At 63.9% G+C, this 53492-nt stretch carries 64 protein-coding genes (2 of these 64 running past the window's edge); 26 read left to right on the forward strand and 38 right to left on the reverse strand.

Features of this window, described 5'->3' with window-relative positions; translation table 11 throughout:
• The 6 genes from ABIB00_RS04710 to ABIB00_RS04735 all read right to left on the reverse strand — a co-directional run.
• Nucleotides 1–53: the 5' portion of a DMT family transporter gene (locus tag ABIB00_RS04710; RefSeq protein ID WP_354103563.1), read on the reverse strand. It extends 868 nt beyond the left edge of the window; the window shows 53 of its 921 coding nt (coding positions 1–53); the start codon lies at nt 51–53; its stop codon lies off the left edge, out of view.
• A gap of 72 nt (nt 54–125) precedes the next feature.
• Nucleotides 126–272, reverse strand: coding sequence for a hypothetical protein (locus ABIB00_RS04715; protein ID WP_247346753.1), 147 nt, complete (start codon nt 270–272; stop codon nt 126–128).
• A 264-nt stretch (nt 273–536) separates the two neighbouring features.
• The gene (locus ABIB00_RS04720; protein WP_354103564.1) at nt 537–791 is read right to left on the reverse strand and encodes a hypothetical protein; all 255 of its coding nucleotides are present in this window, start codon (nt 789–791) and stop codon (nt 537–539) included.
• Between the two features lie 171 nt (nt 792–962).
• The gene (locus tag ABIB00_RS04725) at nt 963–1166 is read right to left on the reverse strand and encodes a hypothetical protein (protein ID WP_354103565.1); all 204 of its coding nucleotides are present in this window, start codon (nt 1164–1166) and stop codon (nt 963–965) included.
• Nucleotides 1167–1229: 63 nt separating this feature from the next.
• Complete coding sequence (locus ABIB00_RS04730) at nt 1230–1388, reverse strand: Flp family type IVb pilin (protein WP_354103566.1); 159 nt, start codon at nt 1386–1388, stop codon at nt 1230–1232.
• Between the two features lie 57 nt (nt 1389–1445).
• Nucleotides 1446–1616, reverse strand: coding sequence for a hypothetical protein (locus ABIB00_RS04735; RefSeq protein WP_354103567.1), 171 nt, complete (start codon nt 1614–1616; stop codon nt 1446–1448).
• 135 nt (nt 1617–1751) lie between these two features.
• Here ABIB00_RS04735 and ABIB00_RS04740 point away from each other — a divergent pair, with 135 nt between their 5' ends.
• Nucleotides 1752–3065, forward strand: coding sequence for a M15 family metallopeptidase domain-containing protein (locus tag ABIB00_RS04740; protein WP_354103568.1), 1314 nt, complete (start codon nt 1752–1754; stop codon nt 3063–3065).
• A 12-nt stretch (nt 3066–3077) separates the two neighbouring features.
• Here the strand turns inward: ABIB00_RS04740 and pdxY are convergent, their stop codons facing one another.
• The 3 genes from pdxY to ABIB00_RS04755 all read right to left on the reverse strand — a co-directional run bounded on the left by pdxY (nt 3078) and on the right by ABIB00_RS04755 (nt 4784).
• Entirely contained in the window at nt 3078–3890 is an 813-nt protein-coding gene (pdxY, locus tag ABIB00_RS04745; protein ID WP_354103569.1) for a pyridoxal kinase, read from the reverse strand.
• Between the two features lie 240 nt (nt 3891–4130).
• Nucleotides 4131–4442, reverse strand: a complete 312-nt coding sequence (locus ABIB00_RS04750; RefSeq protein WP_354103850.1) for a hypothetical protein — start codon at nt 4440–4442, stop codon at nt 4131–4133.
• Between the two features lie 135 nt (nt 4443–4577).
• Nucleotides 4578–4784, reverse strand: coding sequence for a hypothetical protein (locus ABIB00_RS04755; RefSeq protein ID WP_345946791.1), 207 nt, complete (start codon nt 4782–4784; stop codon nt 4578–4580).
• Nucleotides 4785–4841: 57 nt separating this feature from the next.
• Between ABIB00_RS04755 and ABIB00_RS04760 the strand changes: the two genes are divergently transcribed.
• On the forward strand, nt 4842–5174 hold the full coding sequence (locus ABIB00_RS04760) for a DUF3551 domain-containing protein (RefSeq protein WP_354103570.1): 333 nt from the start codon (nt 4842–4844) through the stop codon (nt 5172–5174).
• 19 nt (nt 5175–5193) lie between these two features.
• Here ABIB00_RS04760 and ABIB00_RS04765 read toward each other — a convergent pair whose 3' ends face one another.
• The 3 genes from ABIB00_RS04765 to ABIB00_RS04775 all read right to left on the reverse strand — a co-directional run bounded on the left by ABIB00_RS04765 (nt 5194) and on the right by ABIB00_RS04775 (nt 8694).
• Nucleotides 5194–5421, reverse strand: a complete 228-nt coding sequence (locus ABIB00_RS04765) for a hypothetical protein (RefSeq protein ID WP_354103571.1) — start codon at nt 5419–5421, stop codon at nt 5194–5196.
• Between the two features lie 223 nt (nt 5422–5644).
• Nucleotides 5645–6616: an SH3 domain-containing protein gene (locus ABIB00_RS04770; protein WP_354103572.1), complete on the reverse strand. Its 972-nt coding sequence runs from the start codon at nt 6614–6616 to the stop codon at nt 5645–5647.
• Between the two features lie 155 nt (nt 6617–6771).
• On the reverse strand, nt 6772–8694 hold the full coding sequence (locus ABIB00_RS04775; RefSeq protein WP_354103573.1) for an FAD-binding monooxygenase: 1923 nt from the start codon (nt 8692–8694) through the stop codon (nt 6772–6774).
• Nucleotides 8695–8797: 103 nt separating this feature from the next.
• Between ABIB00_RS04775 and ABIB00_RS04780 the strand changes: the two genes are divergently transcribed.
• Nucleotides 8798–9262 carry a MarR family winged helix-turn-helix transcriptional regulator gene (locus tag ABIB00_RS04780; protein WP_354103574.1) on the forward strand — a complete coding sequence of 155 codons (465 nt, stop codon included), beginning with the start codon at nt 8798–8800 and terminating at the stop codon, nt 9260–9262.
• Nucleotides 9263–9383: 121 nt separating this feature from the next.
• Nucleotides 9384–9815, forward strand: coding sequence for a COG4315 family predicted lipoprotein (locus ABIB00_RS04785; RefSeq protein WP_354103575.1), 432 nt, complete (start codon nt 9384–9386; stop codon nt 9813–9815).
• Nucleotides 9816–9822: 7 nt separating this feature from the next.
• Here ABIB00_RS04785 and ABIB00_RS04790 read toward each other — a convergent pair whose 3' ends face one another.
• Complete coding sequence (locus ABIB00_RS04790; RefSeq protein ID WP_354103851.1) at nt 9823–10440, reverse strand: L,D-transpeptidase; 618 nt, start codon at nt 10438–10440, stop codon at nt 9823–9825.
• A gap of 318 nt (nt 10441–10758) precedes the next feature.
• Between ABIB00_RS04790 and ABIB00_RS04795 the strand changes: the two genes are divergently transcribed.
• From ABIB00_RS04795 to ABIB00_RS04810, 4 genes are all read left to right on the forward strand, one after another.
• The gene (locus ABIB00_RS04795; RefSeq protein ID WP_354103576.1) at nt 10759–11784 is read left to right on the forward strand and encodes a hypothetical protein; all 1026 of its coding nucleotides are present in this window, start codon (nt 10759–10761) and stop codon (nt 11782–11784) included.
• A gap of 377 nt (nt 11785–12161) precedes the next feature.
• Nucleotides 12162–12392 carry a DUF6894 family protein gene (locus ABIB00_RS04800; RefSeq protein WP_211396093.1) on the forward strand — a complete coding sequence of 77 codons (231 nt, stop codon included), beginning with the start codon at nt 12162–12164 and terminating at the stop codon, nt 12390–12392.
• Nucleotides 12393–12478: 86 nt separating this feature from the next.
• A complete protein-coding gene (locus ABIB00_RS04805; protein WP_247346714.1) occupies nt 12479–12868 on the forward strand; it encodes a hypothetical protein in 390 nt (129 codons plus the stop codon).
• A 110-nt stretch (nt 12869–12978) separates the two neighbouring features.
• Nucleotides 12979–13224 carry a hypothetical protein gene (locus tag ABIB00_RS04810; RefSeq protein ID WP_247346711.1) on the forward strand — a complete coding sequence of 82 codons (246 nt, stop codon included), beginning with the start codon at nt 12979–12981 and terminating at the stop codon, nt 13222–13224.
• A gap of 13 nt (nt 13225–13237) precedes the next feature.
• On the opposite strand, the gene ABIB00_RS04815 is transcribed toward ABIB00_RS04810, so the two are convergent.
• The 5 genes from ABIB00_RS04815 to ABIB00_RS04835 all read right to left on the reverse strand — a co-directional run bounded on the left by ABIB00_RS04815 (nt 13238) and on the right by ABIB00_RS04835 (nt 16751).
• On the reverse strand, nt 13238–13423 hold the full coding sequence (locus tag ABIB00_RS04815; RefSeq protein ID WP_247346709.1) for a hypothetical protein: 186 nt from the start codon (nt 13421–13423) through the stop codon (nt 13238–13240).
• Nucleotides 13424–13623: 200 nt separating this feature from the next.
• The gene (gene minE / locus ABIB00_RS04820) at nt 13624–13905 is read right to left on the reverse strand and encodes a cell division topological specificity factor MinE (protein WP_247346707.1); all 282 of its coding nucleotides are present in this window, start codon (nt 13903–13905) and stop codon (nt 13624–13626) included.
• Nucleotides 13902–14717: a septum site-determining protein MinD gene (minD, locus tag ABIB00_RS04825; protein WP_354103577.1), complete on the reverse strand. Its 816-nt coding sequence runs from the start codon at nt 14715–14717 to the stop codon at nt 13902–13904. The genes minE and minD overlap by 4 nt, the downstream gene beginning before the upstream one ends.
• Nucleotides 14718–14738: 21 nt before the next feature.
• Entirely contained in the window at nt 14739–15437 is a 699-nt protein-coding gene (gene minC / locus ABIB00_RS04830; protein ID WP_247440496.1) for a septum site-determining protein MinC, read from the reverse strand.
• A 297-nt stretch (nt 15438–15734) separates the two neighbouring features.
• A complete protein-coding gene (locus ABIB00_RS04835; RefSeq protein ID WP_354103578.1) occupies nt 15735–16751 on the reverse strand; it encodes an ABC transporter substrate-binding protein in 1017 nt (338 codons plus the stop codon).
• A gap of 101 nt (nt 16752–16852) precedes the next feature.
• Here ABIB00_RS04835 and ABIB00_RS04840 point away from each other — a divergent pair, with 101 nt between their 5' ends.
• From ABIB00_RS04840 to ABIB00_RS04865, 6 genes are all read left to right on the forward strand, one after another.
• The gene (locus tag ABIB00_RS04840) at nt 16853–17500 is read left to right on the forward strand and encodes a TetR/AcrR family transcriptional regulator (protein ID WP_247346687.1); all 648 of its coding nucleotides are present in this window, start codon (nt 16853–16855) and stop codon (nt 17498–17500) included.
• A gap of 84 nt (nt 17501–17584) precedes the next feature.
• Nucleotides 17585–18355: an ABC transporter permease gene (locus ABIB00_RS04845; RefSeq protein ID WP_247346677.1), complete on the forward strand. Its 771-nt coding sequence runs from the start codon at nt 17585–17587 to the stop codon at nt 18353–18355.
• Nucleotides 18356–18402: 47 nt separating this feature from the next.
• Nucleotides 18403–19440, forward strand: coding sequence for an NAD-dependent epimerase/dehydratase family protein (locus ABIB00_RS04850; RefSeq protein ID WP_354103579.1), 1038 nt, complete (start codon nt 18403–18405; stop codon nt 19438–19440).
• A complete protein-coding gene (locus ABIB00_RS04855) occupies nt 19427–20248 on the forward strand; it encodes a GNAT family N-acetyltransferase (protein WP_354103580.1) in 822 nt (273 codons plus the stop codon). Before ABIB00_RS04850 ends, ABIB00_RS04855 begins: the two co-directional genes overlap by 14 nt.
• 6 nt (nt 20249–20254) lie before the next feature.
• Nucleotides 20255–21310, forward strand: a complete 1056-nt coding sequence (locus tag ABIB00_RS04860; protein WP_354103581.1) for a dihydrodipicolinate synthase family protein — start codon at nt 20255–20257, stop codon at nt 21308–21310.
• The gene (locus ABIB00_RS04865; RefSeq protein WP_354103582.1) at nt 21298–22080 is read left to right on the forward strand and encodes an ABC transporter ATP-binding protein; all 783 of its coding nucleotides are present in this window, start codon (nt 21298–21300) and stop codon (nt 22078–22080) included. The genes ABIB00_RS04860 and ABIB00_RS04865 overlap by 13 nt, the downstream gene beginning before the upstream one ends.
• A gap of 73 nt (nt 22081–22153) precedes the next feature.
• Here ABIB00_RS04865 and ABIB00_RS04870 read toward each other — a convergent pair whose 3' ends face one another.
• The 3 genes from ABIB00_RS04870 to ABIB00_RS04880 form a co-directional block, all read right to left on the reverse strand.
• Nucleotides 22154–23245: a TRAP transporter substrate-binding protein gene (locus ABIB00_RS04870; RefSeq protein ID WP_354103583.1), complete on the reverse strand. Its 1092-nt coding sequence runs from the start codon at nt 23243–23245 to the stop codon at nt 22154–22156.
• 146 nt (nt 23246–23391) lie between these two features.
• Nucleotides 23392–23649 (reverse strand): hypothetical protein, encoded by a 258-nt coding sequence (locus ABIB00_RS04875; RefSeq protein ID WP_247346656.1) that lies wholly within the window; start codon nt 23647–23649, stop codon nt 23392–23394.
• A 64-nt stretch (nt 23650–23713) separates the two neighbouring features.
• A complete protein-coding gene (locus tag ABIB00_RS04880; protein ID WP_354103852.1) occupies nt 23714–24667 on the reverse strand; it encodes a DUF2778 domain-containing protein in 954 nt (317 codons plus the stop codon).
• A gap of 158 nt (nt 24668–24825) precedes the next feature.
• Here ABIB00_RS04880 and ABIB00_RS04885 point away from each other — a divergent pair, with 158 nt between their 5' ends.
• A complete protein-coding gene (locus ABIB00_RS04885; protein WP_354103853.1) occupies nt 24826–25293 on the forward strand; it encodes a DUF1810 domain-containing protein in 468 nt (155 codons plus the stop codon).
• 89 nt (nt 25294–25382) lie between these two features.
• Nucleotides 25383–27464, forward strand: coding sequence for a methyl-accepting chemotaxis protein (locus tag ABIB00_RS04890; RefSeq protein ID WP_354103584.1), 2082 nt, complete (start codon nt 25383–25385; stop codon nt 27462–27464).
• A gap of 6 nt (nt 27465–27470) precedes the next feature.
• Here the strand turns inward: ABIB00_RS04890 and ABIB00_RS04895 are convergent, their stop codons facing one another.
• The gene (locus ABIB00_RS04895; RefSeq protein ID WP_247440483.1) at nt 27471–28061 is read right to left on the reverse strand and encodes an NADPH-dependent FMN reductase; all 591 of its coding nucleotides are present in this window, start codon (nt 28059–28061) and stop codon (nt 27471–27473) included.
• Between the two features lie 45 nt (nt 28062–28106).
• On the reverse strand, nt 28107–29054 hold the full coding sequence (locus ABIB00_RS04900; RefSeq protein WP_354048802.1) for an AraC family transcriptional regulator: 948 nt from the start codon (nt 29052–29054) through the stop codon (nt 28107–28109).
• 304 nt (nt 29055–29358) lie between these two features.
• Here ABIB00_RS04900 and ABIB00_RS04905 point away from each other — a divergent pair, with 304 nt between their 5' ends.
• From ABIB00_RS04905 to ABIB00_RS04915, 3 genes are read left to right on the forward strand one after another with little or no spacing between them, the layout of a single operon-like run.
• The gene (locus ABIB00_RS04905) at nt 29359–30465 is read left to right on the forward strand and encodes a DUF2336 domain-containing protein (protein WP_247440479.1); all 1107 of its coding nucleotides are present in this window, start codon (nt 29359–29361) and stop codon (nt 30463–30465) included.
• A complete protein-coding gene (locus ABIB00_RS04910) occupies nt 30462–30782 on the forward strand; it encodes a PilZ domain-containing protein (protein ID WP_247346643.1) in 321 nt (106 codons plus the stop codon). Before ABIB00_RS04905 ends, ABIB00_RS04910 begins: the two co-directional genes overlap by 4 nt.
• A 50-nt stretch (nt 30783–30832) precedes the next feature.
• The gene (locus tag ABIB00_RS04915) at nt 30833–31954 is read left to right on the forward strand and encodes an HD-GYP domain-containing protein (protein ID WP_354048806.1); all 1122 of its coding nucleotides are present in this window, start codon (nt 30833–30835) and stop codon (nt 31952–31954) included.
• A 52-nt stretch (nt 31955–32006) separates the two neighbouring features.
• Here the strand turns inward: ABIB00_RS04915 and ABIB00_RS04920 are convergent, their stop codons facing one another.
• Together ABIB00_RS04920 and ABIB00_RS04925 are read right to left on the reverse strand one after the other, a co-directional pair.
• Nucleotides 32007–32210 carry a hypothetical protein gene (locus ABIB00_RS04920; protein ID WP_247346629.1) on the reverse strand — a complete coding sequence of 68 codons (204 nt, stop codon included), beginning with the start codon at nt 32208–32210 and terminating at the stop codon, nt 32007–32009.
• A 144-nt stretch (nt 32211–32354) separates the two neighbouring features.
• On the reverse strand, nt 32355–33032 hold the full coding sequence (locus ABIB00_RS04925; protein WP_354103585.1) for a nitroreductase: 678 nt from the start codon (nt 33030–33032) through the stop codon (nt 32355–32357).
• Between the two features lie 116 nt (nt 33033–33148).
• Between ABIB00_RS04925 and ABIB00_RS04930 the strand changes: the two genes are divergently transcribed.
• Nucleotides 33149–34111: an alpha/beta hydrolase gene (locus ABIB00_RS04930; protein ID WP_354103586.1), complete on the forward strand. Its 963-nt coding sequence runs from the start codon at nt 33149–33151 to the stop codon at nt 34109–34111.
• Between the two features lie 118 nt (nt 34112–34229).
• A complete protein-coding gene (locus ABIB00_RS04935; protein WP_354103587.1) occupies nt 34230–34478 on the forward strand; it encodes a hypothetical protein in 249 nt (82 codons plus the stop codon).
• Nucleotides 34479–34578: 100 nt separating this feature from the next.
• On the opposite strand, the gene ABIB00_RS04940 is transcribed toward ABIB00_RS04935, so the two are convergent.
• The 3 genes from ABIB00_RS04940 to ABIB00_RS04950 form a co-directional block, all read right to left on the reverse strand.
• Nucleotides 34579–35454, reverse strand: a complete 876-nt coding sequence (locus tag ABIB00_RS04940) for an MBL fold metallo-hydrolase (RefSeq protein ID WP_354103588.1) — start codon at nt 35452–35454, stop codon at nt 34579–34581.
• A gap of 67 nt (nt 35455–35521) precedes the next feature.
• Complete coding sequence (locus tag ABIB00_RS04945) at nt 35522–37144, reverse strand: ABC-F family ATP-binding cassette domain-containing protein (RefSeq protein ID WP_247440463.1); 1623 nt, start codon at nt 37142–37144, stop codon at nt 35522–35524.
• 135 nt (nt 37145–37279) lie between these two features.
• Nucleotides 37280–38881, reverse strand: a complete 1602-nt coding sequence (locus ABIB00_RS04950; protein WP_354103589.1) for a multicopper oxidase family protein — start codon at nt 38879–38881, stop codon at nt 37280–37282.
• A 234-nt stretch (nt 38882–39115) separates the two neighbouring features.
• Here ABIB00_RS04950 and ABIB00_RS04955 point away from each other — a divergent pair, with 234 nt between their 5' ends.
• Genes ABIB00_RS04955 through ABIB00_RS04965 form a run of 3 tightly spaced genes read left to right on the forward strand, consistent with a single transcriptional unit; the run spans nt 39116 to nt 43034 of the window.
• On the forward strand, nt 39116–41887 hold the full coding sequence (locus ABIB00_RS04955; protein WP_354103590.1) for a xanthine dehydrogenase family protein molybdopterin-binding subunit: 2772 nt from the start codon (nt 39116–39118) through the stop codon (nt 41885–41887).
• A complete protein-coding gene (locus tag ABIB00_RS04960; protein WP_354103591.1) occupies nt 41884–42408 on the forward strand; it encodes a (2Fe-2S)-binding protein in 525 nt (174 codons plus the stop codon). Before ABIB00_RS04955 ends, ABIB00_RS04960 begins: the two co-directional genes overlap by 4 nt.
• An 8-nt stretch (nt 42409–42416) precedes the next feature.
• Complete coding sequence (locus ABIB00_RS04965) at nt 42417–43034, forward strand: Isoquinoline 1-oxidoreductase subunit (protein ID WP_354103592.1); 618 nt, start codon at nt 42417–42419, stop codon at nt 43032–43034.
• A 64-nt stretch (nt 43035–43098) separates the two neighbouring features.
• Here the strand turns inward: ABIB00_RS04965 and ABIB00_RS04970 are convergent, their stop codons facing one another.
• The 9 genes from ABIB00_RS04970 to ABIB00_RS05010 all read right to left on the reverse strand — a co-directional run bounded on the left by ABIB00_RS04970 (nt 43099) and on the right by ABIB00_RS05010 (nt 51857).
• Nucleotides 43099–43638 carry a P-loop NTPase family protein gene (locus ABIB00_RS04970; protein ID WP_354103593.1) on the reverse strand — a complete coding sequence of 180 codons (540 nt, stop codon included), beginning with the start codon at nt 43636–43638 and terminating at the stop codon, nt 43099–43101.
• A 231-nt stretch (nt 43639–43869) separates the two neighbouring features.
• Nucleotides 43870–45279 carry a DUF1254 domain-containing protein gene (locus tag ABIB00_RS04975; RefSeq protein WP_354103594.1) on the reverse strand — a complete coding sequence of 470 codons (1410 nt, stop codon included), beginning with the start codon at nt 45277–45279 and terminating at the stop codon, nt 43870–43872.
• 51 nt (nt 45280–45330) lie between these two features.
• Nucleotides 45331–46755 (reverse strand): DUF1254 domain-containing protein, encoded by a 1425-nt coding sequence (locus ABIB00_RS04980; protein WP_354052964.1) that lies wholly within the window; start codon nt 46753–46755, stop codon nt 45331–45333.
• Between the two features lie 362 nt (nt 46756–47117).
• A complete protein-coding gene (locus tag ABIB00_RS04985; RefSeq protein WP_354103595.1) occupies nt 47118–47825 on the reverse strand; it encodes a GrlR family regulatory protein in 708 nt (235 codons plus the stop codon).
• Between the two features lie 291 nt (nt 47826–48116).
• Nucleotides 48117–48266: a hypothetical protein gene (locus ABIB00_RS04990; RefSeq protein WP_007591825.1), complete on the reverse strand. Its 150-nt coding sequence runs from the start codon at nt 48264–48266 to the stop codon at nt 48117–48119.
• Nucleotides 48267–48368: 102 nt separating this feature from the next.
• On the reverse strand, nt 48369–49190 hold the full coding sequence (locus tag ABIB00_RS04995) for a tetratricopeptide repeat protein (protein ID WP_354103854.1): 822 nt from the start codon (nt 49188–49190) through the stop codon (nt 48369–48371).
• A gap of 32 nt (nt 49191–49222) precedes the next feature.
• Complete coding sequence (locus ABIB00_RS05000) at nt 49223–49906, reverse strand: substrate-binding domain-containing protein (RefSeq protein ID WP_354103596.1); 684 nt, start codon at nt 49904–49906, stop codon at nt 49223–49225.
• A gap of 18 nt (nt 49907–49924) precedes the next feature.
• Nucleotides 49925–50626, reverse strand: a complete 702-nt coding sequence (locus ABIB00_RS05005; RefSeq protein WP_354103597.1) for a GrlR family regulatory protein — start codon at nt 50624–50626, stop codon at nt 49925–49927.
• 196 nt (nt 50627–50822) lie between these two features.
• Entirely contained in the window at nt 50823–51857 is a 1035-nt protein-coding gene (locus ABIB00_RS05010; protein ID WP_354103598.1) for a glutamine synthetase beta-grasp domain-containing protein, read from the reverse strand.
• Between the two features lie 537 nt (nt 51858–52394).
• Here ABIB00_RS05010 and ABIB00_RS05015 point away from each other — a divergent pair.
• Nucleotides 52395–52595, forward strand: a complete 201-nt coding sequence (locus ABIB00_RS05015) for a DUF2735 domain-containing protein (RefSeq protein ID WP_354103855.1) — start codon at nt 52395–52397, stop codon at nt 52593–52595.
• A gap of 114 nt (nt 52596–52709) precedes the next feature.
• Here ABIB00_RS05015 and ABIB00_RS05020 read toward each other — a convergent pair whose 3' ends face one another.
• Nucleotides 52710–53021: an MliC family protein gene (locus ABIB00_RS05020; protein WP_354103599.1), complete on the reverse strand. Its 312-nt coding sequence runs from the start codon at nt 53019–53021 to the stop codon at nt 52710–52712.
• 70 nt (nt 53022–53091) lie between these two features.
• Here ABIB00_RS05020 and ABIB00_RS05025 point away from each other — a divergent pair, with 70 nt between their 5' ends.
• A protein-coding gene (locus tag ABIB00_RS05025; RefSeq protein WP_354103600.1) for a tyrosine-protein phosphatase crosses the window boundary here: on the forward strand, nt 53092–53492 show its 5' portion. 373 nt of this gene lie beyond the right edge of the window; 401 of the gene's 774 nt are visible here — the first part of the coding sequence; it begins with the start codon at nt 53092–53094; its stop codon lies beyond the right edge, outside the window.

The raw sequence follows: 53492 nt of genomic DNA on the forward strand, positions 1-53492 counted from the left end.
GCCGCATCGTTTTTGTGAGTGAGAGCGTCAGCGCCGCTCGTCCGCTGATCCATGCGGCAAGCCTTAGGTCAGCGCGTGATGAGGCTCAACCCACGCGGTTGCAGGGCTGGCACGTCGCTTACGCGCTAGAAAAACCCGGGGCTGAGATCGAGCCCATATGTCAGGCTCAGAACGAACACGAACAGCGCGGCAGCTGCGAACAACGCGATATGCCTGAGGATAAACGCGCGCGGCGAGGCGCTCGCAATAACGGCTTTCTGTGCAACGGGCATGACGGCTCCATTATGAAAATGATTCTTGGCCGCGCAATAAGCGACGCCCGCATCAAGCGCCCCGATCTGCAAAGCAACTATTAAAGAGATCACACTCGCTTTGAACCGCCGTACACAACCGGCACGTGACGGCGATTTTTCTCGCCGTGACTTTCTCAATCCGCGCACCCGCCGCGCTAAAAAAAGACCGCGCTCCCGAAAGGGAACGCGGTCGGCGCAGGCTCGCGTGGAGGCGAGCCTGCTTCAGGTCGGGGTGAATTCAGATCAGCGCGCGCTGCCCATCGTGACGTCAGCGGTCTTGACCTTGCGCGGCGTGAGCACGCGGGCCTGGTGGACCGAAGCGACGGTGGTCGGCGCAGTTGCCTGCTGCTCGACATGCGCGGCACCGAGCACGCGCACCTGCATCGGGGAGACCGGGAAACCGTTGGCCTCATAGGTCGGCAGCTCGGCGGCGAAAGCCGCGGTGCTGCCCGCGATCGTCAGGATGGCGGCGGCAATCGACAGAGTCTTCTTGTTCATTGGTGATGCTCCTGATGGAAGGTTCGGAGCACATCTAAGCGCATTTTGCTGCAATGCGACATACGTTGGTGCATTGCAACAACGCGTCCGGCGCATGGCAATATGTTTAATGCGCGCAAGGCTTTGGCCAAATCATCGCCGGCTGGGACATGACACTTTTATGAGCATTGGTCAGCCGCCGAGCACATTACCCCAGCCGTCGAAGACGTAGACCTTCCAGCTCACGGTTCCGTCCCCGCCCGGACGGCTGGCGCGCCGGTAATCGTCGGCCTGCTCAGCGGTCCAGGTGATGATCGTATCGGAGAGCAGGTCATGCAGGATGGCGGGCTCGGCGGGGTCGAAGGCGTCCATGGGACGAAGCGAGGAATGCGTCATGAGCGCATAACGCGCTAGCCGGCCCAAGGTTGCTCCGAAGCGTCGGGCGCCGCACCACGCAGCTTATTTCAACGCCGTCGCCAGCGATTGCAGCTTTGCGACGAGGTTGGTGCCGAGCGCGTAGATGATCTCGATGATCGCGAGCGCGATGCCGGCTGCGATCAGGCCGTATTCGATCGCGGTGGCGCCGGATTCATCGGCGGCGAATTCGGCCCATTGCATCTCAATTTCACACGCGTGTCCTTCCCAACTCTACCGGGAATCGCCGGCGCGGGAGACTTACACAGCCACAATCCAAGATTGAGTAAACTCGACCGCCTCAAATTGACGACAATGAATGCTGCATTTGCAGGCCTTTTTGGCCGTGGCGCCCTTGGAACCGCAGCGGAACCCGCCGTTGCCGCTGCGCAACACCTGTTCGAAAAGCCCGCTTTCGCCGAATTGCGCCATTGCGCCGCCACACCGTCCTCCGAACAATTGACGCGCGGCCTGCCTTTTCGTGCAAGACTGCATGATAAAGAGTGTCGGCATCACGACTGTTCGGAGAAGACGAGGTTCAAACAGAACCGTTTGGAGGCAGGGATCATGGATGATCGGCGGTCTCTTCTGGTGGCGGTATCCTGCCCCTCGGCGGTTCTTGCCGGCTGGTTGGCACTCTCTCTGTCCGCCTATGCCCCTGCCCTCATCGAGAACAGCGGCGCCAATGCTTCTGCCGTCTCGCGCGCGAAAGATCTCGGCCGATTCGACCTCGCCGACATCCCGCACGCTGCGACCATCGAGGACGGCGTCGCCCTGACCGCCAATATCGCGGCCGCGGTCGCTGCGACTCCGAGCCTGGTAACCGCTGAAGAAGCAACGCCCGAAGCGCCTGCTCCCGCCATCAAGCTCGCCTCGGCCGACCCAGTGCTGATCTTGCCGAACGAGGCGCCGCCCGCGCCGCAGATTTCGCCTGAACCCACGCCCGTCGTCAGCGAGGCACCGCCAGCGCAAGAGCCCGCGATAAAACTCGCATCCGCCGATCCCTCCGAGATCGTGACGACCGACGCGCTGTCGCCCGCGACCATCACGACCGGTCCGGCGCCGGCCGCGAGCAAGGCCTCGCCGGCCGCGGACACCGCCGCCGTGCTCGACGAATGCTTCGTCATGGAAGCCTGCATCGACCGCTATCTCTGGGTGCTCTATCAGCGCACGCCCAAGGAAGATTCGATCAAGGTCGAGGATCGGCGCGCCGTCACCGTCAAGCGCAAGGGCAAGACGATCACAGTAATGCGTAGCTTCACGAAACTGGTCGACGAGGACTTTGGCTGGAAGGATCCGAAGGCGGCCGACCACGCCGGCATGTCGATGATGGACTACGTGATCGGCGGCATGGACAAGAGTTTTAAGCAAAAGCTGTTCCGGACGCTGCTCGCGGCCGAGGCCGCCGGCCTTTCGCCGGGCATCACCAGCGCGTTCCGCGACAACTATCGCCAGTCGATCGCGAGCGGCTTGAAGGCCGCCTCCGACCGCTCCTATCACGGCGGCAGCACGCGCGGCGGCTACGGCCACGGCATGGCGGCCGACATCGTCAGCACCAAGGGCGACAACCGCGCGCAGCGCTGGGTTTCGACCGAGGTGCTGTGGAAATGGGTCGACGCCAACGGCAAGGCGCTCGGCATCGGCCGGCCCTATCTCGGCCGCGATCCGCCGCATGTCGGCCCGGTCGACGGTCCGGAATACGTCTCGCGCCGGGGAACGTCGGACCGCAAGGAAGCCGCCAACGTCAAGCCGAGGAAAGCGCGGGCTGTCGCCAGCGCAAAGCGGCCCAAGGCACAGGCGAAGTCGCAGGCGACGCGCGAGCAGAAGCTCCCGGCAAAGCCGCAGAAGTCGGCGCAATCGGCCGCGAAGCGCGCGACGTGAATCCGCTAAGGCTTACCGTCCCCGCGTCGGCAGTGGCACGAGCCGCATCTCGGCGGTGCCGGCTTCCTGCGTGCGCACCAGCACCGCAAAGATGGTCTCGACCGCGAGCCGCACCGCCGCCTCGGTTGCCCTGCCCCTGGCCAGATGCGCCGCGATCAGGCCGGTGAGGAGATCGCCGGTGCCATAGGGCCGGATCGGCAGGCGCGGTGTCGCCAAGCGCGACAACTGACCGTCGGCGCACAGAATCGTTTCCACCTGCCCTTCCGCCGTGTCGGTGAGCGTGCAGCCGGTGGCGACCACGTCGATGCGGCCGGTCCCGGCGAGCGTCGCGCAAGCCGCGCGCAGGCCCTGCGCATCCGCGATGGTGAGCCCGGAGAGAAGCTCGAGCTCGAACTGGTTCGGCGTGGTCAAATTCGCAGCCGGCAGCAGCCGGTGACGGACCACGTCCGAAATGCCGTCGGCAACATAGACGCGGCCGTCATCGCCGATCACGGGATCGCAGAGATAGACGAGGTTTGAATTGCGGGTCAGCGCCCGCTCGACGAAATCGGCAATGACAGCGGCATTGCCGGGCGAGCCGAGGTAGCCGGTGACGAGCACCGCGGCCTCGTCGACGAGATCGCGTTCCTCGAGGCCCTTCAGGAGATCTGCAACGAACTCGGTCTCCAGCACCCGCCCGCGCAGGCTCGGATAGCGCGGATGGTTCGACAGCAGCGTCGTCGGCACCGCCGCGACGTTCACCCCCTCCGCCTGCATGGCATAGGCGGCCGCGCTGTTGCCGACATGGCCGTGGACCACCTGGCTTTGAATGGAGATGACGAGCATGGAGGAGGTCCGTAGGATCAAACGCTGGGTGTGGCAAGTGTAGCCCGCCGCGCCAGCCTCGCAAGCGCCGAACATGTCGGCCATGGCATCGGCATAGACCGCGATCTCCGCCTCGCTCCGCGTTTCCTCCGGCGCGGCTGAAGCGCCACCGTGCGACCGACGGCACGCCCGAACTCCACGTCGTCCACGCAGGGCTGCTCGCGCAGACCTATCGGCGCGCCTAGCCGAACCGGCCCACGCCTATTGGCTTTGCGACGGCTTGGGAAGACGCGGCGCGGATCGCTTTGCACCCGGTTTGGCCGCGGCTCGCGGCGGCGGCGTGTCGACCGATTCCAGATACGCCGCGAGCGCCTTGGCCGTGTCCGAACTGGTAGCGTAATGGTCCTTCAGGAACCAGGACAGCGTCAGGCTGAAGCGCCCCTTGGCAAGGCCGCGCGGGCTGCGATGGCAGGTCGTGCAACCATCGGCGAAGAGCTTTTGCGGCGACTTGCCGGCATCGAGATTTTGCGCGGCGGCAACTGTCGCCGTCAGGACGGCGGCGGCAAGAGCCATCACGGGCACGATCACGTTGCGCCCCGGTCGAAATAGCGGAATCAATATCGTCCCCTGGTGCGTTTTCGAGCGAAATGGATATACCGGTTCGCGCAAAGAAAACGCGTCAAAAGAAGAAGCAGCCCCGTGTTGCGGTCAGGCCGCCAATAGCTGATCGAATTCGGGCGGCGCGTAGGCCTTGCCGTCCTGGTCGGTGATGACGACCTTCCATCCCTCGCTCGCCCAAACCTTTGCCTTCGCCACGATGAGCAACCGGCTTTCGCGGGCATAACTGCACTTCTCGTTGTCGCGTTCTGCGATCATCTTATAGGCCAATGCGCATCCCCTAGCGTTGCCCTGCACCCGTTCTCCTCGTGGCAGCGGGCTTTGTCGGCAATTCGCCGGGAGCGTGGCAATTTGATGCCATCCACGGCAGCTTTGTGGCTTGGTTCCGGCCGAACGAGGGAGGTCGATCGTGCGCCATATCAGGAACACTATCTGCTTGCCGCGGGCTTGCTTGGAGCGGGCTTGCCCGGCGTGGCGCCGACAGCCGCGCAGACCTACGATCCGCGCCATTCCGTTTGCTTCGAGATCTACACCATCGACGGCCGCAGCATCGATTGCAGTTTTGCGACGATCACGCAGTGCGCCGCGACCGATTCCGGGCAATCCGCCCAGTGCTACGCCGATCCTTATGCCGTGCAGAGCCGGCAGCTGAGCCCGGTTCCGTCGCCGCCGCGACGAATCCGATAGCATCAGGTCTGCGCTTCGATCAGTGGACGCGGATGATGTGGGGACGGCCGAGATCGATCAGCCCCTTTACCGCCGAAAGGCGGTCGTCGAGGGCTGCGATGGTGAGCAGCAGATTGTTTCGGCGTTCGTCGAGAAGGCCCATCTCGGCGCCGGATAGTTTGATGCTGGACCGCTCCTTGTGAATCCCGTCGAGGGATTGGCGCAGCCCGGCAATCAGTTCGGACAGCTGCTTGGCCTCCTTGGTCATCGACCGCTTCGCGACATTTTGGCGGCGCGTCTCCGCCTGGCTCTGTCTCATCGTTCATCCTCCCGTGCCCCGCTGCCCCGAGTGGAATGCTTACAGCTTTGGGTAGACATATTACGATCGATGAAATCTGCTCGCGAAGAACTTTCTTAAATTAGACGCGCCGGGAACCGGTTCGGACCGAGCAGAAAGCCCGGCGCGAGGGCCGGGCTTTCGTTGGGCTGATTTAATGCTTTTGGTGGCCGCCACCGGGACCGCCGGCCGCCGCACCGCCGCCACGCGGTGCGGCGTTCATGTGAGGAGCGCCGCCGCCGCCATGCGGCATCGCGGGCACAGCCGCGCGCGGCGCCGGCATTTGGGCATGAGCATTCATCGGCGAGCCGTGGCTGACGTTGGGCTGGGCAACATGGGGCATCGCACGGCGGCTTGCGGGCGCGGCTGATACACGCGGCGTCTCATGCGGGCCCGCCATCGGCTGCGCACGCACGGCCGCGCGGCTCGCAGCCTGCTCGTGCATGATGCGGGCCTGCGCATCGCGCGGATTGCGGCTCTGCAGATTGGTCCGCTCATGCGCGATGCGCTCGCTTCGTCCAGCACGGCTCCGGTCCGTCGTAACCGCAGTCTCGTGCCTGGCGATGGCGGCGTCGTGCCGTGAGGTCACGGCATCACGACCGGAGACCGCAGCCGCACCCTTAACATTTGCACCGTTGCGCCCGAGTGCGATCGCCGCATCGCGCGTTGCCGCGCGGCCGATGCGAGCCGCGCGCGGATCAATCGTCATCCGCGTCGCGTCGCGCTGATGCGAGGTCCAGTAGCTGTTCCAATGGGCATGCCGCCGATACCAGGGCCGCCCCTGATAATAGCTCGACCAATACGAGGTCAGCACGAATGGGACAACGGGCACGTCGATCTCGTCGACATAGTCGGGGAGATAGACGTAGTGATTGCGGTAGAGGTATTCGAGATATTGCGACGACACCCAGCCACGATCATCGGAGAAGCTCACGTCGCACCAGGCGTTGCCGCGCAGGCAACCATGGATGTTGACGCGGGCACCCTCCGGGATGCGATCGACCAGCGGAAAGCCCGAACCCGGCCCGGCGCGCAGGCCAGTCGAGACGGTGACCATGCCCGGTGCGGCCAGTGCGGCCGTCGGGGCGAGCAGCAACGCGGCTAACAACACACTTCGGAATCTCATGGCGTAGTCCTCCTCGTTCGAGTCGGAACGCGCAAGCAGAACGGGCGTTCCGCGTACGATGGTCTCATTCGTCGAAAGATCGAGACCGATACCGCGCGCGGTTCAATATTCATTCGCCGTTCATCGAGACACCGCGCAAGCGCCGTGGCGGCCCGTCAATTCACTTGCAGCATGAAGACGTCGAAGTACGCAGCAAGCGCCGCAAAATCATCGATCGGCAGCACGGTCGCGACGTATTGATCCGGCCGCACCACGACCATGCAGCCGGCCTTGCGGTCGACGCCGCGCATGGTGAAAACGTCTTGACCATTCTTGATATCCGGACAGAACATCTTCTCGTAGTCGATCAAGCCGTAGCGGCCTTTGCGCGGGAGCAGCAGTGCGGGCATCGCCTCGACGGCGAGCTCGCGATGATCCTGCTGGAACACCGCCCGCAGGTCGATCACGCTGTCGATGTCGGCTCCGACAGGCGTATGGCGCCTGACCGGTGACTCCCGCGCCTCGGAGAGGAAATTGCACAAGGCGCGAATGGCCGAGCCCTCGGCCGCCGGATCTTCCGCAGGCGAAAACGCGTAGATGCGGAAGCGGCCATCCGCCTGCGCAGCGTGACCGAGATGGACCGGCTTGGCGTCCGCAAGCCGGATCACGGGCGCGGAATGGAAACGCGCGCCGATGACGAGGCCTTGCGCGAGATGCTGGTGGGACGTCGCTCCGGTGAGAATCGACGGGCGGTATTGCGTCGCGGTGCCCGCGGTGTACCGGCCATGCTTCACAAAATAGGCCTGCGTCCTGGCGGCATCGGCGCCGCCGGCCTTGGCGCCGGACGCAAGAATGCCCGCCCATTCGCGGTCGAAATCGATCAGCTCTTTCGCAACCGCCTGGCGCTCGGCCGAATAGGAATGCAGCAGGCTTGGCGCAGACTGCTTCCGCAAAACGGCGGCGAGCTTCCAGCCGAGATTGAAGGCGTCCTGCATCGAGACGTTCATGCCCTGCCCCGCCTTCGGGCTGTGGGTATGGCAGGCATCGCCGGCGATGAAGATCCGCGGCAGACGCGAGTTGATCTCGGCCTCCGGCACGTCGTCGAACTTGTCGGTCAGGCGCTGGCCGATCTCGTAGACCGACCACCACGCGATCTCCTTCACCTCGAGCGTATGCGGCGTCAATATCCGCTGCGCCTTGGCGATCACGTCCTCGGCGGTGATGTTGCGATTGGTGACGCGCTCGCCGATGTCGAGCTTGGCGAGCTCGACATAGAGGCGGACCATGTAGCCGCCTTCGCGCGGGATGATCAGCAGGCTGCCGTCCTTCGCCGACTGGATCAGGGCTTTGAAGCGGATGTCCGGAAAATCGGTCACCGCCAGCACGTCCATCACGCCCCAGGCGTGATTGGCGGAATCGCCGTGCAGCTCGCGGCCGATCGATTTGCGCACCGTGCTGCGCGCGCCGTCACAGCCGACGACGTAGCGCGCCTTGATCGTCTCGACCTTGCCCTCGTTCCCCGCATCGACCCGTTCGAGCCGCACGGTCACGGCATGGTCGGCGGGACCCGCGGCCGGATCGACCTCGAGATCGAGCAGGCGTCGGCTGTAATGCGGCTCAAGCTTGGCCGGCGCTTTGCGCATGACGTCAAGAAAGCCGTCATGGATCCGCGCCTGGTTGAGGATGACGTGCGGGAATTCCGACAGCCCGTCTTCGACGTCCTGCACCCGGCCGCTGCGGACGATGTTTTCCGGAATCCGTTCGTCCGGCTTCCAGAACGTCGTCTCGTTGACCCAGCAAGCTTCCTTCAGAACGCGCTCGCTAAAGCCGAAGGCGTGGAACATCTCCATGGTGCGGCAGGCGATGCCGTCGGCCTGCCCGACCAGCAGGCGCCCCGGCTTCTGCTCGACGATGCAGGTCTTGATGTCAGGGAATTGCGCAAGCTGGGCGGCGAGCGTCAGGCCCGCAGGGCCACAGCCGACGATGAGGACATCCACTTCGTCAGGCACGGCCCCCGCTGCGCCGGAAGCCTGAATGCGTTCTGCGGGATCGGCGATTTCAGGGTCGCCCGGTTGAAATCCATTGAGATGGAATTGCATGAGCACCTCTCCCCGAAACGTTCTGTCTGGATATTGCTCAGTATGCTGATTATCAGTATACTTGTCAACGATCCCAACCGTCCCTGCCCCAACGGAGAATCCGGTGAAATACAATAGCGACATGCCCGGACATCTGGCGCGCCGGTTCCAGCAGATCGCGGTGGCGGTGTTTCTGGCCGAGGTCGGGGATGCCGGCTTCGACCTCACGCCGGTGCAATACGCAGCGCTCGCGACCATCAAGGCCAATCCGGGGCTCGACCAGGTGACGCTGGCGGGCCTGATCGCCTACGACCGCACCACCATCACCGGCGTGATCGACCGCCTCGTGCTGAAGGGGCTCGCGGAGCGCCGGGCCTCGAGCCGCGACCGCCGTGCCCGCGAGCTCGAGATCACCGATGAAGGCCGCCGCACGCTGCGCAAGATCACGCCGGCCGTCGAATCCGCGCAACGCATCATGCTGCGCGGGCTCAGCGCGAAGGAAGGTGAGGAGCTGATGCGGCTGTTGCACAAGGTCATCGCCGCCGGCAACAAGCTCAGCCGCGCCCCGTTGCGCGAGGTGCAGGCCTAGGCCCCGTATTTTTGCCCGTATTTGTCGCACACCCGCGAAACCTGGAACTAACGTTCGGCTGCTACTGTCGGCACCGTTCTGCGCTTAAGGCGCGATTAACTTTGCCGTTCGGGAGTTTTGGATGTCCAGGTTCATCATTGTCGCGGCGGCCGTCGCGCTCTCGACCGCCCCTGCACTCGCAAACGGCCATGGCGGCGGTGACCCTGCCCCGCCGAAGGTCGAGGCCGCGATCGCGCCAGCCAAAGTCGTCCTGACCAAAAAGGGTCCCAAGCTCGTCGATCTCAAGGGAATGACGCTCTATTATTACGAACGCGACACCACCGGGAAGACGTCGAACTGCAACAGCAAGTGCATCGAGAGCTGGATCCCGCTAGCCGCAACGGCCGACGCCAGGGCCGTTGGCGACTTCACCGTGATCAATCGCGACGACGGCAGCAAGATGTGGGCCTACCGCTATCGCCCGCTCTACACCTCGCCCGCCGACAAGGCGCCGGGCGATACCAACGGCAATGCCACGACGCTGCAATGGCGCGTTGCCCAGCCCGCGGAGTAGGGCGACCTCACCCGCGCCAGCTGGGCCTCGCCTCGACTTGCGCGCTCTGTCCGGGCGGTAACACCACGACCGTTGAATTGAGCTTCACCCGGTCATAGAGATCGATCACGTCCTCGTTGCGCATCCGGATGCATCCGGACGAGATCGCCTGCCCGATATATTCCGGCTGGTTGGTGCCGTGGATGCGGTAGAGCGTGTCCTTGTTGCCGGCATAGAGATAGATGCCCCGTGCGCCCAGCGGATTGGCGGGACCGCCGGTGACGCGCGCTGGATAGGGTCCGAGCCGCGCCTGGATGTCCGCTGTCGGAACCCAGTCCGGCCATTCCGCCAACCGGCCGACCCGCGCCACGCCGGAGAACGCCATGGCTTCCTCGCCGACCGCGACGCCATAACGCATCGCCTTGCCGTCGGGCAGCACGAAATAGAGGTAGCGCGCATTGGTATCGACCAGGATCGTGCCTGGCTGCTCCTTGCGTGGATAATCGACGATATGCCGGAGATATTGCTCGGGCACGTTCGCCTGCGCGTAAGGCGCATGCGCCAGCAACTGCCGGTCGCGCGGCGTCATGCTCGCATCCGTTGATGGCGAAAGTGTCGTCTGCATGCAGCCGCCCAGCGGAAACATGGCAACGACGAATAGAACGAATAAAGATTTTGGCACCGCCGGCCCCGATAGCGATAGCAGCACCCCCAGCGATACCAGATGCTGCCCAAATCGTGCTGAAAACAAGGCAATGCGGAACACGTGCGCGTGTTTGACCGAGCGGGTTCCATCACCACAAACGGTGGAAGAGCGTCGCACAGTCTCCATCCCCTCGCCTTGCTTTGGTCAAATCCGGCTGGACTCGTGCGCATCGTGCTTGGCTCGTCAGATTTGGATGGGCTCACCTCAACGGATCGGCTCGCGCCAATGCGAACGACGAAGGCATCAAAAGGAGCTGCGATGCTCGCGACGCTGAACTCTCGGCAAATCGTCGATGAGATCGTGAAGGATACGGTCACGAACAATGACCCGCACGACGCCGTGCAGATTTCGCCCGAGATGGTGCTGGCCTCTCGCGCCATCGGCGTTGCGCCCGCGTTCGCGCCTGAGATCACGACCCGTCCGGAGCCCAAAATAGATCCGGCGTTCACGCCAAAGTCCAAAGTTGGTCCGGAGCCGAGGTTCAGTCCTGTCGCGGAGCCGCAGGCGGCGGTGCCTTCGGTCGACACCGCCGTGCGCATCGCGGCCGGTGATGGTCGCGGCCGGCAGAAGCGATCCTCCGCCGGCAAATGGCTGCGCGGCGCGTTCGTCACGTTGCTGTTCGCGGGCGGCAGCGCGGCCGCCACTGTCGCCTGGGAGAATCATGGCGACACCGCAAGACAGTTGTTGGCCGAATGGACGCCGGCATTGGCGTCGCTGCTGCCTTCGACGTCGCAGACGGCACCGGTCGCCGCCGCGCAGGCCGCGCCACCTGCGGAGCAGGCCGCAACGGAGCAGGCCGCAACGGATCAAGCCGCAGCGGATCAAGCGACCGATCAATCCGTGGCGCCGCCTCCAACTCAGGTTGCAGCAGCCGTGCCCACGGCAACACAGTCCGATCCTGTGCAATCGGTGCAATCGATGACGCGCGATCTCGCCGCGATGGCGCAGCAGATCGAGCAGCTCAAGGTCAACATCGCCGAGTTGAAGGCCGGACAGGAGCAGATGGCGCGCGAGATGGCGAAGCCGCCCGCGCCAAAGCCGATGGCCGATGCAAAGCCGCCCGTCGATCCGCGCGCGCGCGTGTCCGCGCGGCCTCCGGCGCCGCCGGTTCGCAAGCCGAAGCCGGCCGTGTCGCAGACTTACATGCCGGCTTATTCGCCTGCGCCGCTCGCACCGCCGCCTTCGCAGGCGGCCGCGGTCCCACCGCCAGCTGCGCCCATAACGACGCAAGCCGTTGCCGACGACGATGGACCTGTCGTGCGTCCGCCAATGCCGTTGCGCTGAACGATCGTCACGCGACGATGCAGGGTTGCGACTAAGGACGCTGTCCGAGTCGATATGATGCGTTGAGTCCGGGCAACTACGGGAAGCGACGCTTCGCGCGTTTTGCATCAAGAGAAAAGGCCGTCGGGATCTATGCCGGCGGCCTTCTCTTGCAGCTGCCGGTTCCCGGAGCCCGGTTCTGCTGCAATTCCATGCCTCATGATCGCGCCGACATATTTAATAAAATCTTAACGCACTTGAATGTTGCACATCATTTCTGCGCCATAAGCACAGAGATTGCGCGCGCTGTTCATTCGATAAACATCGACTCAGTGGTACCATCGGTCACGTGTTGAAACGTCCACCCGAAGCTCAATTCGTCATACCGGGGAATTCGAATGCCTTACTATTCCTTCGATCTCGTGGTTGGTGAAGAGTTCAAGAACCAGGGCGGAATCATCCTCGAAGACATCGAAGGTGCTTCCGACCGCGCCGACCAACTGGCCACCGAACTTTCGCAGGTGAAGCCGGAGTTGCAACGCAAGGGTTGCGCTGTGCGCGTCACCGACCGCGATCACAACGAGGTCTACCGCACACCGCTCGATCCCGTGCCGGCCTGGCAACGCTAGCTCGCCGGCCGGCCTCGCGGCCGCGCGCTATTGCGGAGCGGCGCTCCAGCCGCTAGCCTTCCCAAAAATGCGGGGAGGTACCAAGGATGCGCACTGGTTTTCTGATGACGGCCCTGTTGCTGCTGGCGGCGCCGGCCCAAGCGGCCGACCATCCACGTTCGACCTATGTCACGTTGGTCTTGCAGGCCTTCGCCGCCAAGGTCGAATGTCCGGGCACGGATGTCGTCTACCAGGATCTGGTGCAGAAGGCGGAGCAGATGCAGCTGCCCGACGGCACCACCGAGAAGGTGCGCAAGGCGATCGCCTGGATGCACACCGGTGGCAAGATGGGCGAGAAGCAGGACGACGATTTGATGGCCGAGGTCGCGGTGGCCACCCAGGCGACCGATCTCAACCAGCGCCGCCTTGGCATGCCCAGCTGGTGCGAAGCCCAAAAGACCAACCTCGCCGGCCTGATCCGCAGCAAGGGCGGCTAGCAAGGCGGTTCCTCACCACGTTAAGCACGCGAAGGCGCGGTCGCGGCTAATAATTGTCACAATTCTTGCCAGCATGCAGGACCCCTTCGACCTCGAACAGGAGACCCCTCATGCGGAACATGCATGTCGCTTTCGCCGGAGCGTTTGTCCTCGCTACGGTGCTGACTGCGCCGGTGCTGGCGAAGAACTCCGACGCCCAGAAGGGCGAGGACAAGTCCGCGTCCCCATCCTGCAGCGCCTATCAGCAGGCGCCAGACGGCTCGTGGGAACCGCTGCCCTGCAAGGAGACAGGCGAGCGCAGCCAGCCGCAGACCCAGAATCGCACGCCGCAGGGCGCCGACCGCGGGGAGCGTTGAGCGCGCGGGAGTGTCAGCTCTGGTGCGGACCGCGCATGATCTTCATCGCGTCGGCGATGTGACGCCACTCTTTGGCGTCATCGGCCTCGCCGCGGCCCTCGCAAGCCTGGGCCTGCTCGGCGGCCTTCGCAATCGCCGCGAAACCATGCTGTTCCAGCATCTGGCGCGCGACGGTATGGACCTGGACCTCGGTCATCATGGGCGCTCTCCCGTTTGACGAAACCGCGGTGCATCGCTCCTGCTGTTCCGCGGGTCATTGACAACGATTTCGCCGCAAGTCCCGTTCCGCCAGGTGCCGATCACATCGGCCGGACTAACACAAATGACAAAGGCGGCCCGCTATGCCCAGCGGACCGCCCTATCACCCACCCCAAACTTGAAGGGCCTTCGGCCGCGTCCCTATGCGACCGCGACCCGCTTGCGCTCAAAGTCGTTGGGCACTTCGATATCGACCTCCAGGGTCGACACCTCGTCGCCGCGATCGAGCCGGACGATGACCTTGGTCGGATCCAGCGTGACGTGCCTGGAGACGACGGCGAGAATTTCCTCACGCAGCACACCGAGCAGATCGGGCTGGCCGCGCAGTCCGCGCTCATGGGCAAGCAGGATCTGCAGCCGTTCGCGAGCGACGGGTGCCGAAGCCTTTTTGCCGCGGAGAAGCCGAAGCAGACCCATGCTCATGCAGCCCTCCGTCGCAGCAGACGATCCATGAAGCCCTTGCGCTCGGTCGGCACCTGCATCGGCACGGTGTCGCCGCACAGTCGCCGCGCCGCGTCGATATAGGCCCGCGCGGGTGCGCCGTCCGCGTTCGACAACGTCACCGGTGTGCCAACGTTGGAGGCCTTCAACACGTCCTGGCTCTCGGGGATGATGCCGAGCAAGGGCGTTGCCAGAATTTCGAGGATGTCCTCGATGGTCAGCATCTCTCCGCGCGCGGCGCGCGAGGGATCGTAGCGCGTGATGAGGATGTGCTTCTCGACGCGCTCGCCCTTCTCGGCCCGTACCGTCTTGGAATCGAGCATACCGATGATGCGGTCGGAATCGCGCACCGAGGAGACTTCCGGATTGGTGACGATCACGGCCTCGTCGGCAAAGCGCATCGCCATGGAGGCGCCGCGCTCGATGCCGGCCGGGCTGTCGCAGATCACCCAGTCGAAGCGGCCGCGCAGATCGTCGATGACCTTGCCCACGCCCTCCTCCGTCAGCGCGTCCTTGTCGCGGGTTTGCGAGGCCGGCAGCAGCCAGAGGTTTTCGAGCCGCTTGTCGCGGATCAGCGCCTGCGGCAGCTTGGCCACGCCCTGCACCACGTTGATGAGGTCAAACACGACCCGGCGCTCGGCGCCCATCACAAGGTCGAGGTTGCGCAAGCCGACGTCGAAATCGACAACGACGACCTTTTCGCCGCGTTGCGCCAGCGCAGCCCCCAGCGCGGCGGTCGTCGTCGTCTTGCCGACGCCCCCCTTGCCTGATGTCACGACCAGTACTTTACTCATCTGAAATATCTCCTTTGCTGGTCAGTTCAGTGCCGTAATTCGCATTGTGTTGCCCTGCAGCCAGGCCTGGGCCGGCTTGCCGCGCAGGGCGGCGTCGATATCGTCGGCGGTCTGATAAAACCCATCGATTGCAAGCAGTTCGGCCTCGATCTTCTGGCAGTAGATGCGCGCGCTGGTGTGACCGTTCACGCCCGCCATGGCGCGGCCGCGCAGCGCGCCGTAGATATGGATGGAGCCGCCGGCGACGACTTCGGCGCCGGAGCCGACCGAGCCCAGAATGGTGACGTCGCCTTCGGGGAAGATCACGGTCTGGCCGGAGCGCACGGGGGTCTCCAGCAGCAGCGAGGTCGGCTTGGTCTCGACCTTGGTCTCAGGCTTCTTGGGCGCGCTCGGCTCGACCACGCAGCTCCGCCCGCCCGACAGCAGCGGCGGCATCGTCGGCGTCAACCGCGCCTCCTCCACACCCTCGATGCCGAGCACGCGGATGTTGCGGTCCTGGAGGCTGGTGAGCAGATGGCCGATGCCGGATTGGCTGAGATCGACCGAGGACAGATCGATCACCACGGGCCTACCGGCAAAAAAGCCCGGCGAGCGCGCGATGGTGGTGTCGATTTCCTGCAGCCAGTCCTGGATCGGAACCGTCGGCACGAACACGAAGGCCACATAGGAGCGCCCGCGCAGGCGCACCATTTGGCGTTGAGGTTTTACTGCAGCCTCCATATCGGCCGACTCGTTCCCAGTTATTGAATGGTTAACGATGCGGCCGATATGGTTAATGGCTGGTTAATTTCTCCGTGGGGTTACGTGGAGGCGGCCGGTAATCGCGCCTCGTGTCCCGGACGCGCTGCAACGCGCAAGCGTTGCTGCGCAGAGCCGGGACCCAGACCATACGGCCTGCTCCCGGCGAGTGGGCCCCGGCTCTGCAGCGCACCGCCGAAGAGGCGCTGCGCTGCGTCCGGGGCACGAGATCAGAATGCGGCACGCGTCCTTCGCAATGACGGGACGCCTTCCGCCCCCCTACTTCTTCACCTTGCTCGCATCCATCTTGATGGCGGGATCCAGCATCTTGGTCGTAAACGCCGTGGTCACGTCGAACGGCTTCTCCATGCCGAGATAGGTTTGGACCAGCTCGTAGTCCTTCTTCATCCGCTCGCCGTCGATCCAGCCGAGCGACTTCGTCGTCGTGAATTCGTCCGTCATCAAGAACTTGATGCGCTCCCACTGGCGCTCCTGGTTCTCCTTGTCGAGACCAGAGACCTGCTCGAGCAGCGCCTTCAGGCAGGGTGCGGCGTCGGCGACGCAAGTCGCAAAGGCCTTTTGCGTGACGCGCACGAAATCCTCGACCAGCTTCGGGTTCTTCTGCAGATAGGCGCCGTTGACGATCAAGGAATTGCCGTACGGATTGAGCCCGATGTCCTTCCAGTTGACGTAGCCGAGATCGGGCCCGAACTCGATCACCTTCAAATCGTGCTCGTTGTAGAAGTCGCTGATGATATCGACGGTGTGGCTCTTGAGCGCCGCGATCTTCGCAGTCGGCCCGATATTGACGAAGCTGACGGAATCGGGTGCGAGCCCTGCGGCCTTCGCAAAGGCCGGCCACATCACCCGCGAAGCATCACCGGGCGGGTTGCCGATCTTGTGGCCGGCAAAATCCTTCACCCCGTTCACGCCGTAGCTCTTCAGCCAATAGAAAGTCTGGCCGGTGTTGGCGTAGACGCTCATCACGGCAACAGTGTCGGCACCCTTGCTCTTGGCTACCAGCATGGTGGCGAGATCGGCGACGCCGAAGGGCGAGCCGCCGGAGCCGACCTTGGCGGCGGAGACGCCGGAGCCCTTGCCGACCTCGATGGTCAGGTCGATGCCCGCCTTCTCGTACCAGCCTTGCGCCTTGGCGTAATAATAGGGCGAGTGATCGGCGGTCGGTGTCCAGTTCAGGATCAGATTGACCGCCTCGCCCGCGGTCGCCGGCACCACCGGTGAGCCGAGCATCAGGGCCAAAGCCAGGGCCGAGCCCGCCGCCTGCAAACGCTTCATCGCATCTCTCCTCATTGCCCGCGACCCGGCTTGTCGCTCTCCCCCCGTGAGGATACCAATGCAACAAGCCCGCCCTCCACTTGTCAACTGTTTGGTTGGAAATGCCCGCAAAACGTTCAGGCGACACCGTGCCGCAGCGGCGCGACCCCGTCGCCACACGCAAGAAGCTGCTCACCGCGGCGCGCGAGGAGTTCGCCCGGCACGGCTTTGCCGGCGCCCGCGTCGACGAGATCGCCGAGCGCGCCGGCGTCAACAAGCAGCTCGTCTACCACTACTTCGGCGACAAGGATTCGCTCTATCTTGCTGTGCTCGAATGGGTTTACGCCGATATCCGCGAGCAGGAGCGCCAGCTCAATCTCGAGGGCTTGCCGCCGGAAAAGGCGATCCGCAAACTGATCGAGGCCTCGTTCGATTACCTCGCGGCAAACCCCGATTTCATCGTGCTTCTGAACGACGAGAACCGCGGCGGCGCCCGCCATGTCCGCGGCTCGACGCGGCTGGAGGCGATGCATTCGCCGCTGGTGAAGAGCGTGTCCCACATCCTTCACGAGGGCGTCCGCGCCGGAATGTTCCGCAAGGGGATCGACCCGATCCAGCTCTATATCTCCATTGCGGGCCTCGGCTATTTCTATCTCTCGAATACGCCGACGCTGTCGGCGATCTTCGGCAAGGACCTGTCGAGCCGGGCCGCGCGCCGCGCCCGCCGCCGGCACGTCGCCGATCTCGTGCTGCATTCGCTTCGGCCGTAATCAACCAACTGGTTGAAACTCTCCTCAAGGCCGGTTAGGCTTGCGACCAGCGGCAAGGCGGCCGCTGGCAACAGGGAGCAACCGGTGGCAGGAGACGGCGCCCGCAATACGCGCAGCTTTGCGATCGTCCTGATCGTGCATCTCGCCGTGCTCGTGCTCTGGCAGGTCATGGTGGATGCCTTCCACGTGCCGAAATTCATCCTGCCCTCACCGCTGGCGACAATCCAGACGCTTGGCACCGCTACCTACGCCTGGGGCGCCAATACGCTGGTGACGGCGATCGAGATCCTCGGCGGCTTTGCGCTCGGCGCATTCGTCGGCGTCGCGCTGGCCGTCATATTCAGCTGGGCGCCGCTGCTCAGCCTCGTGCTGCTGCCGCTGTTCGTGACGCTGAACATGATTCCGAAAGTGGCGCTCGGCCCGCTCCTCATCGTCTGGTTCTCCTACGGCATCGTGCCGAACATCTTGATCGCCTTCAGCATCTGCTTCTTTCCGATCCTGCTCACCACCGCGCGGGGCTTGCGCGAGGTCGAACCTGATCTGCTCGATCTCGTCAAATCGCTGCGCGGCTCGCGCTGGACGCTGTTCCGCAAGATCCAGCTGCCGGGATCGCTGCCCTACATATTCTCCGGCATGAAGGTCGGGGCCATCCTCGCGGTCGCCGGCGCCATCGTCGGCGAGTTCATCGCCTCCGAGCGCGGGCTCGGCTACCTCATGATCCAGGTGCAGTCGTCGCTCGACACGCCCGCGATGGTGATGGCCGTCGTGCTGCTGACGCTGCTCGGCGTCGCTCTCTATGGCTTGGTTCTCGTCCTCGAACGCATGTTCGTGGTCGGCGACGCAAGACAAACCTGAAAACACAAACCTGAAAACGGCAGACTTAAAGACCAAGGACCAGATCCATGCTCCTCACCCGCCAGAACCTGCCGAAGACCATCCCCGATATCGCCGCGCTCGACGATCTCCTGTGCCGCCCAACGCAGGCATTGATCGACGACCTCGCCAAGGTCAGGGGCGACATCATGATCCTCGGCGTGGCCGGCAAGATGGGACCGACCTTGGCGGGGCTCGCAAAAGCCGCGGTGCCCGATCGCCGTGTCATCGGCGTCGCCCGCTTCAGCGACGCAAGCGTCAAGGACTGGCTGCACGCGCGCGGCGTCGAGACGATCAATTGCGATTTGATGGACGAGACCGCAATTCAGGCGCTGCCGAAGGCGCCCAACATCGTCTTCATGGCCGGCCGCAAATTCGGCGCGGAGGGTGATCTGTCGCTGACCTGGGCGATGAATGCGCACGTGCCGGCGCTGGTCGCCCAGGCCTTCCCGTCGTCGCGGATCGTGGCGTTCTCGACCGGCTGCATCTATCCCTTCGTTCCCGTGGACGGCAAAGGCGCGACCGAGGACATGCCACCGAACCCGCCCGGCGAATACGCCCAGTCCTGCGTCGGCCGCGAACGCATGTTCGAATATTTTTCGCGCAAATTCGGAACGCCCGGACGGCTGTTCCGCCTCAATTATGCGATCGACATGCGCTATGGCGTACTGCACGACATCGCCGTGAAAGTGCTCACGGGCACGCCAATCGACGTCAGCATCAGTCATGTCAATTTCATCTGGCAGGGCGATGCCTCGTCGCAGGCGCTGCGCTGCCTCTCGCATTGCACGGCGCCGACCTCGCCGATCAATGTCAGCGGCCACGAGATTTTGGCGGTGCGCGATCTCGCGCAAAAATTCGGAGCAAGGTTCGGCCGTGCCCCGGTGCTGACAGGCAAGGAAGAGCAAACGGCGTGGCTGACCGACACGTCCAAGGCGGTCGAGCTGTTCGGCCTGCCCGTCGTCGACACCGAGCAGTTGATCACCTGGACGGCGGACTGGGTGTCCCGCGCCATGCCGAGCCTCGGCAAGCCCACCAAATACGAGGTGCGCGATGGACGCTATTGACGGCCTGCCCGTCATCAAACTCGGCGTCAAAGACGCCGCCGCGGGCCTGCTCCTCTCGACGGAAGCACACTGGAACCAGACCGAGGAGGACTGGCGCGTCTTCCTGCGCGAAGGGGTCGTATTCGGCATCCGCGACGGCGCGCGACTGGTCGCTACGGCGGCTTTACTCCCCTACCCCGGCAACAACACCTGGATCAGTATGGTGCTGGTGTCGGCAACGCACCGCCGCCGTGGCCTCGCAACGCGCCTGGTCAATGCCTGCCTAGAGACGGCGCGCAAAAACGGCCTGACGAGCTGGCTCGATGCGACGCCCGATGGCGTCGCCGTCTATGGACCGCTCGGGTTCACGCCGACGCTGCAATTGCGCCGCCTGAAGCTGGTGAAATCAGGTCACGCGACCGCGCAGGCACCTTCATCCGCGACGCTGGACGCGCTTCGTGCCCGGGACCTGCGGGCTACCGGTTTTGATCGCACCGCCCTGCTCTCTGCCTTTGCGCGGCGCCTCGGCTCACGCATCGTCTCTGCGAACGGCGCCATCGCGCTGGTTCGCGACGGACGCATCGCGCACCATATCGGCCCGTTGTTTGCCGACGACGCCGCAGCGGCGCTTACCTTGGTCGATGCGATCGCGCAATCGGAGAGCGGACCGCTGCTGCTCGACGCCGTCGCGGCACAAGCCGCATTCCCTGAAGGATTGACCGCATCGGGCTGGACCATCGAGCGGCCGTTCCAGCGCATGCGGTTCGGCCCCGCCACTGCCGCGGGGGAAGACATGCCATTCGCCGTCGCCGGCCCTGAATTCGGATAGGACATCATGCACCACAGCCAGATCAACAGCGAGATCCGCAGGCTGATCGCCGACGGCACCGTGCTGCCGGCGCATCCGCTCGCGCTCACCGCCGAACGCCAGCTCGACCAAAAGCATCAGCGCGCGCTGACGCGCTATTACATCGACGCCGGCTCCGGCGGCCTTGCGGTCGGCGTGCACACCACGCAGTTCGCGATCCGCGATGTCGGCCTCTACCGTCCCGTGCTCGAGCTCGCTGCCGAGACTGCGGCGAACTGGACCAAACGTCCGCTGGCGATGGTCGCAGGCCTCGCCGGCCCGACCCGGCAGGCCGTCACAGAAGCCCGCACCGCGCGCGACATCGGCTATCACGCAGGCCTCCTCAGTCTCGCCGCGATGAAGAGCGCCTCCGAGGACGAGATCATCGCGCATTGCACGGCGGTGGCGACCGAAATTCCGCTGGTGGGCTTCTATCTCCAGCCGGCCGTCGGCGGCGTGATCCTGTCGAGCCGGTTCTGGCAGCGCTTTGCCTCGATCGACAATGTCATTGCGATCAAGATCGCGCCGTTCAACCGCTATCGGACACTCGACGTGCTGCGCGGCGTCGCCGCGGCCGGCGCGCTCGACCGCGTCGCGATCTACACCGGCAATGACGATCACATCCTGCTCGACCTGATGCTGCCGTTCGACCTGCGCGACAACGGTGTCACCACGCGGACCTACTTCAAGGGCGGCCTGCTCGGCCATTGGTCGGTGTGGACGGCGACCGCGATCAAGCAATTCGAGCGCTGCAAGGCGGCACGGCACAAGGACAGCGTCCAGGCCGATTTGCTCGCGCTCGATGCCCGCGTCACCGATTGCAACAGCGCCTTCTTCGACGTCGCCAATAATTTTCACGGCTGCATCGCCGGCTGCCACGAGGTGCTGCGGCGACAGGGCCTGATGCAGGGCCTGTGGTGCCTCGATCCGAACGAGGGTCTCAGCCCCGGCCAGAAAGACGAGATCGATCGCGTGTACCGCGAGCACGCCGACCTCAGCGACGACGCGTTCGTGGGCGCCAACCTGGACAAATGGCTGGCATGACCGAAGAGCCCTTCATCAGCCTGCGCGGTGTCCGGAAGATTTACCGCAGCCGCGGCGCCGAATTCCTGGCGGTTTCCGACGTCACCATGGACGTGCAGGAAGGTGAGCTCGTCTCGCTGGTCGGCCCGTCCGGCTGCGGCAAGACCACGGTGATGAAGATTCTGGCCGGGCTACACGGCGCCGACGGCGGCACAGTAAAGATCGGCAATGCCAAAAGCCGGTTCGATCCGACCCGCGACGTCGGCATGGTGTTTCAGCAGGCACTGCTGCTGAAATGGCGGACGATCCTGGACAACGTGCTGCTGCCGGCGGAAATCGTGGGCCTGCCGATCAAGGCCGCGCGCGAGCGGGCGCGCGATCTGCTCGATCTGGTCGGGCTCGCGGGCTACGAGGAGAAATATCCGCGAGAGCTATCCGGCGGCATGCAGCAGCGCACCGCAATCGCGCGCGCCTTCATTCACGACCCAAAACTGATCCTGATGGACGAGCCGTTCGGCGCGCTGGACGCGTTGACGCGTGAGCAGATGAATCTGGAGATGCTGCGGATCTGGCGCGAGAGCGGCAAAACCATCATTTTCGTCACGCACTCGATCCAGGAAGCAGTGTTCCTGTCCTCGCACTGCGCCGTGCTGACAGCGGGCCCAGCGAAGATGGCCGATTATTTCCCGATCGACCTGCCCTTCCCGCGCGACCTTCCGCTCAAGACGACCGACGCCTTCGGCGCCTATGCAAGGCGGGTCTATGAGAAGCTGGGCCTCGGCGCGGCGTGAGGCGCTGCGCGATTAATCCGTAGCCCGGGCTACGAGAGCTGGGCGCGGCGTAAGCACCGCGCCCCTCCTGCGATCAGGTCTTGTTGCGCATCTTGCCGAGCAGATAATTGTCGTAATAGTTTTCCGCGATCTGCGTGTAGAACAGCAGCTCCTTCATATACGCGTCGTGGCTCTCCTTGGTGCGCTTGAACAGGTCGCTCTTGGCGGCGAGCTCGTTCAGATGCTCCTGGGTCGCGGTGTAGCAGGCCTCCATCACCGGCTGCGGAAACGCCTTCAGCTCCGCACCATTAGCGATCAGCCGCTTCAGCGCCGCCGGATTCACGCTGTCGTATTTCTCGAGCATCCAGGCGCCCGCAGCTGACGCCGCCTGGTTGACGATCGCCTGATACTGCTTCGGCAGCGAAGCCCACTTCTCGTCGTTGATGATCATGTGCAGCATGGCGCCCCCTTCCCACCAGCCGGGGAAGTAGTAGTATTTCGCGACCTTCTGGAAACCGAGCTTTTCGTCGTCATAGGGACCGACGAATTCGACCGCGTCGATCGTGCCCTTCTCCAGCGCCGGATAGATGTCGCCGCCCGCGATCTGCTGCGGGACCACGCCGAGCCGCGCCAGCACGTGGCCGCCCATGCCGGCGATACGGAATTTGAGACCCTTGAGATCGTCGACGGTCTTGATCTCCTTGCGGAACCAGCCGCCCATCTGCGTGCCGGAATTGCCGCAGAGGATGGCGTGCGCCTTGAACGGTTTCAGCGCCTCGTTGGTGAGCTCGGCGCCGCCGCCGAACGCCCACCAGGATTCCTGGTGGCGATGGTTCATGCCGAACGGCGCGCCGGTCGCATAAGCCAGCGCCGGCTCCTTGCCGATGTAGAAATAGAGCGGGGTCTGTGCCATCTCCACGGACGCGACGCTGACGGCATCGAGCGCCTGGAGGCCGGGGACGAGTTCGCCGGCCGCAAAAGTCTGGATCTGGAATTTGTTGTCGGTGGCTTCGGCGACGTATTTCGCAAAGGTCTGCGCCGTGCCGTAGATGGTGTCGAGCGACTTCGGGAAGCTCGAGGTCAGGCGCCATTTGATCTCGGGCGCGCTTTGCGCAATTGCAGGTGCGGCAACCAGCGTCGTCGCACCGGCGACGGCGCCGCTCTTGAGGAATGTACGGCGTTTCATGATGGGTCTCTCCCTGAAGTATGTTTGAATGTACCGGCCTGGAGCAACGACCTTCGCGGGCCCTTGCCTGTTCCTATAGCGGAGTTCAAGTTGTGAGCGGTAGCCCGGATGGAGCGTAACGCAATCCAGGCTACGCAGTGTTGCTCTCAGAGCAGCTTCGCGCTCACGAACAGCGCGCGCACGGCGTTGGTCGCCTGCACTACGAGCATGGCGTTGTCGGCGGCGCCTTCGAGCGCCGCGACCGCGTCTTCATGCAGCGAGCGAAATTCCATCCACTCGACCGATTTGAAGTTGGTGAGGAATTGATAGGCCTGGCCGACGGTCGCAATCGCCAGCGTGTCGCCGTTCAGCTTGATCTTGAACGTCGTGCGCAGCGGGGTCTCGGAATTTTGGGGATCACTCATGGGCTGCTTCTGGACGATGACGGCTTAATGAAGGGAAAACGGCAGCCCCGCCGTTGCAGGCCAATCAGGAGTCGGTGCTCGCGCGCTGCGAGGCGGTCGCCGATCCGTTCAGGCGCGGCACCACGATCAGGCGGTTGAACTCGCCGTTGTCGTAGGCCTTCATGAATCGATCATAGTCCTTGATCGAAACGCAGCCGTTGGAGTCGCCCCGCGGCCCGAGCATGAAATTGTGGGTGAGAAGACCGACGCGGCCGAGCGCGCTGGTGCCCTCCGCGGGGGTCAAGCGCAGCGCACGGACGCCGTGGAACAGCTTCTCGCGCGGCTTCAGGTCGTAGGTCGCGGGCGGGGTCGCGCCGACCATGCGCTGGTCGACATGCTGTGGGTCGTCCATCAGCGCGCCCATGCCCGAATGCGCCTCCAGCGCGATGCCGCTCGGCAGGTAGAGCGCCTTGGCCGAGATGTCATAGACCGCGGTCCGCGAATCGTAGCCGAGGGCGGCGAGATCCGGCGCCTTGCCGAACAGGCCGCTGTCCGGCGTCAGCGAGGCCAGCTTGATCTTGTCGGTGAATTTTTCGAAGAAGTTGCGGTTGTCGATCCTGGGATTGGCATCCGCAAAGGCCTGACTGGAGGCGATCTGGGCGGAGAAGTCCGCCTGGGCCGGGCGCGAGCGCGGCATCGGGACGCCACCATCGGCCCGCTGCGAAGGCCTTGTCTCGTCGACCACGTGCCTGTCGTCATCGGTCAGGGTCGCGCGCCAATCGTCGCCCTGAAGTTTCTGGGCGAGCATCGCCTTTGCGTCGCGCAATTTGAGCTGGACCGCATTCAAGGCGGAGCGCTCCAGCGTCCGCAGGCCGAGCTCGCGGGCGGGCGGACTGCCAGATGTGGAAGCGAAACGATCATCGAACGAAGGGGCATTGGCCGGCGGCAGTGCGGCGGTGGCCAGCGAGGCCGAATCGCCGATATCCGCGACCCAGGCGGCAGCGCCCAGCGCCAGCGCGACGGCGGCCAAAGACAGCAGTATCGTCTCGGCTCGCCCAATACGGCGGCGCGACAATAGCCCCTCGGCTTGTGCGCGGTCGGAAACCATCAGATCCCCAAAATCGACCCCCGGGGGGACCCACCCCCACCCGGAGATTCTATACCAGCTACCACATTGGGAGCCAAAAGTTAGGCATAATCGCGGCCGCCAAGGCTCCCCCAGGGTATCCAACGACCGATCCTTTCGATCTAACGCGCTTCGTCCGGGCCCAGGACCCGGTTTTTCGCGACGTCCAGGAGGAGCTGACCCGGGGCCGAAAGCAGAGCCACTGGATGTGGTTCGTCTTCCCGCAGGTCGCCGGCCTCGGCTTCAGCGCCATGTCGCAGCGCTACGCCATCGCCTCCCGCGCCAAGGCCTACCTCACCCATCCCGTCCTCGGTCCGCGTCTGATCGAATGCACGAGGCTCGTGCTCGCCGTCGAGGGGCGGACCATCGACGCCATCTTCGGTGCGCCCGACGACGCCAAATTCCGCTCGTCGATGACGCTGTTCGGCGCGGTGTCCGACGAACCTGTTTTCGATCAGGCGCTCGCCCGTTATTTTTCGGGCGAGCGCGACGGCGCCACGCTGGAGATCCTCGCCGCCCTTGACCGAAAGGCCAGGTGACCGCGGCCACGAGCGTAAACCCGGGATTAACATCGCCTGCCTATTGTTCGTGCAAAATAATTCCCCCGCGCCAATTGCCGGATAGAATCATGAAAATCGGTACGCTCCTGACCACCGCCATCGTCTCGCTCTCGACCGTGGGCGGCGGCCTCGCCGTCTACGTCGCCGTGACGAAGTACCAGACAATCGAGCGGATCACCGAAGCCCAGGGCCGGCTCGCGATCGTCCGCGCCGTCAGCGACATCCCGCGCTATCTCAATCCCGAACGCGGCTTCTCCACCAACATCCTCTACGGCCCTGCCACGGTCGACCCGGCGCAACTCGCTGAGCAAGGCAAGCTGCGCAAGCAGACCGACGGCGCCCGCGACAGGATGAACGCGCTGCGCAAGGAGCTGCCCGGCCCGTTCGACGACGGCACCGCCCTCGGCGGCAATATCGACGGCATCAACGCGAAGTTCACCGCCCTGCGCGAGGCCATCGACAAGGCGATCGCCGGGCCGGCGGAGGCGCGCAAGGACGCCGCCAAGAAGGTCGTCGCCGACAACGCCGTGCTCAACGGCAGCGTGACCGCACTGCTCAACGAGCAGGTGCGCCGTATGGCGATCCTCAATGGCGATGCCTACCGCCAGTCCAACAACGCCAACATCGCCATGACGCTGCGCGACATCGGCGGTCTCAATGCCAGCGTTCACAAGAACCTCGTCGGCGGCAAGAAGGTCGCCACCGACGCCGAGAAGGCCGACGTTGCCCGCATGCAGGGCCGCAGCGACCAGATCGTGATGTCGCTGATGGAATTGCGTGGCAATCCCGCGACCCCGGCCAATGTCGACGGCGCGCTCGAAACCATGAATTCGCGCTACGTCGAGGAGTTCGGCCGCGAGCTCAAGCTAGTCAAGGACGGCGCCGTCAGCGGCAAATACGAGCACGACGTCGAGACCTATTACGCGGCGTCACAAAAGGGGCTCGGCTCCATCATCGGCGTTCGCGATGCCTTTTACGACAACGCGGAGCAGATCCTCGCCGGCGCGTCTTCAGCCGCGCGCACCAGCTTCACGGTCGCTCTCATCGGCCTTCTCGCCGTGCTGATCGCCAGCGCCGGCCTTATCGTCATGGTCCGCCGCCGCGTCTGCGCCCCGATCGTCAACCTGACGACACGGATGGCGCGGCTTGCCGACGGCGATGTTGCGGAAGATATCCCCGGCGCCGAGCGCTCCGATGAAATCGGCGCGATGGCCGCCGCCGTTCAAGTGTTCAAGGACAACATGATCCGGGCCGACCGGCTCGCGGCGGAGAAGCAGACCGAGAACGACGGCAAGATGCGCCGCGCACAGGCGCTCGACGGGCTCACTCGTGCGTTCGAAACCAAGGTCACCGAGCTTGTCGGCGGCCTGTCCCGCGCTTCATCCACCATGGAGAGCACGGCGCAGTCGATGACCACGACGGCGGCCCAGACCAACAGCCAGGCCGCGGTCGTCGCCGCCGCCTCCGAGCAGACCTCGACCAACGTGCAGACCGTCGCCAGCGCCACCGAAGAGCTGACCTCCTCGATCGCGGAGATCGGCCGTCAGGTCGCACAAAGCACCGAGATCGCGGCCCGCGCCGTCGACAACGCCCGCCGCACCGGCGACACCGCGCGCTCGCTGGCCGAGGGCGCGCAGAAGATCGGCGACGTCGTCACGCTGATCCAGAGCATCGCCGAGCAGACCAATCTGCTGGCGCTGAACGCCACCATCGAGGCCGCACGCGCCGGCGACGCCGGCCGCGGCTTTGCGGTGGTTGCGTCCGAGGTGAAGTCGCTGGCGGGCCAGACCGCCAAGGCCACCACCGAAATCTCCGAGCAGATTTCGGCGATCCAGGCCGCGAGCGACGAGACCGTGACCGCGATCCGCAACGTCGCCGACGTGATCGGCGAGATCGACCAGATCGGCACCGCGATTGCGGCCGCGATCGAGCAACAGGGCTCGGCGACCAAGGAGATTTCACGCAGCGTCCAGGAGGCCGCGCGCGGCACCCAGGAGGTCAACACCAACATATCAGGCGTGCAGCGCGCCGCCGACGACACCGGCACGGCCGCGAGGGAGGTGCTGGGCGCGGCCGAGCAGCTGTCGACGCAGTCACGCGATCTCGCCGGACAGTTCGACCGCTTCCTCGGCGAGGTCAGGGCCGCGTAAGGCCGTTCAATACGGCGGCGCCTTGCGCGCCCGCTGCGCCTTCGCGGCCTCGATCCACCATGCGAGATCGTCGGCGAAGCGCGGGAACGAGCGTTCCAGCGCCTTGCCGCCCTCGCCGATCGGTTCGCCCGCCTCCGACAGCGTCTGCGCGATCGGGCCGACGCCGATGGTGCTCGATACCACCACCATGCCCATTTCCGAGAGCGTGCCGTGCCATGCGGTCGAGGCGCGCGCACCCGACAGCCGGCCAGCGGAATAGCTGACGATCGCGGCCGGACGCCAGAACCACTCTTCGAGGAAATGGTCTGTGAGGTTCTTCAACCCCGGCTGAATTCCCCAATTGTATTCGCCGGTGACGAAGACAAAACCGTCTGCGCCGCGGATCTCTCCGGCCAGCTTCTCCAGCGCCTCGGGTGCTGCGCCCTTGGCATATTCCTTGTACATGCGATCGAGCATCGGCAGGCCGATCGCCTTGGCGTCGATCAACACGACGTCGTCGCCGCGGCCGCGCAGGCGATCGATGACGAAATTCGCAAGGCGGATGCCCATGCGGTCGGAACGGTAGGAACCGTACAGGACGAGGATGCGATTACTCATGGCCGCAGTCTAGCACGAAGGCACAGCTCCAATCCATTGATCCCGCTATCGGCCTCGGCCGCGCTCCAGCGTTAGCGATGGCGTCTCGCCGAACTGATCGCGATAGCTTCTGGAGAAGTCGCTGAGATGCCAGAAGCCGAACGCCAGGGCCACGGCCTTGACGCTGTCGGCGCCAACGAGCAGCCGCTGGCGCACCAGCCACAGCCGGCGCAGGCGCAAATAGCGATGCAGGCTCATGCCGCGATAACGGCGGACGACGTCGTGCATGGTGCGCACCGGCAGGTTAAGCTTGCGCGCGATCTCCTCGCTGTAGATCGGCTGCGAGAGGTCGTCGGACAGAAGCGCGCGAATGTTCCGGAAGATCTTGAAATTCCGCTCGTCGTTGGGACGCAGGGTCCATCGTGCGGGGACAACGCTGTCGAACGCGTCATCGACGGCTCCAAGCAGCGATTCCTTCATGGCTGCGCCCTTCAGCGGCACCTCCGCTGCACCGACGGGTTCCGACGCGGCAGCCAGCACCTCCCGAACCACGCTGCGCAGCCGGTTCAGGCCCACGACTGGCGTTTCAAAAATCTTGAAGCTCGAGGCTGCGTGGGGCCAGCCGCGATCCATCACCTCCGGCCTGAACACCACCGAGGCAATTTGCCGCTGCACCTCCTCGATGGTGGTGTAAGCGGCGCCGCCGCTGCCGATGACGATAACCGGCCGGGCGCGCTGCGAGCCATTGAAGCGGATGGGCACGTTGAGGTCGTCCATCGTGAACCCGATCGCGGTGCAGTTCTCGACCAGCTGTGCGTCAACGATGCGGGGAAACGCGCGCGTCAAATTCACGTCGCAGCCGGGCAGCGACAGAATCGTCTGCTCGGCCGAAATCCTCCGTACGAAGGGCGTGAACTCGAAATTCAGGCCGCGTATGGCATTCCGAAATTCATCGACGTCGGAAAAACGAAATATCTTTGGCGCCAACCTGGGCGCGTCATCAACACTGTTCATGGCAATACGAAACGTCGCGTCGCAACAGACGCGCGCCCGGCGACGATGCCGGTTCGAGCTTCCCCCTTTCGGCGTCCCGTGGGACCGAAAGAATCATCTTAATCCATCTCGATCAATTGGCGAGGGTCCCGTTGAAAGGACAAGTCGCCGGATCAAGCCTCGCCGAATTTCGATATCGTTTCCTGCAGTATCGGCGGTGCACCAATACCCCGGGCGCTCAAGGTCTAAATTTCAAATTAACGCCTGTGGGGCACAATGGAGGTCATTGGTTAGTCGAAGTTCATTTTGAATACAGGCCCCTGCCATGATGGCAAATTCGCCTGCTGATGTTCTGGTTGAACTGGAAGATGCGGTCGCAACGTGTCCGCTGGACCGCTGCGCACGGATCCTTTCCGGTATTGTGCAGTTGCTCACTGGCAGCGGCGACCGATCTCAGGAATTGCTCTGCGGTGTGGTCGACAGCGTTCTGCTGCGTTTGACGGAACGGGTCGATGCCATTGCTCTGATTCAGCTCAGTGCCGCGCTTGCCGAACTCAAGGCGGCTCCGCCGGAGACGTTGCGGCGGCTCGCCTCGCACGCCGATGCGAACGTGGCGTGTCCCGTCCTGCTCAGATCTCAGGCACTCGCCGCAGCCGACCTTGTGGTGGTCGCAGCCTCCAGTGGCGAGCGGCATCTACGCGCGATCGCCGCCCGCAACGCGATCGAGCCGGCCGTGACCGAGGCGCTGATCAGGCGCGGCAGCTCGATCTGCCTTGCCCTGATCAAGAACCCGGGGGTCGAATTTTCCGACGCGGCTTATGACGCGCTGGTCGCGAAGGCCGAGCAGGACGGCGAGATCATGAAGGCGCTGGCGCTGCGGCCCGGCACGCCCGACCTGGTCGTGCGAAGGCTGCTCTCGGCCTCACCCGGCCCGACGAAGCCAGCCAAGCTCGACGCATCGGCAGTTTCGCCCGCGCAGGTTCCAGCACCGGCTCCGCTCAAGCCCGTCTGTCCGGCCGACTATGCGGGCGCACGGCCGGAGATCGTCGCCCTTAACCGCGTCGGCAAGCTCAACGATTCCACGGTGAACCGCTTCGCGATCCGCGGCGAGACCGCCAACCTGTTCACGGCGCTGTCGGTGCTGTCGACGGCTCCGATCGAGATTGTCGAGCAAGTCATGACCGATGACGACTGCGAGGGGCTGGTCATGGCCTGTCGGGCGTCACGGCTGAACTGGGCAACCACACTTGCGATCCTCACCAATCGCAGCGGCACACGGCTGTCCTTTGCCGAGCGCGAACGTGCGCAACACATCTTCGAGACACTTCTTCTGTCGACCAGCCAATGGAACGTGCGCTGGGGAGAAATCGCAGCAAGCGCCGGTACAAGCGATCGGGGAAATCGCGGCGCGAAAATGGGGGTTAACCGATGAAGTTCGATGGTCGCAAGGCGCTTCGCGTGCGGATGGATCACAAGCAGGGCGTCAAGCTGATGGGCTCGGACGGCACCTGGCGACGCAGCTGCATCCTGCTCGACGTGTCTCAGAGCGGCGCGAAGATCGAGGTTGAAGGCACGCTCGACGTGCTCCAGGCCAAGGAGTTCTTCCTGCTGCTGTCCTCGACCGGTCTCGCCTTCCGGCGCTGCGAACTGGTGTGGATCGACGGCACCACGGCCGGCGTTCACTTCATCACCGCAGATAGCAAGAAGAAACCGGCAGCAGCCGCGCAGACTGCCGCTCAGAGGAAATAGGCCCAAGGATTCATCAGCCCCATCCAGTTCCAGCATAATTCAGGTCAACCGTGCAGAACGCGCGAACCATATCCCGCCCGGTCAAAAGCGACGGCGGCATCCGAGAGAAGGAAGCGGCACGCGCGTTCGTGCATGTGCTGGCTGATTCCTCCGACAAATTGTCGAGCGTCTGTTCGATTCTCGCGCAACGGTTTGCCGTCGCAGGCGAACGGCTCGACGCGGAAGCCAAGCTGTCCCAGGTGCCGTTCGCGATCGTCATCCGTGCGGAATTGCGTGACGTTCACACCGTTGCGGCCATCAAGAAACGAGCCGCAAAGCTCGCGAAGGCGACGAAGCGCATCTTCCTGGTCGAGCACTCCTCTCACATGAGTATCTCGCAGGCCTACGCGCTCGGGGCCACGCTCGTCCTTCCCGGGACGATCGACAAGATCAAGCTGCTGGCAGCGCTGGCTGATCCCGCCGAAGAGGCGTCTGCTTCCTCAGGTCACGCGCCGCAGCCGGACAATGCAGTCGAAACCGCGGCGACCGCCATCGCTTCGATGTTCACGGCCGTCACGCTCGGCGAGCCCCTTGACGTCGACGGCACGAAGGAAGCCGGCCGCCAGATCGCCGATCGCATCACCCAGCATGGCCTGTCCGAGTGGCTCACCACGGTGCGGCGCCACCACGAGGGAACCTACCAGCATTGCCTGCTCGTGACCGGCGTGGCGATCGACTTCGGGCTGAGTCTCGGCGTGGGCCGGGCCGATCTCGAGCGGCTGTATTCGGCCGCCATGTTCCACGACATCGGCAAGGCGCAGATCCCGCTCGCGATCCTGGACAAGCCCGGCCGCCTCGATGCGGACGAGCGCACCATGATCGAGACTCATCCGGCGGCGGGCTACGACTTCCTGAAGGATCACGAGAAAATATCTCCGGAGATCCTCGACGCCGTGCGCCACCATCACGAATTTCTCGACGGCAGCGGCTATCCGGATGCGCTCGGGGCCGAGAGCATCGGCGACGTCGTGCGGATTCTCACGATCTCGGACATCTTCGCGGCCCTGATCGAGTATCGGCATTACAAGCCGACCCGGCCACGCGGCGAGGCCTATGACATTCTCTGCGGGATGAGCGGAAAGCTGGAGAAGGCACTGCTGACCGCGTTCAGGCAGGTCGCTCTCACGAGGTGAGCGCAGCAACCCGTCTCGACCCAAGTCTTGTGCCCAAGTCTAGTGCCCAAGTCTAGTGCGCGGCGCGATGTCTGGCGCGGCGCGGGATGGACCGGCAGGCCAGCCCTTCGGCCAGCAGCTTCATGTCCTCGTGCCGACCGCTGCGGATCAGCCGGCCGAGTTCGTCGGGTGTGAAAGGAAGAGTTGGATCATCATCGATCGGGCGCCGCACCCGCGGGCCGAAGAACCGCCGAACCAGGCTAGCCAGCCGCCGCATGTCAATTCCCTCGCGCCAGCAACAAACCTCTCAGTCGGCATATTGTTCCTCCTGCATGATCGAGATTGCAAGAGGCCGCTTGGCTCTACGCCCAAAAAAATCGTCGAGAGAATAATCTCCTCTACGTGCACTACTCGACGTGCACTACTCGGCGAATCCGACATAGCGAACGAAATCGTCGTTGCCCTCGCGGTCCGAGCGCACCGCGTTCGCGGCAAAGTTGTCGTCGGGATAGCCCATCGCGACGCAGGTCATGATCACCTCATCCTCCGGAATGTTTGCGACCTCGCGCACGACGTCGGAGCGCATGATGCCCTGCCCGTTGATCACCGAACCGAGACCGCGGTCCCAGGCCGCGAGCACGATGCCGTAGCAGAGCGCGCCCAGATCGAAATGGCAGACTGCGCCGGGATCCAGCACGCGATCATACGTCAGCACCAGCGACACCGGCGCGTCGAACTGGCGGAAGCCGCGCAGCACCCAGTCCTGCCGCATCGGCTTGTCGTCGCGCGCGATCCCCATCGCGCCGAACAATTGCTTGGCGATGTCGACCTGCCGTATCCGGTGAACGCCCTGGTACTCGCCGTGGCTGACGATGTCGCGCTTGACCTTGGCGCCGCCGACCATTTCTTCCATGTTGCGCCGGCGTAGCTGTTCCAGCGGGCTGCCTGTGAGCACGTGGACATGCCAGGGCTGGGTGTTCATCGACGACGGCGCACGCTTGGCGCTGTCGATGATCGCCTCGATCACCGCGCGCGGCACCGGCTCGTTCCTGAAGCCACGCACGCTGCGGCGCGACTGGACCAGCGTTTCGAATTCCACCTCAAGACCTCCCTGCCCGTTCATCCCCTGGCATCGCAACATGCGAACGGTTGCCGATGCGGCGCGCAATATCTATGCTAACCCGCAAGCAAGACCAAGAACCCCGTGAGGATCCCATGGCCGCACCGCTCGACCCCGTCATCGCCCAGATCATTCCGCTGCTGCCGATGCGCGATCACACGACGATGACGCCACAGAGCGCCCGCGATTCCTTGCGCGCACTGGCTGCCTCGCGCGCGGCCATAGCGCCGCCGCCGGTCGACATCGTCGCGGATATCAAGGTGAAAGGCGGCGCCGGCCCGCTCGATGCACGGGTCTACCGGGTCGGCACCAATCCCGCGCCGACCGTGGTGTTCTTCCATGGTGGTGGCTGGGTCGCGGGCGACCTCGAGACCCATGACCGGCAGGCGCGCAACCTTGCGATCGAGACCGGCGCCGTCGTCATCTCCGTCGACTACCGGCGTCCGCCGGAGACGTGCTTTCCCGGCGCCTTCGAGGACGCCTTCGCCGCGGTCAGCGACATCTTCAACCGCGTCGCGGAATTTGGCGGCGATGCAAAACGCCTCGGCGTTGCCGGCGACAGCGCCGGCGGCAATCTCGCCGCCACCACCGCGATCGCCTGCCGCGACGCCGGCATCAAGCTCGCCGCGCAACTCCTGGTCTATCCCGTGACCGACGTCGTTGGCAGCTATGCGGACGCGCGCGAGAACGCGCCCTTTCCCTCGCGCGCCGAGAATGCCGAAGGCTACTTCCTCTCGCGCGCCGTGATGGAGTGGTTTTGCGGTCATTATCTCGCCGATGCGGCTCACGCGACCGACTGGCGCGTTTCACCGCTACGCGCCACATCGCTCGCCGGCGTCGCGCCCGCGATCGTCACCACTGCCTGGTACGATCCCCTGCGCGACGAGGGCGCGGCCTATGCACGGGCGCTGGAGGCGGCCGGTGTGCGGGTGAAGCATCATGAGGGCGCCGGTCTGATCCACGGCTATTTCGGCCTCGGCGACGCCTCCGAGGTGGCGCGCGCCGAAGCGCAACGTGCACGCGCGGACTTCAAGGCGCTGCTCGCGCGGGGCGTTTAGGCGCGCGCCGGGCGGAGAAAAATCCGCAATGACGGTCGTGGCTGCACCGATCCTGCTTGATTGCGCCACGATTCCCGGTTCCAATCCGCTCGCCATCTTTTGGTTTAGGGAGACAATCATGATGAAGCGGATTTTCCTGGCTGCGATCGTTGCCACCTTTGCAGCGGGTTCGGCTTTCGCGGACGACACCTGCGAGAGCAAGGCGGTCGGCAAGGACGGCAAGGCGCTCGCCGGTGCGGCGAAGACGTCGTTCATGAAGAAATGCAAGGCGGACGCCTGCGCGCCAAAGGCGGTCAGCGCCGATGGCAAGCCGCTCGCCGGCGCCGCCAAGAATAGCTTCATGAAGAAGTGCGAAATCGGCGCGTAAGACGCGAACTGCGAATTGGATGCGTCTTTAGCGAACGGTTGCTCCACGAACTCGTCATGCCCGGGCTTGTCCTGGCTTGTCCCGGGCATGACGGCGAAAGTCACTCCCGCTTGAAGCGATAATCGAACGCTCCACCGAGCGGCTTGATCAGCCCCACCGTCGGCGTCGGGAAATGCACCGGCAGGATCAGCGTGTCGGTATCGGCAACGGAGGCGAAAAACTTCCGCCGTGACACCGCTGATTGCCTGGCATCCCAATCCGGCTTCGCCGACCAGTCCGGCTCGCGGCACTGAATCTGGTGATGCATGAGATCGCCGGCGACCACCGCCCGCTGGCCCTTTGAGAAAATGTTCACGCAGCAATGACAGGGCGAATGCCCCGGCGTCGGCGTCAGCGTGACGGTGTCGTCTAACGCGTAATCATCATCGACCAACAGCGCCTGCCCGGCTTCGACGATCGGCAGGCAATTGTCGCGAAACACGGTGCCGGGCGGATTGCTGCCCTTGGCATTCTCCGCCTCCCATGCCGCATACTCACCCTTGTGGAAGACGTATTTCGCATTCGGAAACGTCGGCACCCAGCGCCCGTCGCGCAAGCTCGTATTCCAGCCGGTGTGGTCGATGTGAAGATGCGTGCAGAAGACGTAGTCGATCTGCTCGAAGCCGATGCCAAGCGCGAACAATTCGTTGCGCCAGCGCTCCTTGCCGGGAAAATCGAACGGCGGCGGATGACCCTTGTCCTCGCCGGTGCAGGTGTCGACCAGGATGGTGTAGCGTGGCGTGCGCACCACAAAGGTCTGATAGGTGATCACCATCATGCCGCGCGCGGCGTCGAACACCTCAGGCTCCATCGTCGGCAGATGGCGCTTGAACACGCCCTCGTCATAGGCCGGGAAAAAATCCTGCGGCCGCCGCCACGGCCCTTCCCGTTCGATCACCGCATCGATGGTGATGTCGCCGATCCGGAGTTGCTTCATGGTTCGCTCCCCTTTTTTGAAGGAGCGTAGCGGGCGGCAGCAACGCGTCAAGGCGCATAGCGGAATGCTAGCTCCGCAGCCCCGGCGCTTCCTGCCCCGTGCGCGCGACGTATTCCGTATAGCCGCCGCCAAACTGGTGGATGCCCTCCGGTGTCAGCTCCAGCACGCGGTTCGACAGAACGCTGAGAAAATGCCGGTCATGCGAGACGAACAGCATGGTGCCCTCGAAATCCGACAGCGCCGTGATCAGCATTTCCTTGGTGGCGAGATCGAGATGGTTGGTCGGCTCGTCCAGCACCAGAAAATTCGGCGGATCGAACAGCATCTTGGCCATCACCAGGCGTGCCTTCTCGCCGCCTGACAACACGCGGCAGCGCTTCTCGACGTCGTCGCCGGAGAAGCCGAAACAGCCGGCGAGCGCGCGCAATGATCCCTGCCCCGCGGTCGGAAACTGTTCCTCCAGCGACTGGAACACGGTGTGCTCGCCGTCGAGCAGGTCCATGGCGTGCTGGGCAAAATAGCCCATCTTGACGCTGCCGCCCACCGCCACGGTGCCCTTATCGGGCTCGCTCGCGCCGGCGATCAACTTGAGCAGCGTCGACTTGCCGGCGCCGTTGACGCCCATCACGCACCAGCGCTCGCGGCGGCGGATCATGAAATCGAGGCCGTCATAGATGCGCTTGCTGCCATAGCCCTTGTAGACGTTCTTCAACGCCACGACGTCCTCGCCCGAGCGCGGCGCGGGCAGAAAATCGAACGCCACGGTCTGGCGGCGGCGCGGCGGCTCGACCCGCTCGATCTTGTCGAGCTTCTTCACCCGGCTCTGCACCTGAGCGGCATGAGACGCGCGCGCCTTGAAGCGCTCGATGAACTTGATCTCCTTGGCGAGCATCGCCTGCTGGCGCTCGAACTGCGCCTGCTGCTGCTTCTCGTTCAGCGCCCGCTGCTGCTCGTAGAACTCGTAATCGCCGGCATAGGTCGTCAGCGAGCCGCTATCGATCTCGACGACTTTCGAAATCACGCGGTTGATGAACTCGCGGTCGTGCGAGGTCATCAACAGCGTGCCTTCGTAATCGTGCAGGAATTTTTCCAGCCAGATCAGGCTTTCGAGATCGAGATGGTTGCTCGGCTCGTCGAGCAGCATGACATCGGGCCGCATCAAGAGAATGCGAGCGAGCGCCACGCGCATCTTCCAGCCGCCGGAGAGCTTGCCGACGTCGCCGTCCATCATCTCCTGGCTGAAGCCCAGGCCTGACAGCGCCTCGCGCGCACGGCCGTCGAGCGCGTAGCCGTCGAGCTCCTCGAACGCGTGCTGCACCTCGCCGTAACGCGCGATGATCTCGTCCATCTGGTCGGCTTTGTCGGGATCGGCCATCGCCGTCTCGAGCTCGCGCAACTCGGCGGCCACCGCACTCACCGGTCCTGCCCCGTCCATGACCTCGGCCACGGCGCTGCGACCGGCCATCTCGCCGACGTCCTGGTTGAAATAGCCGATGGTGATGCCGCGATCGGTCGAGACCTGCCCCTCGTCGGGCAGTTCCTCGCCGGCGATCATCCGGAATAGCGTGGTCTTGCCGGCGCCGTTCGGGCCGACAAGGCCGATCTTCTCGCCCTTATTGAGGGCGGCAGAAGCTTCGATGAACAGGATCTGGTGGCCGGCTTGCTTGCTGACGTTGTCGAGGCGGATCATGGGGTCTTTTTGGGGGGATTGTTGCGTTGCAGCGTCATAGGCCATGCCGGCCGCCAGGGGAAGCCCGGCCGGGCCGGATTCCGCCGTCGCCGGCCCCCAAACTCGCGCAATTCGACAAAGAATCAGGGCTTGGGCTTAGGGCTTGTAGACCTCCACGGTCTGCATCATGCCCATCTCCTCATGGTTCATCATGTGGCAGTGGAGCATATAGACACCGGTGAAATCGATGAAGCGCGAGCGGAACACGACCTCGCCGCCCTTGCGCTCTACGATCACGGAATCCCGCCATTCCGGCACGGCCAGCGCCTTGCCGTTGACCGACACCACCTGGAACGGATTGGTATGGATGTGAAAGACGTGGTCGTCATGCTCATGCGTGTTGACGATGGTCCACTCCTCGACCGCGCCCAACTTGACCCGCTGATCGATGCGGCCGGGATCGAACTTCTTGCCGTCGACGAAGAACTCGAACTCCTGCCAATGGCCGGCCGCATCGGCCTCAGGCGCGGTTGCCGACAAAGTCACCTTGCGACGGTTGGTGATCTCGGAATCCTTGATGGTCGCGAGCGGCGCCGGCGGCAGGGCGCGCGGCAGCTTCATGTCCATCGGCGCGCCAGCCACGACGACCCGCGCCAGCGGCCCGACCGGCGAAGGATGCCCCTGGTCGTAGGGCGCGGCGTTGAAGGCGTAGGTGCCGGGGCCGCCTGCCTTCACCAGAATGTCCGCGCGCTGGCCGGGCGCGATCAGGACCTGCTTGAGCGACTGCATGGCGCCGAGTTGGATTCCGTCATAGGCGATCGCATGCAGATCGTGCTTCTCGAGATCGAGCAGCATGTCGTCCTGATAGGCGGCATTGAGGATGCGCCAGCGCTGCACTTCGCCCGGACGCATCTCGATCGCCGGCCGTCGTTGTCCGTTGATCGCCAGAAAGCGCGTCGCGGTCTCCGGAAACAGCGTCTCGAAATTTTCGACCATGCCCTTGGCGTCGTAGACCACCTGGGTCAGCACCAGCAGGCGCTCGCGCGCGGCCATGATCTCCGGCACACCGGCGAAATCGCCCTCGATGACGACGGCGCCCACCATGCCGCTGGACATCTGGATATCGGCGCTGCCGTGGTGATGCGGGTGATACCAATAGGTGCCGCTGGTGTGGTCGGCCGGCAGCGAGATCTCGATGTTGTAGCTGTGACCCGGCGCCATCGAGCGCATGACATTGTCCGCAATCCCGCTCGGGCTCGCATGCGCGCCGTGGAAATGGAAATTGGTGTTGTTGAACTGGTGCGGATGGCTGATGTCCGCGGGCAACCCATCGCGGTTCGGCGGCAGGTCGTTGATCATCTTGATCCGCAGCGTCTCACCGGGCTTCATCCGCAAGGTCGGACCGGGACTGCCGCCGTCGTACGACCTGACATAGAGCTTGACGCCGCCGATCTGGCGATAGGCATAGCCGACGCGCAATGTGGTGCTGAGCACGCCATTGACGGATCTGCGCACCTCGGGCTCGACCAGCGGCTGGTCCATGGCGGGAGCCGGCGTTTCCGGCACCATGCCCATGGTCGGCGACATGTCTGCGGCGTGCGAGGCGCCCGCATGGTCGTGCATGGCATGCTGGGCCTTCGCTGCCCCCGCGACCAGGGACAAGGCGCCTGCCTTGAGACCGTAATCGAGCAATTGGCGCCGCGAGAAGTTCGTCGTTTCCGCCCTGACGCGCGAGACGTCGTTCGAATCGTGCTGCATTTGCGCTTCGCCCCCGTTGCCAATCCGTCTTCTGTTTGATTCGATCCTAAAGCAAGCGCGAAACGACAATTCCATCCGGCAAGCATACCGCATTCACCGGTTGTAAACGCCCAGACCCTTTCTATCGTCGTATGACGAATCATGACGGATTCGAGCTAGCATCGGCGCGTACTCTCCGGGCGTCGATGCCGCCAGCATCATGATATTCTCGAAACCTTGTACAAGGATCTGATCATGGGGCCTTCGCGACGCGAGTTCGTGAAGTGGTTATCGGCGGGAGGCATTTCGGTCAGCCTGTCGCATCTTGCCTCGGCGGCAGGAGCTCCCTTCGCAGCACAGGAGACGCTGCCTGGACGCGGCAAGTTCAATCCCGCGACAACGGGCGCCGGCCGTGTCGACGGGGTCGCCAAGGTCACCGGCGCAAAGCTTTACGCCTCCGACTTCCGCGCCAATGATCTGCCGGGCTGGCCGCAGGCCACCTCGCACGCGATCCTGGTCCGCGCCAATGACGCCACGCATGTCTATACCGGCATGGACCTCGGCCGCCTCGGCGGCGCGCTCAAGCCGTCGGTGGTCGTGACGGCCGCCGATCTCGACCGGATCGGGACGCAGGTGCCGGAATTCTATGCGGGCGACCTGTTCTGTCCGATCGGCAAGACGCCGCTCTATCTCGGCCAGCCCGTCGCGCTTTTGATCTTCGAAAAGTTCGACGCCTTCGACCAGGCGCGCCTCGCGTTGCGCGACGGCACTTTCGTTCAATTCGGCGAGGAGACCGGGCCTGTCGTCGTCCCGGATTACGGGGCCTTCCGCTTCACCCGCGTGGCAGGTCCCTCGCCTGACAAACCGGATGTCTATTCGCCGCTTCAGGCCGGCTGGGTCTCGCCGAAGAAAGTGCAGAGCGCGGCGCTGCCGGTGTGGTCGCCGCTCGCCAAGGAAATGCCGGCGGATTACGCCAAGGCGGCGAAATATGGCGAGCAGATCCGTGCCGAGCTTGCAGCGGATGACGCCTCCATGCTGGTGCTCGACCGCGAGTTCGAGACACAATCGGTCGACCCGATGTTCCTGGAGCCGGAATGCGGGCTCGCCTGGTACGACGGCAAGGGCGGCAACCTCGAACTACTGCTTGGCGTCCAGTCGCCCTACGAGGCGGCGGAGTCGATCGCGCATCTGTTGGGCAAGGCCCGCGCGCCCTACAAGCCGGCGCACATCAACGCGCAGTTCGCCCATGTCGGCGGCGGTTTTGGTGGCCGCGATCACACACCTTTCATTCTCTATGTTGCGCTCGCGGCGGTCTGCTTTCCCGGCAAGCCGGTGCGGCTGGCGCATGACCGCTACCAGCAGTTTCAGGCCGGCATCAAGCGCCACGCGATCAAGATGCGCTCGCGCATCGGCATTGATCGCGCGACCGGCAAGATCAAGGCGTTTGCCGCCGACCACGTGCTCGACGGCGGCGGGCTCGCCCATTTCTCGGCCAGCGTCGCCGTCGTCGCGGCCACTGGCGCAATCGGCATCTACGACATTCCGAAGGTCGACGTCAGGACCGTCGCCGTGCACTCGCGCGGCGTGAGCGCGGGCTCGATGCGCGGCTACGGCATACTGCAAGCCATGACGGCGCTGGAGGTCCTGATCGACGAGGCGGCGTCCGAGCTCAAGCGCGATCCGATCGAATTCCGGCGGCGCAATGCGCTGCCCCAGAACGGCCGGACCATGACCGGCAATCCCTACATCGTCTCGGTTCGCACGCCCGAAATCCTCGACAAGCTCGAGAAGCACCCGATCTGGCAGCAGCGGGCACAGTTCAAACAGACGTCGTCGGATCGGTTGGTCGGCACCGGCGTCGCCTGCGTGACGAAAGACTATGGCTCCGGCGCGGACGGCTCGCTCGGACGCGTGGAGCTTGCCCCCGACGGCAGGATCGTCATCTATTGCGATCATGTCGAGATGGGCAACGGCATCGGCACGGCGTTGGCCAACCGGGTCGCAAGTCATCTCGGCGCCATCGCCGACGAGGTCTCGGTCGCCCGCGTCGACAGCTATGACGTGCTCGGGCTGGTCACATCAGGCGATCCCTCCACCATCGACCAGAAGACCCAGGATGCCGCCGAGAAAAACCCGCGCTGGGTGCCTGCGATCAGCTCGCCGACAAGCTCCTCGATCGGCGCGCATGTCGGCACGCATTCCGCCGCGGAAGCCGCCCGCGTCATCTTCCGCTTCGGCCTGTGGCCCGCGGCGCTTGAGCTGTGGCGCATCGCAAGGACTGATCCGCGCGCGCGGCAATGGGCCAGCGCAAGCTGGCAGAACGGCCAGCTCACGATGCCGGGCCTCGGGCCGCTGGCCCTCCCTGCGCTCGCCGCAACTGCGCATGCGCGCGGCTTCGTCACCGGCGCAGTCGCCCACAGTTTTTCGCGCTGGGCGTGGTCGCGCGCACGCTTTCCGCTGTCCGGCGAGCAATACCGCGCCGACATCGACGCGCTCGCGATCCGCCGCGCCAATGGCAAGTTCGAGCGGATCAACCGCGTCAGCGTCAAGTTTCCGCCGACCGACAACAACCGGATCGGCACCGCCTACACCTCGATGTGCGGCACGGTCGTCCGCGTCGAGATCGAGCGCGCAACCGGCGCGCTTCGCATCGCCAAGGCCTATAGCGTGTTCGAATGCGGCACCGCGCTGGTGCCCGAGGTGGTGATGGGTCAGGCCCAGGGCGGCTTCGCCATGGGCGTCGGCTACGCGCTGCTCGAAACCCTGCCCCCGTTCGAGGGCGGTCCCGGCAACGGCGAATGGAATCTCGGGCGCTATCTGGTCGCACGCGGATCCGACCTGCCGCTCCGCGATCTCGAGATCGAGATGCTGAAGCCGCAGACAACAGACGAAGCACCGAAGGGCATGGCGGAGGTCGTGATGATCCCGATCGTGCCGGCGCTGATCAACGCCATCCATGACGCCACCGGCCACCGCTTCCGCGCGCTGCCGGTCACAGCAAACCTCTTGAAGGGAGTGCTCGCGTGACCACCCTCAGCCTCACCATCAACGGCCGGAAGCACGGCCCGATGGACGTCCGCGACGACCTCTCGATGAACGATTTTTTGCGCGAGATGCTCGGGATGACCGGGACAAAGTTCGGCTGCGGGGCTGCGCAGTGCCTGAGCTGCGCCATCATCGTCGACGCGCCCGACGGCACCAGCACCACCAGCCCGACCTGCGTCGCGCCCGCCGTGTCGTTTGACGGCAAATCGATCCGCACCGTCGAGGGCCACGCGCAAGGCGGCCAGCTCTCGGTGCTGCAACAGGCCTTCATCGATCATTTCGCTTTTCAATGCGGTTATTGCACCGCCGGCTTCCTCAATGAGGGCCAGGTCTTGCTGGAGCGCCTGTCGCGGACACCGGTCGCGCGCGAGGCGCTGGAGCAGACCATCGCAGACGCGCTCGACGGCCATCTCTGCCGCTGCACCGGCTACATCAAATATCACGCGGCGGTGCGCGACGTGGTCCTGGCCGATTCAAACCGCTACCTCGTGGCCGTCAAGTGACACGCGCCATGATCTCCGACGTGCGGTTCAAGCTGATTGCCATGGTCGCGGCACTCGCCGGCAGTCTCAGTGCGGGCTACGCCGCCTCGGAAAGCGCGGGCCATGCGCTGGCCTCACCGGAAAGCTTCGCCGGCATCACTGAGACCGAGAAGCGATCGGCTGCGATCTTCACCGAGCTCGGCAAGGTGCTGACGCATCCGCGCTGCACCAATTGCCATCCGGCCGGCGACAGGCCGCACCAGGGCGACAATGCCCGCCTGCATCAGCCGCCGGTCACACGCGGCGCCGACGGCCTTGGGCTCGACGCGATGCGCTGCAACACCTGCCACCAGAAGGCCAATTTCGAGCCCGGCCGCATGCCCGGCCATCCCGACTGGCATCTTGCTCCGCGGGAAATGGCCTGGGAGGGCAAGACCATCGGCGAAATCTGCGAGCAGATCAGGGATCCCGCGCGCAATGGCGGGCGCAAGGTGGAAGACCTGATCGACCATATCGGCAAGGACACCCTCGTCGGCTGGGCCTGGAAGCCCGGCTTCGGCCGCTCGCCCGCGCCGGGCACGCAGGAGCAGGGCGGCGCGCTGGTGGAGGCCTGGGTGAAGACCGGAGCGGCGTGTCCCGCGCCGTGACGCGAAGACGAGCACCTATCAACTCAATGTCGGCTTCCGAGGCTGAAGCGGCCTACTTCGCAGCCTAAGGCCTAAAACTTGGATCAATATTGGTCGTCCCGTCTCGCGACTTATCGATCAATTGGGCAACTTGTTCTCGGCTCTCTAGCCGCAACTTCGTACCTGGGAAATCGTTGAACAGCTTAGAGTGACCAGCAAACGACGAAGGTGTCTGCCGAGTCCAGTAGGCCTCCGCCCACTTCATCAGTTCGGCGGCGTCATGATTTGTTGCTCCTCGCCGTAGACCGCGAGCCAGCAGACCGGCGCGGCAAAGGCTCCAGGGAAAACCTAGCCAAATGAGAGCGGTTGCTTTGGGAAGGGCGACTTCCGCAAGCCATCCGAATGCACCTTCGATGATCCAGCGCGGCTGACCTGAAATATCGAGAACCATCTTTCGCGCGACGGCTTCATTTCGCTTTGAGCCAAAGCCACCGTCTTGCCGGTGCAACAGATCAAGATCAATCGCGGGGATGTCGGCGAGAATCGCAACGGCTTCGGCCAACGTGCTTTTGCCTGAGCCGCTGTTTCCAATAATTACCGTACGTTCGATCAGAGGTTCAGGCATTCAATTTGCAGATGGTAGTCCTGCCTCATTGCCGGATAATATTTCGGTCGCTCATTATCGACATGACCTAGTGAAGCCGCAAGGGCGCGCGATGTCCGTTGCGGGTCACAAGCGCCTCTGGGCTCCACGCGGCGCGACTTCGCTCGACTCCCCACTCCAGACCTGCCGCTGCACTGCGCCAACCGACGCGATGGGCCAATAGCAGAAGTGGTCACCGGGATGATTCCATTCTTATCCTGCTCGCTGCAGCGGCGGTCGCTCCCACTTGTCTTCCACCGCTGCTTCTTTCGGCCAATAGAGGCGCATGATCATGGAGAACGGCCCCCTGGGGGCAGGCAGCCAGTTGGCTTCCTTTTCCTTACCCGGGGTTTCGTTCTGGATGATCAGCGTCAGCCCGCCGTCGGCATCGCGCTTGAGCTGCGGCAGCATCGGTGAATTGATCAGATAGCGGTCGATTGGGTTGGCCACCAGCAGACTCTGCGGCTCATCATACATGGTCAGCGACCAGAACGCATTGACGGGCGGCAACTGGCCCGGCGCAAAGCGCATGGTGTAACGGCTGGTGCCGTCCAGCTTCTGCTTCGTCGCATCCACGTAATAAGCGGGATACATCGCCTCCTGCTTCGAATTGCCGTAGATACCGAGCACGGCGGCACCCATCCGGTAGAGGTAGTTGTTCTTCAGATACTGCCGCGTGCCGAAGACGTCGCCGGAGGCCAGCTTTCTCTCTTCAAAATCTTTCTTCAGGCCGGCGAAGGCAACCCAGGCATCGGCCATCCCCTGCTCGATGGCCGTCTTCATCTCGGGCGAGAGCTTGCTCGCGTCGAAGGTCTTGCCCGCGCCGACGCCGATCCTGGCGAAGCGCGCCATCAGCGCTTTCTCGGATGGGACCGTTGGGCAGAATTGCAGGACGAAGTTCAGGATGTTGAAGAACTGGAGTGAGGTCTTCTCCTCTGCAGGTGTCAGCGGTTTGATGAAATCAACGGCCGGGGCGGCGATGGGTGCAGGCTGGCCCAGAAACGCGGATAGCGGCTGTACCTTGTAGCCGGCCTGGACCTTCTTCACATTGTCGATGTCCTCAGGCTTGAAGAGCTGCGTGCGATAGGTGGGGATCGCCAATTCCGTCTCGCAACGAAACACTTTCTTGATGCCCTTCGGCGTTGCGCCTTTCCAGTCGGGCCCAGCGAGCAGGAAGCTGCCGCCTCCGTTGCCGGTCGCGCGTGTGCCGATGTAGTCGAAGTTGAAGGTGTAGTAATCGATCAGCTGGACGCTGAAATAGCGCTCCTTTTCGATCGCCGGCACCGTGAGCACGAGAGGTTCGGAGCGCAGGTCCGCGCCGATGAATGAGTAAGGCGTATCCGAGTTGGGTGTCTGAATCGCCTTGTCCGCGGGTGTAAAGACACGCGCGCTGTTCCATATCTGGTTAAAGGGCCCCTTGTATTCCGGGTTCGTCTTATCCATCCAATATGCATGCTGGATGCGGTAATTGTCCACGATCGGGAAGCCGTAGATATAAGCCTCCTTCGCAATGGCGCGGGCTTCTGCCGGACTGATGCCGGCCTGGGCGCGGGCTGCCGAGGAATGGAGTGCAGGGAGGACAGCAATCCCGCCGACAAAGCCTCTGCGTGTGATGCCCTTCATGTCTAAACCTCTCCGCTTCGTTCGAGTCGAACTGCCATGTCAGGTACGAATCTATGAGACCTTCTTGATGTCGGGCGGTTGCCATGCGCCTGTGCCCGGCGGCAGGATCGAGGGTGCTTCGGTCTTCGGCCAATAGAGCCGCATGACGAGGTAGATGTCCCCGTTCGGTGCAGGCAACCAATTGGATTCTTTGTCGGCGCCCGGTGATTTGTTCTGAATGTAGAGCGTCAACGAGCCGTCGGCGTTCATCTTCATGCCCGGCAGCATCGGCGAATTGATCAGGTAGCGGTTGATCGGGTTTTCGATCAGCAACTGCGTCTTGCCGTCGTACATGGTGACAGACCAAAAGGCGTCCACCGGCGGGAATTGTCCGGCAGGAAAAGTGAGGGTGTATTGGTGCTTCGAGCCGTCGAGGACCTCGCCATCAGCAAGCGTCTTCGTCATTGGATAAACGGCCTCGACCGCGTCGTTGCCATAGATGCCGCCCTTGGCTGCGGCAGCACGCTTCAGCCAATCGCCATTGTAGAACTGCCGGTCCCCGAATAATGATCCGATTTTCCATCCATTGACGTCTTTCTGTCCGCTGGCCAGATACTTTTCAACCTTCTCTTCGCCGTCTTTCATCCCCAGCCCGATTTCAAGCTTGTGCGTGATCGGAAGATTCTTGAATTCGAAGGTCTTGCCTGCACCGACGCCAATGCGCGCAAGCTTGGCGCGAATTTCCTTTTCCTCTGGTCCGGCTGGCGCGAACTGCAAGGCGAAGTCGAGATACTCGAAGAAGTTCTTCTTCACTAACTCCGCATTGGCCTTGGGAAAGTCGATCGCGGGCGCAGCGGGCGGTGCCGGCTGGTTGAGATAGGCCGACAAGGGTTGCGCCTTGTAGCCGGCCTGGACCTTCTCAACGTTCGGCATGTCTGCAGCATTGAAAAGTTGCGTGCGGTAGGCAACGGCCGAAAACTGCGTTGAGGACTGGAAGACCTTTTTGATGCCGGGCGGCGTGGCGCCCTGCCAATCGGGACCGACAACCATATAGTCACCTGCCTCGCTGCCGGTTGCGCGGCTACCGACATATCCGTAATTGAACGTATTGCCGTCGCACAGCATCACCGAATAATAGCGGCTCTTCTCGACAGCCGGCACTGAGAGAACGATCGGTTCGGCACGCAGATCGGTCCACAAGATCGAATATGGCGTGTCGCTATTGGGGGTTATGACGGCCGTGTCTTTGTAGGTGAAGACCCTCGCCTCGTTATTGATCTGATTGAACGGCGCCTTGAATTGTCCCGAATTCCTGTCCACCGCATACTCGTCCATCACCGCGTAGTTCATGACGATGGGCAGCCCGTAGATGAAACCTTCCTCGGCGATGGCCTTTGCCTCACGGATATCCGGCCATTGCGCCTGTGCAACTTTGGGCGACAATGCACATATCGATCCCAATAAAGCAGCGGCCAGCGCTCTCGCTCGAATAGTCATGTGAATCTCCCATACCGACGCGCACGCAAAAATAGTGCAGCGATGATCATTCTCGGAATAGCTTTGGCGGTCTATGCGAAAACGGCAACTTGCCGCAAGGCATTGTGGTTGCTGGATTAAAACGTGAACTGAAAAGCACTTTCCCAATACTGCCCCGCAAATTCGTTCTGAAAAGGCCGCTTTGGGTCAATCGCGTCGGTTCGCCCCTGCGGCGATGACTTCCGGTCTGACTGGGCAAGTGGACAAGGTCAGATCGGACCGGCACGTCTCGAACGGGCCCACTTGCCGACCTCGCCGTGAGTGGCACGTCAGGCCGCTTTATCCTCTCAAGCGGGACCATCCCAGATCTTTGGATAACCGTCCTAGGCCCGCCGCATCAGCTTGAGCGAGGCCGCCAGCCGTAGGCTGCGCTTGCCGGCGAGCGCGATGCCTTCGAGCTCGCCGCTGTTGGCCGTGCAGGTGCCGGAGAAGCCGATCCCGACCTCGTAGCCGCCGAACACGGGGTTTTCGCCTTTCGCCGGCGTATGCTCCTGGTTGAGCATCTCGCCCTTCCAGCGGCCGTCCACCGAGGAATAGGAGCCGAGATAGTAGAAGAACGCATCTCCGCCCAGGATGCGTCCGTCGATCAGCAGCATCACGCCGGAGAGTCCGGCATCGACACCGTCGAGCGCGCGCAGGCCGACGCCGTAGAGCCCGTTGGCGATGCCACCCGCTCCGATCGTGCCGCGTGGCGGCAGCGCTCCATCGTCGAGCCGCGTCAGATTGGCCCAGAAATGCCCCCCCGGCATGGTGTCCGCGCTGCCCGCGAGGCGAATCTGGTCGCCGATTAATCGCCCGCGTGCGCCGATCGAGGCGACGTCCGCGCCCATCAGCGGCTTGTGATGAGGATCGTCGTTATGCCGTTCGGTGATCACTTCGGCTACGATCTCGCCGTTGTCGCGCTCCTGATACGTTCCAAGGTGCGCGAACGCCGAATTGCCGCCCAGCATCTTGCCGTCATGCAAGCACATGATGCTGCGGCCGAACGCATCGTGGATGCCGTATTCAACCTTGTAAAGTCCGTCCAGCAACGCAATTGACCTGTAAAATAAAATGGAATAGCGGGCTAACTAGCACCGCCGCCGCACCAAGGCCATCCGGCTTTTCCGCGCAGGGCCATTCGCGGAGCCACGCTTGCCATGATGCCATCATGCCCCTGTTTTGCCCGACGGAGCAAGTTGCTTTCGCTAAATCCGCAATGAGCGATTTCACCCAAAAGGGTGATTTCAGCAGCCAAGTGATTTCAACGACTTGGCTACTGTGCATGGGGTTGTTTTTCGACTTTTTTGTTGCGGCCGGCGCTGGACGGCCCTCCTCATGCGTCAGTGACGCTTGAAATACTGCACCTCGCGCTCGTGCTTTTCGGCCGCAGCTCTGCTTCTGAATGTGCCGAGGTTGCGGCGCTTGCCGGTCTTGGGATTCACCTTGCGTGAATAGAGGCGGTATTCGCCGGATGCCAGTTTGCGGATCATAGTTGCACTCCGTTCTGTCTCGCCATCAACAGTGTACGGACGAGCCAGGTTCCGTCACGCTTGCCTGCCAACGGCCGAAAGACCGCTTCCCTCCGGCGACGCTCAGAAGCACAGCGTGGTGACGAGCTTGCCCTGCTTGTCCTTGATCGCATAGGGACAGCGCAGCCGCTCCAGCGCCTGCTTGGCATCCTCGTCGCCGAGCGCTGCGGCGCGCTCGTAATAGGATTTCGCGGCGTCCTTGTCCTTTGGCCCGCCGCGGCCTTCCTGCGCGAAGGCGCCCATCCGCTCCAGCGCGCCGGGATGGTTTTGCGCCGCCGCTTTCTCGAACAGCGCGCGCGCCGCGGCGTCGTCCTTCGCACCGCCTGTGCCTTCGGAGAGCATCACACCGAGCTGGTACTGCGCCTCCGCATTGGTCTCGGCCGCCTTGCCGAGCAATGCGCGCGCCTGCGCGGGATCGGCCGGGGCGACGCCGCCGGTACCGCCGAGCGCTGCGAGATTGCTGACGCCGCGGGGATTGCCGGCCTGCGCCGCCTTCTCGAACAATTTGCGCGCCTGCGCTTCATCCCTGGCGACGCCGGAGCCGGTGCCGTAGGCCACACCGAGCTCGACCATTGCCGCACTCGATCCCTTGTCGGCAGCCTTGCGCCAGGCAGCCATCGCTTCGGCCGTCTGCCGGTTGGCCGCATAGGCGCGGCCGAGCGCGAACATCGCGCGCCGCGATGACGACGCGGCCTGCTTGCAGAATTTGATCGCGGTCGCGACGTCGGAAGCTGCAATCTCCGTCACGCCTCTCATATCGGTCGGCTTGTCGGGATCGCTGGGATCGGCGGCGACCCGGTCGCACAGGACGAGATCGGCCGATTGCGCATGCGCCGACACCGGCGCCGCAAGCGTGAGGAGGATGGCAACGAGGAAAGTCCGCATGGACACTACGCTGGGTCCCCGCCCCGGCAAATTCAAGGCTCGAGTCCCGATTGGCGCAGCACGGGGACGACCTCGGGCGATGCCAGGTAGCGCAGCAGCCGGTCCGCTGCGTCGGCTTGCTTCGCGCTGGCCATGCGGCCGGCGGAGAACACGGCCGGCGTTTGCAGGTCGTGCGGGATCGGGCCGATCACCTCGATGCCTTCGACCTGCTTCAGCTCGCTGATCTGCTGCACGGCGAGGTCTGCTTCGCCGCTCACGAGCCGCTCCGCGGTAAAGCCTTGCTCGACGATAGCAGCCTTGGCGTTGATCTCTGCCGCGATCCCCATCCGCACGATCAACTGCGCGAAATAAACCCCGCTCGCACCCAGCCGCGAATAGGCGACGGACCGCGCCGCGAGCAGCGTCTTGCGCAATGCGGCTTCGCTGGAGATGGTGAGATGTACTTGCCCTGCCCGCACCGCGATGCCGACAAAGGAGCGCGCCAGGTCGGCCGCGCTTTCGGCGACCACGCGGCCCTCGCCGATCATCTCGTCGAGCCCCTCACGGGTGAGGATCACGAGGTCGGCGGCCTCGCCGTCGCGCAGCCGCTTCAGCAAGGCCAGGGTCGGCGCGAAGTCGGCATCGACATGGATGCCGGTCGCGGCTTCGAAGGCGGAGGACAGGCTGCGCATCGCGCCCATCAGGCCGAGCGTCGAGAGCATGCGAATGTTTTCCATGAGCGATTCCTGTAGCGATCAGGCGCGGTGCATCAGCTTGAGGGCGGCGGTCAGGCGCAGGCTGCGCTTGCCGGCGAGCGCCGTCGCCTCCAGCACCGCCTGCTCAGCGTCATAGGTGCCGGAGAAGCCGATGCCGACCTCGTGGCCGCCGAAGATCGGATCGTCCTTGGCCGGCGTGTGCTCCTGATTGAGGATCTGGCCCTTCCAGCGCCCGTTGGCGGCGGTGTAGCTGCCGAGATAGTAGAACGAGGCATCGCCGCCGAGGATACGGCCCTTGTTGAGCAGCATCACGCCGGTGAGGCCGCCGTCGACGCCGTCGAGCATGCGCAGATGCATCGAGTAGAGCCCGTCGGCGATGCCGGCCTCGCCGACGCCGCCGGCGATCGGCACCTCGTCTTCGGTGATCGGCGTCATCAACGACTGGAAGGGCACGCCAGGCAGCTCTTTCAGCTCGCCCTTGAAACGATAGAGATCGCCGTCGGCCCAGCCCTTGGCCAGCAAGGTCGCATCGTCGGTACCCGCCATGGCGCGGTAGCTCGGATCGGGGTTGTGGCGAACGGTGCTGATCACGACCTCGACGCCGCCTTCGGTCTTGGCGTAGGTGCCGATATGGGCGAACGCCGAATTGCCGCCCAGCATCTTGCCGTTGCTGGCATGCATTACACTTCGGCCGACCCCGTCGCCGAGCTGAAATCTCACCTTGTAGAAGCCTTCAAACACCAGCCGTCCCCGGCCCTGCGCGCATCCAGACGCACTCTATCCCGCTTTCGGCGGCGATGGACAAATTTCGCGCGATCGAGGTCCGAGGGGCCTCCGCAACGACTGTCATCAGGATGCAAAAATCCGCCGGAGTCTTTCGACTCCGGCGGATCAAAGTCCAACCCGGGCCAGTTCCCCAGCCCGGGCCGGGAGGATCTTAGGCCGCGGCCTTCTTGTCGACCGGCACGGACGCGATCGTCTTCAGGATCTGCGAAGCGATCTGGTATGGGTCGCCTTGCGAGTTCGGACGGCGGTCTTCCAGATAGCCCTTGTAGCCGTTGTTGGCGAAGGAGTGCGGAACGCGGATCGAGGCACCGCGATCGGCAATGCCGTAGCTGAACTTGTTCCACGGCGCGGTCTCGTGCTTGCCGGTCAGACGCTTGTCGTTGTCCGGGCCGTAGACGGCGATATGGTCCATGATGTTCTTGTCGAAGGCCGCCATCAGCGCCTCGAAGTACTCCTTGCCGCCGACCGTACGCATATACTCGGTGGAGAAGTTGGCGTGCATGCCGGAGCCGTTCCAGTCGGTGTCGCCGAGCGGCTTGCAGTGGAATTCGATGTCGATGCCGTAGCTCTCGGTGAGACGCAGCAACAGGTAGCGAGCCATCCACATTTCGTCAGCGGCCTTCTTGGAGCCCTTGCCGAAGATCTGGAATTCCCACTGGCCCTTCGCAACTTCCGCGTTGATGCCTTCGTGATTGATGCCTGCCGCGAGGCAGAGGTTGAGATGCTCTTCGACGATCTTGCGCGCGACGCCGCCGACGTTCGCGTAGCCGACGCCGGTGTAGTACGGACCCTGCGGCGCGGGATAGCCCGAGGCCGGGAAGCCGAGCGGACGGCCGTCCTTGTAGAAGAAGTATTCCTGCTCGAAGCCGAACCAGGCGCCGGAATCGTCGAGAATGGTGGCGCGCTTGTTGGTGGAGTGCGGGGTCTTGCCATCGGGCATCATGACTTCGCACATCACGAGCGCGCCGTTCTCACGCGCGGCGTCGGGATACACGGCGACCGGCTTCAGCACGCAATCGGAGCTGTGGCCCTCGGCCTGCTGGGTGGAGGAGCCATCGAAGCCCCAGAGCGGAAGCTGCTCGAGCGTGGGGAACGACGAAAATTCCTTGATCTGAGTTTTGCCGCGCAAGTTCGGAGTCGGCGAATATCCGTCGAGCCAGATGTACTCGAGCTTGTACTTGGTCATTGAGCCTCTCTGTAGATGATGCGAAAGGTGGGGGCCGTAGGCCCCCGCACGATTGTTTACCCGGCCACCATCGGCCGACCCTTCACAAGCATTTAACGTGCCAAAAGGCCGCAGTGCGGGAGGTTTTCCACCGCGGCCGGCCTCCCCTCGCTGGGCGCAAATCGACCACCGCGGCGTGCGTCATAGCGGCGCACCTTTGCGTGAAGCTGCACCGCAAAAATCCCGCTGAAAACGCCTGATTCTGGAGCAGGCGAACGCGTGCCGGAGGTTGCCGATGAAACGCGCATCAGCGTCCAGCAATTTTCGCAAAGGCGCTGGCCCCGGCCCGCAACCTTTGGAATGGCCAACGCGTTGGTCACTGCCATGGTGCCTTGGGGGATGCAGAAGGCTTCTTGCCTACAAAATGGGCTGCAACTGATTTCCTTTTCAGCACTTTGCATTTCAGGATGCGCGGCCGATATGGGGAATCCAGTAACCACAATCGAACGAGTCGGGCGCACCATGGAGGCGATCGCCCGGGCCGGAGGAGAAATCGAAATGGTGAACAATGGTCTGAGTCACGGATCTGCAACGATCTACCAATTCCCTGTCGGGGGCCGCGCGGCGCTCGCAGGACGCCGCCACGGTGAAACCGGCCTCGCCGATCACGTCTCTCTCCCCGTGAACGAGACTATCTGCAGCGGCAGCTGGTATCATCAGGACGCGATCGACGAAGCCAAGCCGAAATGGGATCGCTGATGCCTGTGGTCGGTTTGATATCGCCGCGCTCTCTTGGGCGACCGGCGGCAGTTTGAAAAAGGGTCGAAACAACGATGTTTCGGCCCTTTTTGATTCCTGCGGGATTGCCGCCGTTCAGATCCCCGCACAAGCCGTGACCGGCCGCTTCAGATGCCTGACGGTGGTGCTCCCGGTCTTGCCGATCACAAGCGTGATCCCCGCCCCCGAATAGCGCGCGCCGGAAACCGTCAGCCGCTTGGCGAGCGTGACCGGCTCGCCGTCGATCTGGAGGAAGGCGCGCTTGTCCTCGTCATAAAACCCAACGATGAACTGCGTACCATCGGCGCAGCGATAGCTCCGGAACGTCTGCGCATCGGCCTGCCGTGCACCGATAATTCCGCCCGCCAGCATGGTGACCGCCAAAAGAATGGCCTTGTGCCGGCCCATGATCGCCCCCTGTAATAGATCTCAAGGACGCCCGTCGCGCGTCCATGGAACCATAACCCAAGCTGATCTCATGCAAGACTCCTCTTTACAAGACGCCTCTTTACAAGTTGCCCCCGCTCGCCACCTCGCCCTGCAAGGCGCCAGCAATTTTCGCGACCTCGGCGGCTATCCGACCGCAGATGGCCGTACCACGCGCTGGCGGCACATCTTCCGTTCCAACCATCTCGGCCAGCTCACCGTCGCGGATATCGAGATCGTCCGTGCGCTCGGCGTGCGCAGCGCGTTCGACTTTCGCGGTGTCGAGGAGCGGACGGCGGGCGTCTGTGTGGTGAACGAGATCGCCGTGCATTCACTGCCGATCGAGCCGACGGTCGTGGCCGCATTGCGCGCCGAGCTCGCCCGGGGATCGCTGACCGCGCCGGTCGCGCTCGAACTCATGCGCGAATCCTATCGCAACTATGTCCGCCACAA

Origin of the sequence: Bradyrhizobium sp. LB14.3 (assembly GCF_040547985.1) — a bacterium.
GTDB lineage: Bacteria > Pseudomonadota > Alphaproteobacteria > Rhizobiales > Xanthobacteraceae > Bradyrhizobium.

What these genes read in the sequence shown, in the direction of transcription:
- ABIB00_RS04715 (WP_247346753.1), bottom strand. Translation starts at nt 272, where the DNA reads ATGCCCGTTGCACAGAAAGCCGTTATTGCGAGCGCCTCGCCGCGCGCG.
- ABIB00_RS04720 (WP_354103564.1), bottom strand. Translation starts at nt 791, where the DNA reads ATGAACAAGAAGACTCTGTCGATTGCCGCCGCCATCCTGACGATCGCG.
- ABIB00_RS04725 (WP_354103565.1), bottom strand. Translation starts at nt 1,166, where the DNA reads ATGACGCATTCCTCGCTTCGTCCCATGGACGCCTTCGACCCCGCCGAG.
- ABIB00_RS04730 (WP_354103566.1), bottom strand. Translation starts at nt 1,388, where the DNA reads ATGCAATGGGCCGAATTCGCCGCCGATGAATCCGGCGCCACCGCGATC.
- ABIB00_RS04735 (WP_354103567.1), bottom strand. Translation starts at nt 1,616, where the DNA reads ATGGCGCAATTCGGCGAAAGCGGGCTTTTCGAACAGGTGTTGCGCAGC.
- ABIB00_RS04740 (WP_354103568.1), top strand. Translation starts at nt 1,752, where the DNA reads ATGGATGATCGGCGGTCTCTTCTGGTGGCGGTATCCTGCCCCTCGGCG.
- pdxY (WP_354103569.1), bottom strand. Translation starts at nt 3,890, where the DNA reads ATGCTCGTCATCTCCATTCAAAGCCAGGTGGTCCACGGCCATGTCGGC.
- ABIB00_RS04750 (WP_354103850.1), bottom strand. Translation starts at nt 4,442, where the DNA reads ATGGCTCTTGCCGCCGCCGTCCTGACGGCGACAGTTGCCGCCGCGCAA.
- ABIB00_RS04760 (WP_354103570.1), top strand. Translation starts at nt 4,842, where the DNA reads ATGCCATCCACGGCAGCTTTGTGGCTTGGTTCCGGCCGAACGAGGGAG.
- ABIB00_RS04765 (WP_354103571.1), bottom strand. Translation starts at nt 5,421, where the DNA reads ATGACCAAGGAGGCCAAGCAGCTGTCCGAACTGATTGCCGGGCTGCGC.
- ABIB00_RS04770 (WP_354103572.1), bottom strand. Translation starts at nt 6,616, where the DNA reads ATGAGATTCCGAAGTGTGTTGTTAGCCGCGTTGCTGCTCGCCCCGACG.
- ABIB00_RS04775 (WP_354103573.1), bottom strand. Translation starts at nt 8,694, where the DNA reads ATGCAATTCCATCTCAATGGATTTCAACCGGGCGACCCTGAAATCGCC.
- ABIB00_RS04785 (WP_354103575.1), top strand. Translation starts at nt 9,384, where the DNA reads ATGTCCAGGTTCATCATTGTCGCGGCGGCCGTCGCGCTCTCGACCGCC.
- ABIB00_RS04790 (WP_354103851.1), bottom strand. Translation starts at nt 10,440, where the DNA reads ATGTTTCCGCTGGGCGGCTGCATGCAGACGACACTTTCGCCATCAACG.
- ABIB00_RS04795 (WP_354103576.1), top strand. Translation starts at nt 10,759, where the DNA reads ATGCTCGCGACGCTGAACTCTCGGCAAATCGTCGATGAGATCGTGAAG.
- ABIB00_RS04800 (WP_211396093.1), top strand. Translation starts at nt 12,162, where the DNA reads ATGCCTTACTATTCCTTCGATCTCGTGGTTGGTGAAGAGTTCAAGAAC.
- ABIB00_RS04805 (WP_247346714.1), top strand. Translation starts at nt 12,479, where the DNA reads ATGCGCACTGGTTTTCTGATGACGGCCCTGTTGCTGCTGGCGGCGCCG.
- ABIB00_RS04810 (WP_247346711.1), top strand. Translation starts at nt 12,979, where the DNA reads ATGCGGAACATGCATGTCGCTTTCGCCGGAGCGTTTGTCCTCGCTACG.
- ABIB00_RS04815 (WP_247346709.1), bottom strand. Translation starts at nt 13,423, where the DNA reads ATGATGACCGAGGTCCAGGTCCATACCGTCGCGCGCCAGATGCTGGAA.
- minE (WP_247346707.1), bottom strand. Translation starts at nt 13,905, where the DNA reads ATGAGCATGGGTCTGCTTCGGCTTCTCCGCGGCAAAAAGGCTTCGGCA.
- minD (WP_354103577.1), bottom strand. Translation starts at nt 14,717, where the DNA reads ATGAGTAAAGTACTGGTCGTGACATCAGGCAAGGGGGGCGTCGGCAAG.
- minC (WP_247440496.1), bottom strand. Translation starts at nt 15,437, where the DNA reads ATGGAGGCTGCAGTAAAACCTCAACGCCAAATGGTGCGCCTGCGCGGG.
- ABIB00_RS04835 (WP_354103578.1), bottom strand. Translation starts at nt 16,751, where the DNA reads ATGAAGCGTTTGCAGGCGGCGGGCTCGGCCCTGGCTTTGGCCCTGATG.
- ABIB00_RS04840 (WP_247346687.1), top strand. Translation starts at nt 16,853, where the DNA reads ATGCCCGCAAAACGTTCAGGCGACACCGTGCCGCAGCGGCGCGACCCC.
- ABIB00_RS04850 (WP_354103579.1), top strand. Translation starts at nt 18,403, where the DNA reads ATGCTCCTCACCCGCCAGAACCTGCCGAAGACCATCCCCGATATCGCC.
- ABIB00_RS04855 (WP_354103580.1), top strand. Translation starts at nt 19,427, where the DNA reads ATGGACGCTATTGACGGCCTGCCCGTCATCAAACTCGGCGTCAAAGAC.
- ABIB00_RS04860 (WP_354103581.1), top strand. Translation starts at nt 20,255, where the DNA reads ATGCACCACAGCCAGATCAACAGCGAGATCCGCAGGCTGATCGCCGAC.
- ABIB00_RS04865 (WP_354103582.1), top strand. Translation starts at nt 21,298, where the DNA reads ATGGCTGGCATGACCGAAGAGCCCTTCATCAGCCTGCGCGGTGTCCGG.
- ABIB00_RS04870 (WP_354103583.1), bottom strand. Translation starts at nt 23,245, where the DNA reads ATGAAACGCCGTACATTCCTCAAGAGCGGCGCCGTCGCCGGTGCGACG.
- ABIB00_RS04875 (WP_247346656.1), bottom strand. Translation starts at nt 23,649, where the DNA reads ATGAGTGATCCCCAAAATTCCGAGACCCCGCTGCGCACGACGTTCAAG.
- ABIB00_RS04890 (WP_354103584.1), top strand. Translation starts at nt 25,383, where the DNA reads ATGAAAATCGGTACGCTCCTGACCACCGCCATCGTCTCGCTCTCGACC.
- ABIB00_RS04895 (WP_247440483.1), bottom strand. Translation starts at nt 28,061, where the DNA reads ATGAGTAATCGCATCCTCGTCCTGTACGGTTCCTACCGTTCCGACCGC.
- ABIB00_RS04900 (WP_354048802.1), bottom strand. Translation starts at nt 29,054, where the DNA reads ATGAACAGTGTTGATGACGCGCCCAGGTTGGCGCCAAAGATATTTCGT.
- ABIB00_RS04905 (WP_247440479.1), top strand. Translation starts at nt 29,359, where the DNA reads ATGATGGCAAATTCGCCTGCTGATGTTCTGGTTGAACTGGAAGATGCG.
- ABIB00_RS04910 (WP_247346643.1), top strand. Translation starts at nt 30,462, where the DNA reads ATGAAGTTCGATGGTCGCAAGGCGCTTCGCGTGCGGATGGATCACAAG.
- ABIB00_RS04920 (WP_247346629.1), bottom strand. Translation starts at nt 32,210, where the DNA reads ATGCGGCGGCTGGCTAGCCTGGTTCGGCGGTTCTTCGGCCCGCGGGTG.
- ABIB00_RS04930 (WP_354103586.1), top strand. Translation starts at nt 33,149, where the DNA reads ATGGCCGCACCGCTCGACCCCGTCATCGCCCAGATCATTCCGCTGCTG.
- ABIB00_RS04935 (WP_354103587.1), top strand. Translation starts at nt 34,230, where the DNA reads ATGATGAAGCGGATTTTCCTGGCTGCGATCGTTGCCACCTTTGCAGCG.
- ABIB00_RS04940 (WP_354103588.1), bottom strand. Translation starts at nt 35,454, where the DNA reads ATGAAGCAACTCCGGATCGGCGACATCACCATCGATGCGGTGATCGAA.
- ABIB00_RS04945 (WP_247440463.1), bottom strand. Translation starts at nt 37,144, where the DNA reads ATGATCCGCCTCGACAACGTCAGCAAGCAAGCCGGCCACCAGATCCTG.
- ABIB00_RS04950 (WP_354103589.1), bottom strand. Translation starts at nt 38,881, where the DNA reads ATGCAGCACGATTCGAACGACGTCTCGCGCGTCAGGGCGGAAACGACG.
- ABIB00_RS04955 (WP_354103590.1), top strand. Translation starts at nt 39,116, where the DNA reads ATGGGGCCTTCGCGACGCGAGTTCGTGAAGTGGTTATCGGCGGGAGGC.
- ABIB00_RS04965 (WP_354103592.1), top strand. Translation starts at nt 42,417, where the DNA reads ATGATCTCCGACGTGCGGTTCAAGCTGATTGCCATGGTCGCGGCACTC.
- ABIB00_RS04970 (WP_354103593.1), bottom strand. Translation starts at nt 43,638, where the DNA reads ATGCCTGAACCTCTGATCGAACGTACGGTAATTATTGGAAACAGCGGC.
- ABIB00_RS04975 (WP_354103594.1), bottom strand. Translation starts at nt 45,279, where the DNA reads ATGAAGGGCATCACACGCAGAGGCTTTGTCGGCGGGATTGCTGTCCTC.
- ABIB00_RS04980 (WP_354052964.1), bottom strand. Translation starts at nt 46,755, where the DNA reads ATGACTATTCGAGCGAGAGCGCTGGCCGCTGCTTTATTGGGATCGATA.
- ABIB00_RS04990 (WP_007591825.1), bottom strand. Translation starts at nt 48,266, where the DNA reads ATGATCCGCAAACTGGCATCCGGCGAATACCGCCTCTATTCACGCAAG.
- ABIB00_RS04995 (WP_354103854.1), bottom strand. Translation starts at nt 49,190, where the DNA reads ATGCGGACTTTCCTCGTTGCCATCCTCCTCACGCTTGCGGCGCCGGTG.
- ABIB00_RS05000 (WP_354103596.1), bottom strand. Translation starts at nt 49,906, where the DNA reads ATGGAAAACATTCGCATGCTCTCGACGCTCGGCCTGATGGGCGCGATG.
- ABIB00_RS05010 (WP_354103598.1), bottom strand. Translation starts at nt 51,857, where the DNA reads ATGACCAAGTACAAGCTCGAGTACATCTGGCTCGACGGATATTCGCCG.
- ABIB00_RS05015 (WP_354103855.1), top strand. Translation starts at nt 52,395, where the DNA reads ATGGTGAACAATGGTCTGAGTCACGGATCTGCAACGATCTACCAATTC.
- ABIB00_RS05020 (WP_354103599.1), bottom strand. Translation starts at nt 53,021, where the DNA reads ATGGGCCGGCACAAGGCCATTCTTTTGGCGGTCACCATGCTGGCGGGC.